The sequence below is a fragment of the Nocardioides bizhenqiangii genome (assembly GCF_034661235.1).
GTDB classification, from domain to species: Bacteria; Actinomycetota; Actinomycetes; order Propionibacteriales; family Nocardioidaceae; genus Nocardioides; species Nocardioides bizhenqiangii.
Map to the genome: position 1 here is coordinate 2,535,410 of NZ_CP141059.1, position 54,177 is coordinate 2,589,586.

The following is a 54,177-nucleotide window of genomic DNA, read 5'->3' on the forward strand; positions in this document are numbered from 1 at the left end:
GGTTCGCCCAGCGACAGATGCCGGAGTTCGACGGGTCCCCGACCTGCGTCGAGCTCCTCGTCCCCCTCTTCAAGGAGTGCTACGAGCAGACCGGATGGACCCGGAAGGACGTCGGGTTCTGGTGCTCCGGCTCCTCGGACTACCTGGCCGGGCGCTCGTTCTCGTTCGTCCAGGCGGTCGACGCGATCGGCGTGATCCCGCCGGTCAACGAGTCGCACGTCGAGATGGACCTCGCCTGGGCGATGTACGAGGCGTGGATCAAGATCCAGACCGGCGAGGTCGACACGGCTCTCGTCTACGCCTTCGGTAAGAGCTCGGCCGGCGTGCTCCGTCGTACCCTCGCCCTCCAGCTGGAGCCCTACACGATGACGCCGCTGTGGCCCGACACCGTCTCCCTGGCGGGCCTGCAGGCCCGGACCGGCATCGACGCCGGGCTGTGGGACGAGCGCGCCATGGCGGAGGTCGCCAACCGGTCGCTGACCGACGCCGAGAAGAACGAGTACGCCGTCCGGAAGGGCGGGTCGTCTGTCGACGAGCTGCTCGGCCGGCCGATGTACGCCGACCCGCTCCGCAAGCACGACTGCGCGCCGGTCACCGACGGCGCGGCCGCCCTCGTGCTCGCCGCGGGCGACCGCGCCCGCGAGGTGCGGGACCGGCCCGCCTGGCTGACCGGCATCTCCCACTACGTCGACCCGATGGGGATGGGCGTTCGCGACCTGACCCGGTCGCCCTCCGCCCGACGCGCGGGCGCGGCGCTCGACCTGGACGGGGTGGAGGTGGCCGAGCTGCACGCGCCGTTCAGCCACCAGGAGCTGATCCTGCGCAGCGAGCTGGGTCTGGCCGACGACGTCGCGATCAACCCGTCGGGCGGGGCGCTCGCCAGCAACCCGATGTTCTCCGCCGGTGGGATCCGGGTGGGCGAGGCGGCCCAGCGGATCTGGTCCGGCGAGGCCGGCAAGGTGCTGGCACACGCCACCTCTGGCCCCGCGCTGCAGCAGAACCTCGTGTGCACACTCGCCGCGTCGACATCCGCTACCGAAGGAGCAGGGAACTGATGGGCAAGCAACCTGCCGCGATCATCGGCGTCGGCCAGACCCACCACCGCGCCAAGCGCGAGGACGTCTCGATGGCGGGCCTCTGCAGGGAGGCCATCGACCGGGCGCTCGCCGACGCGAACCTGTCGCTCGACGACATCGACGCGATCGTGGTCGGCAAGGCGCCCGACCTGTTCGAGGGCGTGATGATGCCGGAGCTGTTCCTGGCGGACGCACTCGGCGCGGCGGGCAAGCCGCTGCTGCGGGTGCACACCGCCGGCTCGGTGGGCGGGTCCACCGCGATCGTCGCCTCCTCCCTCGTGCAGGCCGGCGTCCATCGGCGGGTGCTGACCGTCGCCTACGAGAAGCAGTCGGAGTCCAACGCGATGTGGGCGCTGTCGGTGCCCCTGCCGTTCAACATGCCGGTGCACGCCGGGGCTGGCGGCTACTTCGCGCCGCACGTGCGCTCGTACATCCGGCGGTCACAGGCACCCACGCACGTGGGCGCGATCGTCGCGGCGAAGGACCGCAACAACGCGCTGAAGAACCCCTACGCGCACCTGCACAACGAAGGCACCACGGTCGAGTCGGTGCTGGCGTCGCAGATGCTCTGGGACCCGATCCGGTACGACGAGACCTGCCCGTCCAGCGACGGCGCGTGCGCCTTGGTGATCGTCGACGAGCAGACCGCCGCGTCCTCCCCGAACCCGGCCTGGATCCACGGCACGGTCATGCGCTCGGAGGCGACGACCGCGGCCGAGCGCGACCAGGTCAACCCGCAGGCCGGCCGCGATGCGGCCGCTGCGCTGTGGAAGCAGTCGGGCATCACCAACCCGCTCGAGGAGATCGACACTGCGGAGATCTATGTGCCGTTCTCGTGGTTCGAGCCGATGTGGCTGGAGAACCTCGGCTTCGCGGCCGAGGGCGACGGCTGGAAGCTCACGGAGGCCGGAGAGACCGCGATGGACGGCAAGATCCCGGTCAACTGCTCCGGCGGCGTGCTCTCCTCCAACCCGATCGGCGCGTCTGGCATGCTCCGCTTCGGCGAGGCCGCCCTCCAGGTCCGCGGCGCGGCCGGGGAGCATCAGGTCGACGGTGCCCGACGCGCGCTGGGCCATGCCTACGGCGGCGGGTCGCAGTTCTTCGCGATGTGGGTGGTCGGCTCCGAGAAGCCCTCGAACTGATGACGTCCGACGCCGACGGTGGCACCGAAGGCTTCGTCCTGGTCGACCGGCCGCGACCCGATGTCGCGGTCGTCACGCTCAACCGCACCGAGCGGATGAACTCCATGGCGTTCGACGTCATGGTCCCGTTCCGGGACGCGCTGCGGCAGCTGGGCGACGACAATGACGTGCGTGTCGTCATTCTCACCGGCGCCGGCCGGGCGTTCTGCTCGGGTGCCGACCAGAGCGGCGAGCGCGGCCGGATGCCCAACATCGACGGTCTGACCGGCGTGACCGTAGCCCTGCGCGCGATGGAGCTGCTGGACGACATCATCGTCACCCTGCGACGGCTCCACCAGCCGGTGATCGCCGCCGTCAACGGACCTGCCATCGGCGGCGGGCTGTGCCTCGCCCTGGCGTGCGACGTCCGGGTCGCGGCGGAGTCCGCGTTCTTCCGCGCCGCCGGGATCAACAACGGCCTCACCGCCAGCGAGCTCGGCCTCAGCTACCTGCTCCCGCGGGCCGTCGGCACGTCCCGAGCAGCGGAGATCATGCTGACCGGCCGGGACGTCGATGCGGTCGAGGCGGCGTCGATCGGTCTGGTGTCGCGTGTCGTCCCGGACGACCAGCTGCTCGACAGCTGCCTCGAGACCGCGGCCGACATCACCCGCTGGAGCCGGCCGGGCGTCGAGCTGACCAAGCGCACCCTCCAGGACAGCCTCGACGCCGCCAGCCTCGAGCAGCACATGCACGCCGAGGGCGCCGGGCAGCTGCTGGTGCGGCTGATGACGCAGAACTTCGAGGAGGCCGTCGCGGCCCGCAAGGAGAAGCGCGAGCCCAAGTTCCTGGATTGATCGCCACTTGCTGGTCGAACGTGTCGAGACCGTACCCTTGACCGCGTGATCGAGCTCCGCACCCCGACCCAGATCGAGCAGATGCGTCCTGCCGGGCGCTTCGTGGCCTCGGTCATCAGCGCCCTGGCCGAGAAGGCGGACGTCGGGGTCAACCTGCTGGAGCTCGACGAGCTGGCGCACCGGATGATCAAGGACGCCGGCGCCGAGTCCTGCTACATCGACTACCACCCGTCGTTCGGCGCGATGCCGTTCGGCAAGGTGCTCTGCACGTCGGTCAACGACGCCGTGCTGCACGGCCTGCCGTTCGACTACACGTTGAAGGACGGCGACCTGCTGTCGGTCGACTTCGCTGCCGCGGTCGACGGCTGGGTCTCCGACTCCGCGCTCTCCGTCGTCGTCGGTACGCCTCGCACCGAGGACGTCTGGCTGATCGACGTCGCCCAGCGGGCGCTCGACGCCGGCATCGCCGCCGCCCGGGCCGGCAACCGGCTCGGCGACATCTCGCACGCGATCGGCTCCGTCGCCCGCGCCGAAGGCCTCAAGGTCAACCTGCAGTTCGGCGGCCACGGCGTCGGCCGCACCATGCACGGCGACCCGCACGTGGCCAACGATGGTCAGGCCGGTCGCGGCCTCAAGCTCCGCCCCGGTCTGGTCATCGCGATCGAGCCGTGGTTCCTGCACACCACCGACGAGATCCGGTTCGACCCCGACGGCTGGACGATCCGCAGCGCCGACGGGTCCCGCGGCGCGCACGTCGAGCACACGGTCGCCCTCACCGAGGGCGACCCGATCGTGCTGACGGCGCGGGACTAGTCGAGTCCGACGACGAACCCGTAGATGCCGAACGCCACTCCGATGCCCACGATCAGCCAGAGGGAGATCCAGGCATACGTGTGCATCGTGTGCTGGTAGCTGTTCTCCGAATATCCCGAGAACCGCTCGGTGTCCGTGTCACTCATCGAAGCGCTCCTGAGGTGCTGGGCGATCTCTCGGCACAACCGTAGCGCCGCCAGCAGGCGTTGGCGCCCATCTGCGCCGGCGGACCCGAAGGTCTTCGCGTCCACACGATGCTGATCCTCGTCAGGCCGCTCCCGCGTCGATCGTTGCGCGATCGTGGCGGGGGAATCTCGCCGCTGCGGCGATGGCGCCCAGCGCGGCGATGGCAGCGAGGGCGACGAACGCGGCTCGGAACCCCTCGATGCCGGCCTGCGACGTGAGAACCGTTGCGACCACGGCCACGCCGATCGCCCCACCGATCTCGCGCGATGTCTCGACGAGCCCGGAAGCGAGGCCGGTCAGCCGTTCCTCGACACCGGCGAGTGCGGCAATCTGGATGGCCGGCGCCGCTGCCCCCACCGCGATCCCGGCGAGAAGGAATGCCGGTAGCAGGTCGGTCCAGTAGTCGGCATCCGCCGGGACGCGGGCCAGCAGCAGCATGGCGACCGCGAGCAGTCCCTGTCCACCGATCAGCAACGTCCTAGGACCGAGCACGGCGGCAAGCTTGCTCCCGGTGAGGCCAGCGGCGAAGAACGAGATGCCCGATGTGGCCACCCACGCGACGCCCGTCTTCGTTGCCGAGTAGCCCAGCACCTGCTGCATGAGCAACGTACCCACGAAGATCAGCGCGAAGAACGTGCTGAACGTGAAGAGGGCGCTCAGGTTGGCGGCTATGAGCGTTCGGTTGCGCACCGCGATGCCCGGGATGAGTGGCTCCCGCGAGGTCGACTCGATGGCGAGAAACGCGCCCATCAGCGCGGCCGCGCCGGCGAAAAGAGCAAGCGTCGACCACGCCACCCACCCGTCGTCCGGTCCTTGGCTCAGCGCATAGACGACCAGCAGAATGCTTCCAGTGAGCGTCACCGCGCCGGCGATGTCGAACGGTTCGCCGGAATCGTCGCGCGCCTCACCCCTGAGAAGCCGTGCCGTCATCGCGATCAGGACGATGCCGATCGGCACGTTCAGCAGGAAGATCGCCCGCCAACCCGGCCCGTCGGTCAGTAGCCCGCTGGCAATGACGCCGACCGTCGCCGAGATGCCCGCAACAGCGCCGAAGAGACCGAGGGCGCGATTTCGTGCAGCGCCTTCCTCGAACGTGATCGCGAGGATCGACAGGGCAGCCGGGGGGATCATCGCCGCACCGAATCCCTGGATCGCGCGGGCCGCGATCAGCAGCTCGGCGCTCTCCGCCAGTCCCGCCAGCAGTGACGCGGCGGTGAAGACCGCCAGGCCCGAGATCAGCACGCGCTTGCGCCCGAGCAGGTCGGCCAACCGGCCGCCGAGCAGCAGGAAGCCACCGAGCATCAACCCGTAGGCGATCACCACCCACTGCAGAGAGTCCTGGCTCATGGCGAGGTCGACCTGGATCGAGGGCAGCGCGACGTTCACGATCGCGATGTCCAGGACGACCATGAACTGCGCCGCGCACAGCAGCAGCAGTATCAACCCCGTCTTCGGAGGCGTGGTGGTCACGGTCGTCATGCGGCCACGACCTCGAAGGTCAGGTGGGGAAGGCTCCCCAGCAGCCGGCTGTCGGTGAGGCGGAAGGTCTTGCGGCTCGCCGTCTCGCCCCAGAGCGACGGCCCCGCGCCGACGACGAACGGGTGGATGGTCAGCCGGAGCTCGTCGACGAGGTCGTGGTCGAGGAGCAGCCTTACCAGCAAGGCGCTGGCGTAGACCACGATGTCGCCGTCCGTTTCGGTGCGCAGCTTGGCGACCTGCTCCACGACGTCACCGCTGAGAACCGTCGCGTTGCCCCACTGCGGCTCATCGAGCGTCGAGGAGACGACGTACTTCGGCATCGTGTTCAGGCGGTCTGCCCACTCGCCGGCGCGGTCCCGCCAGCGTGCGGCGAACCAAGCGTCGCTGCGACGACCCAAGAGCAGTGCCTCGGCTGCGACCGACTCGGCGAACTCGTGCTCGGTCCACCTCGCGCGGTCGGCCTGCGACATCTCGTTCACCCAGCCGCCGCGGCCGGTTCCCTCCACTCCGGACGGGTCTTCGACCACCCCGTCGAGGGAGATCTGTTCGCTGACCACGATCTTGCCCATGGCTATCGCCTTCCATCGTTGACTGTCATGGGGATAGACACCGGACCATTGGGAAAGCGGGCGTCGACCGAGCGCCCATTTCTCGGCTTGTGCGGTGTCAGTACCGGGAGAAGACGAGTCCGACGAAGAGGCACCCATGACGACTGCATTGCTGAACAGGGCGAAGGCCGGCGACGGCGCCGCCTTCCAGGAGCTGATCGACCCGTTCCGCCGCGAGTTGCACGTGCATTGCTACCGGATGCTCGGGTCGTACCAAGACGCCGAGGACGTGCTGCAGGAGACACTGCTTGCGGCATGGACCGGCTTGGCGCGGTTCGAGGGACGCTCGTCGCTGCGGACCTGGCTCTACCGGATAGCCACCAACTCATGCCTCAACGCCCGCCGGTCCGAGAGTCGGCGGCCACCGAAGGAGTGGGACGTGCCACACGTTCAACCGCCGGAGCCCACGCGGCTCGGGGAGGTCCCGTGGCTGGAGCCGTACCCGGATCTCGCTCTAGCCGGGCTGACGATCCCGCTCGGCCCTGAGGCCCGCTACGAGCAGTCCGAGTCGATGTCACTGGCGTTCGTCACCGCGGTGCAGGTGCTGCCGCCGCGGCAGGTAGCGGTGCTCGTCCTGCGCGACGTCCTCGGGTTCCCGGCCCAGGAGGTGGCCGAGATGCTCGAGACGACCGTCAGTGCCGCCAACAGTGCCCTCAAGCGGGCGCGAGCGACCTTGTACCAGCGTCGCGGCGACCCTCCCGCCGTGACGACGCCGGCGGAGCAGGACCTCATCGAGCGATTCGTGCGGGCGTACGGCTCGGCTGACATCGACGGACTCGTCGCACTCCTCACCGACGACATCTTCATCTCGATGCCGCCGCTGCCGTTCGAGTACGAGGGACTTGATGCCGTCGCCGGGTTCTTTGCCGCCGTCTTCGGCCGCGGTCGGACCGTCGACCTCGTTCCGACCAGCGCCAACGGCCAGCCGGCGTTCGGCGCCTACCTGCGCGGACCGGACGGGGTGAGCCACGGCAACGGGCTCATCGTGCTGACCTTGAGAGACACCAGGATCTGCGCCATGACCCGTTTCGAGAACGGCGTGCTGCCGCACTTCGGGTTGCCCCGCTCGCTGCGATCCGAGTAGGCGACGCGCGCAGCGTCGGCCGGGCGGGCGAGGTCGGCGCCGGCCTGAGCCGGTCGACCCGGATGTCGCCCACGTCGCAATCCGCTGGCGACAGCGGCACGGGCTCCCCGATGATGAGCACCATGGATGATCGGGCTCGGTTCCTCGCGGCGTACGACGACCAGCTGCGGGCCGACGCAGAGACGCCCAGCGCGATCGCGGTGACGGCTCACGGACCGCTGCGGATGGTGACGTTCGCAGGTGGTCGCGGCTTCGTCACCTACCGGGACCTCGACGGTGCCGACGCCGACGAGATCGGCCGACTCGTTGGCGCGGCGGTGGCGCACTACCAGGCGGATCCCGAGATCACCCGGGTGGAGTGGAAGACGCGGGGACACGACCACGCCCCCGGACTGCACGAGTGCCTCCTCGACCACGGGTTCGTCGCCGAGGAGACGGAGTCGATCATGATCGGTGAGGCGCGAGGCCTGGCGGTCGACGTGCCTCTGCCCGACAACGTGACGCTGCGGCAGGTCACCGCGGAGAGCGACGTCCGGGCGATGTGCGCGATGAGCGCGCAGGTGTTCGGCGATTCTCCGGCCGAGGAGGTGGCGATGGCTGACGCGTTGCTGAACCGGCTCTCCCTCGACGACGGCATGGAGCTGTGGGTCGCCGAGGTCCAGGGGCAGGTCGTCTCCGCGGGTCGGCTCGAACCGGTGCCGGGGACCGAGTTCGCCGGCATCTGGGGCGGATCGACCCTGGAGGGGTGGCGTCGTCGGGGGATCTATCGAGCTCTGACCGCTGCGCGGGCCCGATCGGCACTGCGTCAGGGAAAGACCCTGATCAACAGCGACTCCACCGAGTACTCCCGTCCGATCCTGGAACGGTACGGCCTTCTCAAGGTCTCCACCACCACGCCGTACCTGTGGAGCCGCTGAGATCGAGGTCTGCGCGTACGTCAGCCGTACCGGACCTGCAGCTCCTTGATGCCGTTGATCCAGCCGTGCCGCAGCCGCTTGGGTTCAGAGACCTTGGCGATGTCGGGCGCGTGGTCGGCGAGTGCGTCGAAGATCAGCCGGATCTCCTGGCGGGCGAGGTTGGCGCCGAGGCAGTAGTGGGCACCGTGGCCGCCGAACCCCACGTGCGGGTTGGGGTCGCGGGTGATGTCGAAGCGGAACGGGTCGTCGAAGACGTTCTCGTCGAAGTTCGCCGAGGCGTAGAAGATCCCGACCCGCTGTCCTTTATGAACCGGCACTCCCCCGACCTCGACGTCCTCGAGTGCGGTGCGCTGGAAGACCGTGACCGGCGTCGCCCACCGGACGACCTCGTCGATCATCGTGTCGGGACGCTCGCGCTTCCACAGCTCCCACTGGTCGGGGTTGTCGAAGAACGCGTTCATGCCGTGGGTGATCGCGTTCCGCGTGGTCTCGTTGCCGGCCACAGCGAGGATGATCACGAAGTAGCCGAACTCGTCGTCGGTGAGCCCTCGACCGTCCTTGTCGGCCTCCAGCAGCCGGGTCACGATGTCGTCACGCGGCGCGGCCTTGCGGTCGGCCGCCATCGCCATCGCATACATCAGCACCTCGGCCGCGGCCTCCTGGCCGTCTACCTCGGCGAAGTCGGGGTCCTCATTGGCCAGCATCTGGTTGGACCAGTGGAAGAGCTTCTTGCGGTCCTCCTGCGGTACGCCGAGCAGGTCGGCGATCGCCTGGAGCGGCAGCTCCGCGGCCACCTCCTCGACGAAGTCGCCCGAGCCCCGCTCGACCGCGTCGGCGACGATCCGCTGCGCCCGGTCCCTCATGATCTGCTCGAGCTGTGCGATCGATCGCGGCGTGAACGCACGCGACACGATGTGCCGCATGGCCGTGTGCTCGGGCGGGTCCTGGTTGAGGATCATCACTCGCTGCATCTCGACCATCTCGCGCTCCATCCCCTCGGGGAAGCGGATGATCGCGCCGTTCTCGGCGTTGGAGAAGCGCTTGCCGTCCTTGGAGACGGCGGCGACGTCGGCGTGACCGGTCACGGCCCAGTAGCCGGTGCCGGACTCCGGCGCGAACCCGTCGTACGAGCCTGGCTTCTGCTGCACCCAGCTGACCGGTGCCGTACGGCGGAGCTCGCGGAACCGGTCGTGCGGGACCGCCGACCAGTTGACGTCGGGGTCGGTGAAGTCGAAGTCGAAGTCCTGCTGGTCGGTGGTCATCGCGCGACTACTTGTAGTTGACCTGGAGCTCCTTGATGCCGTTCAGCCAGCCCGATCGCAGTCGCTGCGGTTCGCCGGCCTGGCTGATGTCCGGGACGAGGTCGGCAAGGGCGTTGAAGATCAGGTTGATCTCCATCCGGGCGAGGTTGGCGCCGATGCAGTAGTGCGCGCCGTGCCCGCCGAAGGCGACGTGCGGGTTCGGGTCACGCTTGATGTCGAACGTGAACGGGTCGTCGAAGACCTCTTCGTCGAAGTTCGCCGAGGCGTAGAAGAGGCCGACGCGGGCGCCCTTCTTGATCTCCTGGTCGCCGAGGACGGTGTCCTTGATCGCGGTGCGCTGGAACACGGTGATCGGGGTCGCCCACCGGATCACCTCGTCCACCATCGTGTCGGGCCGTTCCGCCTTGTAGAGGTCCCACTGGTCGGGGTTCTGGAAAAACGCGTGCATGCCGTGACTGAGCGCGTTCCGGGTCGTCTCGTTGCCCGCCACGGTCAGCAGGATGACGAAGAAGCCGAACTCGTCGTTGGTGAGCGCGCCGTGCCCGTCCTCCTCCCCGGCGTGGATCAGCTTGCTCACGATGTCGTCGCGCGGGTTGTCGCGGCGGTCGGTCGCGAGCTGGTCGAAGTACGCGAGGATCTCCATCGAGGCGATCGCGGGATCGATGTCGAAGTCCGGGTCGTCGTAGGCCATCATCTGGTTGGACCACTCGAAGAGCTTCCTGCGGTCCTCCTGGGGAACGCCGAGGAAGTCGGCGATCGCCTGCAGCGGCAGCTCGGCGGCGAGGTCCTCGACGAAGTCGCCGGAGCCCTTGGCAGCCGCCTCCTCGACGATCTGGTAGGCGCGGTCGCGGAGGTTCTCCTTCAGCGATGCGATCGCACGCGGGGTGAAGCCGCGGGAGACGATGCCGCGCATCTTGGTGTGGACCGGCGGGTCGTTGTGGATCAGCATCGCGCGCTGGACCTCGACCTGGTCGCGGGTCATGTCCGGCGCGAACCGGATGATGACGCCGTTCTCGTTCGTCGACCAGTGCTCGTTGTCCTTGGACACCTCGCGCACCTCGTGGTGGCGGGTGCACGCCCAGTAGCCGGTGTCGAGGAAGCCGGCCCGGGCCTCCGGTGGCTGCTCGACCCAGTGGATCGGCGCGGTGGTGCGCAAGGCCTTGAACTGCTCGTGCGGCAGCGCCACCGCGTTGATGTCCGGGTTCGTGGGGTCGAACCCGGCAGGGATCAGGTCGGCAACGGTCACGTCAGTGGAACCTTTCGGTCGCTCGGGCGGCGATGAACCGGCCCGGCTGGAACACGTTCTAACGCGAGACTACAGAGCATCGGTCAAATACGAAAGTGTTTCATGTCGCGTTTCTTGGCAGGAACGAGAACGTGTTCTACTTTGGTCCCATGGGCAACCCCGTGATCATCGATGCCGTCCGCACCCCCCTCGGCAAGCGCAAGGGCTGGCTGGCCGGCCTGCACCCGGGCCAGATGCTCGGGTTCGTGCAGGAGGAGGTGCTGCGGCGCGCCGGTGTCGACCCGGAGCTGGTCGAGCAGGTGGTCGGGGGCTGCGTCACCCAGGCCGGTGAGCAGTCCAACGACATGGTGCGCCGCGCCTGGCTCAACCAGGGGCTCCCCCAGCACACCGGCGGCACCGTCATCGACGCCCAGTGCGGGTCGGGCCAGCAGGCTGCGCACCTCGTGCACGACATGGTGGCGGCCGGGAGCATCGACGTCGGCGTCGCGTGCGGCGTCGAAGCGATGACCCGGATCCCGCTCGGCGGCAACGTGCCCCCGGGCCTCGGCGACCCGCGCCCCGACGACTGGGCGATCGACATGCCGAACCAGTTCGAGGGCGCCGACCGGATCGCCAAGAACCGCGGCATCACCCGTGCCGACCTCGAGGCGTTCGGCCTCGCGTCGCAGCAGAAGGCGCGGGTCGCGGTCGACGAGGGCCGGTTCAAGCGCGAGATCGCCGCCATCGAGGCACCGGTCCTCGACGAGGAGGGCAAGCCGACCGGCGAGACCCACCTCGTCGACACCGACCAGGGGCTCCGCGAGACCACGCTCGAGGGTCTCGCCGGCCTCAAGTCCGTGCTGCCCGACGGCCTCCACACCGCGGGCACGTCGTCACAGATCTCGGACGGCGCAGCGGCGCTCGTCGTCATGGACGAGGACCGCGCCCACGCCCTCGGCATCAAGCCTCGGGCCAGGATCAAGTTCCACTGCCTGGTCGGATCCGACCCCTACTACCACCTCGACGGCCCGGTCGACGCCACCAACCGCGTGCTCGCGAAGACCGGCATGGCCATCAGCGACTTCGACCTGTTCGAGGTCAACGAGGCCTTCGCGTCCGTCGTCCTGTCCTGGGCCGGCGTCCACGGCGTCGACATGGACAAGGTCAACGTCAACGGCGGCGCGATCGCGCTCGGCCACCCGGTGGGCGCCACCGGCGTCCGGCTGATCACCACCGCGCTCCACGAGCTCGAGCGCCGCGACCAGTCGACCGCGCTGATCTCGATGTGCGCCGGCGGCGCGATGGCCACGGGCACGGTGCTCGAGCGGATCTGAGTGCTCGGCCGGGCGCGACAGTTTCACCGGCCGGCCGGTGAAACTGTCGCTCGTAGTGCGAAGTCTCATCGGCCAAGCGCGAGTTTCGTCGGCCAAGCTTGAGGATCCGCAACGGCTCGTGGGCTATCCACAGGCGTGCACCTGACCGGATGCGCTGACCAGGCCCTTCGTGCAGGCTCACGCCATGCTCGAGTGGTTGGCGGACGCACACGGCGTGTTGCTCCGCAGAGACGCCGTTGAAAGCGGCATCGATGACAACGCGCTGAGGCGTGCCGTCCTGACGGGGCGGATCGTGCGACTCAGGCAGGGCGCCTACGTCCTAGCACCGGTATGGGAGGCGGCAGACAGGGTCGGGCGACACCGGCTTCTGGTCGTGGCGGTCCGGAAGCAGTACGGCAACGACGTGGCGCTCAGCCACACCAGCGCCAACATTGAGCAGGGTGGCCCAAGTTGGGGCCTCGATCTCCGCGCCGTTCATCTGACCAATCTGTACGGCGTCGGCGAGCGCTCCAGCGCGAAGGTCGTGCACCATCGCGGCATCTGCAGGGCTGGCGACATCACCTGCCTTGACGGAGGTTGGATCACCGCGCCGGCTCGAACGGCGATGGACACAGCGTGTATATCGTCGCGCGACCCCGCTGTCGTCGTACTCGACTACTTCCAGCAGAGCGGGCTGGCGACCCGCGAACAGCTCGAGCAAGTCCTGGCATCGATGAAAGCGACGCCTGGTTCGCTGAGCTTGCTGCCGAAGCTCCGACTCTCAGACGGCAAGGCCGAGTCGGTTGGCGAGACGCGATCTCGGCTGCTCTTCCGGAACGAAGGCTTGCCTGCGCCGATTGCCCAGTACGAGATACGTCATCCCGCGGGTCACGTTGCCGGCCGCGTCGACTTTGCCTGGCCGGAGCGGAAGGTCATGGCCGAGTTCGACGGGGTGCAGAAGTACCTTCGCCTCCGACGCAAGGGCGAGTCGCTCGAAGAAGCGATCCTTCGCGAGAAGGCACGCGAGGATCATCTCCGCGAGATCACAGGCTGGCTGATGGTTCGTCTGGTGTGGGCAGATCTGGACCACCCCGCTGTCACGGCGAACCGCATCCTCCGCGCGTTCGCTCAGGCTGCCGCGTGACCGAGCGCCGGCGCGCCGTACTGGAACGACGAAGCTGTCGCTGGGCCGACGAAGTTTCATCGTCCAAGCGAGAGTTTCACCGGCCGGCCGGTGAAACCGTACGGCGCCGACCCCCTACTGGGAGCCGTAGACGGGCTCCGGGGCCGGGGCCTCGGCGATCAGGGCGCGCAGGGCCGACCCGACCTCCGGCGCGTCCCAGCGCCGCCCGTTGTCCCGGGACGGGCCGTGGGCCCAGCCGTTCTCGATCGTCAGCCTGCCGCCGTCGATCTCGATCACGCGGCCGGTGACGTCGCTGGCCTCCTCCGACGCCAGCCAGGCCACGATCGGCGAGTTGTCCTCGGGCAGTGCCATCGCGGAGGTGTCGAACGCGCCCTCGGTCATCCGGGTCTTCGCCACCGGTGCGATCGCGTTGACGGTGACGCCGTACCGGCCCATCTCCGCGGCGGCGACCAGGGTCAGCCCCGCGATCCCCGCCTTGGCAGCGGAGTAGGTCGCCTGGCCGATCGAGCCCTGCAGCCCCGCCCCCGACGACGTGTTGATCACCCGGGCCACGCGCTGGCGACCCTCCTTGGCCTCGGCGCGCCAGTACGCGCCGGCATGGCGCAGCGGCGCGAAGTGTCCCTTGAGGTGCACCCGGATCACCGAGTCCCACTCCTCCTCGGAGGTGTTGACGAGCATCCGGTCGCGCACGAAGCCCGCGTTGTTGACGAGGACGTCGAGCCCGCCGTAGGTGTCGATCGCCTGCCGCACCATCGCCGCGGCCGCCTCGAAGTCCGCGACGTCGGCGCCGTTGACGACCGCCGCACCGCCCATCGCCTCGATCTCGGCGACCACCTGGTGGGCCGGCGACTCGCCGGTGTCCTCGCCGGCGAGCGAGACGCCGTAGTCGTTGACGACGACCTTGGCGCCGTGCCTGGCCAGCTCGAGCGCGTGCGCGCGGCCGATCCCTCGTCCGGCGCCGGTCACGATCGCGACCCGACCTTCCAACAGCTTGCTCACTTGCTCTCTCCCTGTTCCGGTCCGACGTGGTGGTTCTGTGCGACGTAGAGGAAGACCGGCTGCTCGCCGCCGCCGTGGCAGGCGACGCTGGCACCGGAGACGTACGACGCGAGGTCGCTGGCCAGGAACGCGACCACCCGCCCGATCTCGGCGAGGTCGGCCATCCGGCCCAGCGGGATGGTGCGCTCGATCTCGGCCACGGTGGCGTCGCCGCCGTAGTGGTCGGCGGTGTCAGGAGTGCGCACCAGCCCGACGTCGACGGCGTTGACGCGCACCCTCGGTCCCCACTCCATGGCAAGCGACCCGGTCAACGCGTCGAGACCCGCCTTGGCGGCGCCGTACGCAGCCGTGCCGGGCGACGGTCGGTTCGCGGACACCGACGAGATGTTGACGATGGCGCCGCCGCGCTCCTGCTGTTGCATCACCCGGTTGGCCGCCTGGCTCACGTGCAGTGCCGACATCAGGTTGAGGTCGACGAGCTTCTCGTGGAAGCGCGGGGACGCCTCGGCCGCGAGCGCGTACGGCGCGCCGCCGGCGTTGTTCACCACGACGTCCAGGCGGCCGTGGTCGGCGACGACGCCGGCGACGAGGTCGGCCACCGCCTCCGGCTCGCGGACGTCGCAGACCCGGTGGTCGGCACCCGCGGGGGGCGCGGCCTCCGAGCGACCGCAGGTCACCACGGTGGCACCGGCCTCGAGGAGGACCTCGGTGATGCCACGACCGATGCCCTTCGCCCCGCCGGTGACCAGGGCGACCCGGTCGGTCAGGTCGATCGTGAGTGCCATGCCAGCACCCTACCAAGCAAATGCTTGGTAGGGTGAGGTCATGATGGTCACCAGCGAGCTGCGCGAGGACGGGATCCGCGTCGTCACCATGGACGCTCCCCCGGTCAACGCGCTCACCGTGCAGGGCTGGTTCGACCTGGCGGCCGCGCTCGACGAGGCGGGCCGCGACCTGGCCACGAAGGTGGTCGTGCTCCGCGCCGAGGGCAAGGGCTTCAACGCCGGCGTCGACATCAAGGAGATGCAGCACACCACCGGGTTCGACGCGCTGCTAGGCGCCAATCGCGGGTGCTACGCGGCGTTCAAGGCGGTCTACGAGTGCGCGGTGCCCGTGGTCGCCGCGGTCAACGGGTTCTGCGTCGGCGGTGGCGTCGGGCTGGTCGGCAACGCCGACTGCATCGTCGCCAGCGACGACGCCTACTTCGGGGTGCCCGAGGTCAACCAGGGCGCGCTGGGTGCGGCGACCCACATGGCCCGGCTGGTCCCGCAGCACATGATGCGGACCCTCTACTTCACCGCACGCACGATCAAGGCCGCCGACCTGGTGCAGTTCGGCTCCGTGCTCGAGGTGGTGCCACGCGACCAGCTCGACGGCGCGGCCATGAAGGTGGCCTCCGAGATCGCCGCCAAGGACGGCCGGGTGATCCGCGCCGCGAAGGCAGCGCTCAACGGCATCGACCCGATCGACGTCAACAAGAGCTACCGGTTCGAGCAGGGCTTCACCTACGAGCTCAACCTGATGGGCGTCAGCGACGAGCTGCGTGACGACTTCGCGGGTACCGAGAAGAGCAAGGAGAACAAGTGAGCCGCAAGCCGCGCGACAAGCGGATGAGGATCGACGAGGTGGTCGGCACCCTCGAGAGCGGGATGACGGTCGGCATCGGCGGCTGGGGGCCGCGGCGCAAGCCGATGGCCCTGGTCCGCGCGCTCTACCGTTCCGACCTCACCGACCTGACCGTGGTCAGCTGGGGCGGCGCCGACGTCGGACTCCTCGCCCGAGCCGGCAAGATCCGCAAGCTGGTCTACGCGTTCGTCTCCCTCGACTCGATCCCGCTGGAGCCGAACTTCCAGCGGGCCCGCCAGAGCAAGAGCATCGCGGAGATCGTCGAGCTCGACGAGGGCATGTTCCAGACCGGCCTCCGGGCCGCCGCCCACCGGTTGCCGTTCCTCCCGATGCGCGCCGGCCTCGGGTCCGACGTGCTCGTCAACAACCCGTGGATCAAGACGGTCACCAGCCCGTACGACGACCGCGAGGAGCTGGTCGCCGTACCGTCCCTCGAGCTCGACGTCGCGTTCGTCCACCTCAACCGCGCCGACGAGCACGGCAACGCGAGCTACCTGGGACCCGACCCCTACTTCGACGACCTCTTCTGCATGGCCGCGAAGCGGGCCTACGTCAGCGTCGAGCAAGTCACCGACACCGCGGGGCTGACGGTCGACTCCCCCGTGCAGCGGCTGCTGCTGAGCCGGATGATGGTCGAGGGTGTCGTCGAGACCCCCAACGGCGCCCACTTCACGACCTGTACCCCCGACTACGAGCGCGACGAGAAGTTCCAGAAGGCGTACGCCGCCGCGGCCGGCGGCTCTGACGACGACTGGCAGGCGTTCCACGACCGCTTCCTCGCAGGCGACGAGGCGTCCTACCAGGCCGCGGTCCGGGCGTTCCACGAGGAGCAAGCATGAGTGTCTCGACCCCTTCGACAAGCTCAGGGACCGACGCGACCGTGACGCGAGCCGACGTCTGCGCGGCCGCCATCGCCGACGCTTTCAAGGACGACGGCGAGATCTTCGCCAGCCCGATGGGGCTGTTGCCGATGCTCGGCGTGCGGCTCGCGAAGCTCACCTCCAACCCGGACCTGGTGATCAGCGACGGTGAGTCGTTGTTCCTTGCCGGGGTTCCGCCGCTGTTCGCCAAGGGCGACGTCGTCGAGGGTTGGATCCCCTTCCGCAAGGTGTTCGACGTCGTCGCCTACGGCAAGCGGCACGTGATGATGGGCGCCACCCAGGTCGACCGTGACGGCAACCAGAACATCTCCGCAATCGGCGACTTCGCCCAGCCCAAGCGGCAGTTGCTCGGGTCCCGGGGGGCGCCGGGCAACACCGTCAACAACCGGACGTCGTACTGGGTCCCCCGGCACTCGCCTCGCGTCTTCGTCGAGCAGGTCGACGTCGTCTCCGGGGTCGGCCCGCGGCGGGCCAAGGCCGCCGGAGCGGCGGCGGCGCGGTACAACGACATCCACCGGATCGTCAGCAACCTCGGGGTGTTCGACGTCGGCGGGCCGGATGACACGGTGCGGCTCCTCAGCGTGCACCCGGGGGTGAGCGTCGACGACGTCGTCACGCAGACCGGATTCGAGCTGGTGGTCCCTGACGACGTGCCGACCAGCAGGGAGCCGACGACGGAGGAGCTGATCCTGATCAGGGAGATGCTCGACCCGAAGGGACTGCGGTTCAAGGAAGTGCCCAGTGATTGAGCAGCTGATCCGAACGCCGTTCACCGACCTGGTCGGCGTCCGGCACCCGGTCGTGCAGACCGGCATGGGATGGGTCTCGGGTCCTCGCCTGGTGTCGGCGACCGCCAATGCGGGTGGCCTCGGCATCCTGGCGTCGGCGACGATGACGTACGAGGAGCTCGAGAAGGCGATCGTCGAGGTCAAGGGCCGCACCGACCAGCCGTTCGGCGTCAACCTCCGCGCCGATGCGGGCGACGCGCCCGCCCGCTGCGACCTGCTCATCGAGCACGGCGTGAAGGTCGCGTCGTTCGCGCTCGCGCCCAAGCCCGAGCTGATCGCACGCCTGAAGGCGCACGACATCGTCGTGATGCCGTCGATCGGCGCCGCCAAGCACGCCAAGAAGGTCGCGGGCTGGGGCGCCGATGCGGTGATGGTCCAGGGCGGCGAGGGCGGCGGCCACACGGGTCCGGTGCCCACCACCCTGCTGCTGCCGACCGTCCTCGACGCTGTCGCCATCCCGGTCGTCGCGGCCGGCGGGTTCTTCGACGGCCGCGGGCTGGCCGCCGCGCTCTCCTACGGCGCCGCGGGCGTCGGCATGGGCACCCGCTTCCTCCTCACCTCCGACTCCGCGGTCCCCGACGCGGTGAAGCAGCTCTACCTCGAGCGCGGGCTCACCGACACGGTCGTCACCGCGAAAGTCGACGGGATGCCCCACCGGATGCTCCGCACCGACCTCGTCGACGAGCTCGAGCACTCCAGTGCCGTCAGGCGGATGGGCCCGACGCTGCGCCGCACCCTGGAGTTCAAGCACGACACAGGGATGTCGTGGTGGGAGCTGGCCAAGGACGGCCGGGAGATGAAGAAGCAGCAGGGACGCACCCTCGGCCAGATGGCACTGGCCGCCAACACCCCCACCATGCTCAAGGCCGGGCTGGTCGAGGGCGACACCTCTGCCGGCGTGCTCGCCAGCGGTCAGGTGGTCGGCGTGATCGACGACCTGCCCTCGTGCGAGGAGCTCATCGACCGGATCGTGGCCCGGGCCGCGGACGAGCTGCGCCGCGCCTCGTCGTACGTGGTCGCGGATCAGTAGCTGAAGCTCGTCGCGCCCTCGTCCCCTATCCACTGCCACATCGGGACGGTGCCGCCGATCTCGGCGCCCTTGACCAGGTTCTCGGGGTCCAGCGCCCTGGCGTTGAAGCACAGCGGGCAGACCAGGTAGCTCCCGCCCGCAGCGAGGTACCGCTCCATCAGCTCGGGAAGCGACGGACAGCCGTCGCACGCGACGCCGACGCCGACGCCGGGCTGGGCGAGGCGCACTGCCTCCTTGGTGAGGAACATCAGGGTCGGCCGACCCTGCTCGGCGGCGGCGACGGCCACCAGGAAGGCCACGGTGACCTTCTCGGGGTCCTCCATGCCGGTGGTGAGGCTGACCACTGCTTTGTTCGACATTGCTGTCTCCTTCGTAGATCACGGCGTTGTTGCCGGGTGAGACGAAGGTAGGGATCAGCGAGGGTCCCGCTCATCCGCGTGGACGCGTAACCGGAGCCGCCTCGGAAATGACGATTGGCGGCTGACGCGTAGCGGTCAGGCGAGCACCCTGGCCACCGCGGCGGCGCGCGCGGTGCGGCCGGACAGGCCGAGCTTGAGGTAGACGTTCTGGAAGTGCCGCTCGACGGTCCGCACGCTGAGGGTGAGCCGCTCGGCGATCTCGCCGTTGTCGAGGCCCTCTGCGGCGAGCAGCAGGATCTCCCGCTCCCGGTCCGAGAGGTGGTCGACCGGGACGGTCACCCGGTCGGGCTCGAGGAACTCGGCGACCTCACGGCGGAAGACTGCCCAGGCCGGCTCGTCCGAGAGCAGCACGTGGTTGCGGGACTCGAGCATCACCAGGCGGGCGCTGGGGATCTCGGCAGCGAGCCGGATGCCCCACTCGGGTGCGACCCGATCGTCGTCGGCATGCAGCACCAGCGTGGGTACGGCGATGCCGGGCAGCAGGTCGGACACGTCGGTCTCGTGGCGGGCGATCCGGCTGCAGACCGCGTTGTCGGTGTTGGTCGAGGTGCGCTGCAGCTCGTCCATCCACTCCATCTGCTGCTCGTTCGCGCCGGGGATGAACGCGTTGGTGAACACCCGTCGGAAGAGCGGGTCCGGGCGCGCCCAGCCCGCGCGGATCATGGCCAGGAACGCCGCCTCCTCGGCCGAGTCCTCCTGCCTCAGACCTCCGGCCGCCATGGCGCCGTACAGCACCATCCGGCTGACCCGTTCGGGGTGGGCGTGGGCGTAGGCGAGCGCGACCGGCGCCCCACCCGACATCCCCAGGAGTGCGAACCGGTCCATGCCCGTCGCCTCCACCAGGGTCTCGAGGTCGGCGAGCCGGCGGTCGAGGGAGAAGTCGGACACCTCCCATTCGGACAACCCGAAACCACGCTCGTCGTACCGCACCACGGTGGCGATGTCACCGAGGTCGTCGAGGAAGTGCCGCCAGACCGGGCTCTGCCAGTCGTGCTGGAGGTGGCTCAGCCAGCAGGAGACGATCAGCAGTGGCGGGCCCGAGCCGTGCCGAGCCCAGGCCAGCCGGACGCCGTCGTCGGCGCGGCAGAACCTGACCTCCTGGTTCACCCTCGCCTGGCTCCCGGTTCCCACGCGGTCAGGCTACTTCGCCCGACACCCCCGCGGTGCGGTCTAGAGCGACTTCTGGAAGGCCAGCTCACGGGCCATGACGCGGTAGCCCAGGACCTCGTTGACGCCGATCATGTGGTCGTTCGACTCCGCGTTGAAGGTCTCGATGTGCTCGACCTGCGGCTCCGCCTCGGCCAACCAGCGGAGCATCTCGACCTTCAGCAGGAGACCGAGCCGGTGGCCGCGGTGCGCGCGTACTACGGATGTGTCGTGCTGGTCGCCGTACGCCGGCCGCTCCGACTCGACGACCACGACGGTCTGCCCGGCGAGCTTGCCGCTCGGCACGTGTCGCGCGACCACGCGGTAGGCGCGTTCCCGGCGGAACGCGCAGGCGTCCTCGTAGGCCTTCATCCGCTGGGCGTTGAACACCTCGTCCTCGATCTCGAGGTCGTCGGTGGGGGCGTCGTTGATCGCCGATGCCATCTCGGCGAGGTCGTCGAGGTCCGCCTCCGGGGTGGGGAGCAGCTGGCGCTCCAACGCGTAGTCGGTGGCGGCTGCGAGCGCCTCGTCGTACCGCCTGTCGAGCTCGGCGCGGTCGATGTCGGCGAGGTACTGGCGTCGGGCGATCGCCTGGTGCTTCTTCTCGTAGCCGTGCTTGGCGGCGAAGCCGCGCGTCGCGTCGGACTCCCAGCCGTCCATGCCGACGCTGGTGCGACCCATCCGGCGCACCTCGTCCTCGAGGTGGGCGAGGATCCCGCTGCCGTAGCCCTGACGTCGGTGGTCGGGGTGCACGAGGACGCCGAGCCAGGCGAGGTGCAGGTTGTCGTACTCGCTGGTGTTGATCGCCCCGCCGCCGACGACGGTGCCGTCGACGGTGGCGAGGTACGGCGTCGACGGCTCGCCGTCCCAGCCGACCCGGAACCGCGCCTCTGTCCGGAGGAGGGTCACTTCCGTCTCCCACGGGGAGTCCTCCAGCCGCACCGCGTCGGAGAGCTCGACCCATTCCTTGAGCGCGGCCACGTCGTCGGGGCCGAACCGTGTGATGTCCATGTGGCCAGCATCCAGCGACGGCGGCGCCTCCGCCACCGGATTACTGGCAGGAGGCGCTGCCCCGATAACCTCAGGAGCGTGAGCCAGCAGTCGCCGACGCCCCGACGTCGGCACCTGATGGACCCGGATGCGCCGCGGAAGGTCGCCGACCCGAAGGACCTGGAACGGTTGCAGCGGGTCCAGCGTCGGGTGATCTCGGTGCTGATCATCACCACCCTCGTCCACCTGACGGTCGGCCTGGTCCTCGCCGCCGACGCGATCAGTGACGACCGGCGCGACGCCCAGATCATCCTGATCCTGCTCGGCGCCGCGTTCTACCTGGTCGGGATCGGCGCCGTGCGCGCGATCAACAAGAAGCCGCTGCTCACGTGGTGGATGCTCACCGGTCTGATCCCGGTGACCGCGGGTCTCTGGTGGGTCGTCGCCCGCTGACTCCCGCCGAGTCAGATGACCGGAGCCAGCAGGATCCGCTCCCGGACCGCGCGGTAGCCGAGCGCGGCGAGCTGGGCGCTCGCGGCCCGGTCGGACCTCGCGGAAAGGACGAGGACGTCCTCCGCGACCGCGGCGGCCGCGGCCGACCCTGCGGCGAGGACGGCGGTCTCCACCCGCGCGTCCCCCGTCGGGACGTAGGTCGCGCCGAGCCTCGTCATGCCGTCGACCACGCGGCTCCGACCCGCCATCGCCTCAGGAACGCCGTCGGCCTCCCAGAGCACGATCCGTCCTTCGGCGAGCGGGTCGTCGATCACGTAGGAGCGGTCGCTCGCATCGCCGGGGTGCGCCGCCATCAGCTCGCCGAACCACCGGTGCAGCAGCTCCGTGTCGCCGGGTCCGGCCGAGCGAGCGCGGCCCGGCGGGAGCGGCGGCGGTCGTAGCCTGTCGAGGCGGTGGACGACCAGCCGGTGTCGCGGTTCGAGCGTCGCACCCGCACGCTGCCACGCGTCCAGCGCGGCGTCGACGGTCGTGACGTCGCACCCGACTCCGTCGTCGACGGGGAGCACCGCGACCAGGTCGTCGACCGCCGCGGCGGGTAGCGGGGTCAGGATCGGCGGGTGCCGCGGCGCCTGGAGGAACGCGCCAGCCACTTCTCCGTGCTCGCCGGTCCACCAGCCGTAGGCCTGGCCGGCGTCCGGCTCCGAGTTGCGGCGGAGGTGGTCGGCCTCGGTCAGCAGCGGGCTGTGCTCGATAGGGCGCGAGGACAGGAACTCCCCCACCGCCGCGATGAACGCGTGGACATCGGACGTCGTCGACCAGGGCACGCCTGATTCTCCCAGCCGCCCATAGCGACGCGGGCGGGCACAGCCGCCTTACACTCGCGGGGTGAGGACCGAGGCCGCCTTCGCGACCTCTGCGGACGGCACCCGCATCGCGTGGTCGCGGCACGGGAGTGGCCCGGCGCTGGTGCGCGTGGGGACCTGGCTGACGCACCTCGACTTCGACTGGTCGAGCCCCGTGTGGAGTCATTGGCTGGAGGACCTCGGGCAGCGATTCACCGTTGTCCGGTACGACGACCGAGGCTGCGGTCTGTCCGACCGCGCTCCGACCGAGTACTCGCTCGCCGCCTGGATGGCAGACCTCGAGGCAGTGGTCGATGCCGCGCGGCTGAGCAGCTTCACCCTCCTGGGCATGTCACAAGGTGGGGCTGTGGCGGTCGAGTACGCGCGAGCACATCCCGGCAGGGTCACGAGCCTGGTCCTCTGCGGAGCGTACGGACAGGGTGCCTTGGCGAGAAGTGCCACCGAGGAGGAGATCGAGGAGAGGGACCTGCGCGCACGCATGATCAAGGTCGGTTGGGGCCGAGCGAACCCCGTCTTCCGTCGCGTGTTCACATCCTCCTTCATCCCAGGGGCATCCGAGACTCAGATGCGATGGTTCGACGAGCTCCAGCGCCGGTCGATGTCGGCTGAAGCGGCGTTCGCCAGCAGTCGCGCACGCGCCATGTTGGACGTCACCTCGTCGGCCAGGGCGGTCTCCGCACGCACGCTCGTCATGCATGCCGACGGAGACCAGGCCGTTCCTTTCGAGCAGGGTCGTCAACTGGCGGGCCTCATCCCAGGAGCACGGTTCGTCCCGTTGCACAGCCAGAACCACATCCTGCTCGCTGATGAGCCGGCGTGGCCCGACTTCCTCGCCGAAGTGACGGCATTCGTCGGCGTAGCGGAGCGGGGCGGCGCCAGAGCGGAGCTGACGGTCCGGGAAGTAGAGGTGCTGCGGCTCGTCGCTCACGGACGCAGCAACGAGGAGATCGGTTCCCAATTGTCGCTGAGCACGCGGACGGTCGAGCGCCACCTCTCCAACATCTACTCGAAGCTCGAGCTCACCGGCAAGTCGGCTCGGGCAGCAGCCGCCGCCAGGCTGCCCGAGCTGGAGCCGGGAATCTGAAGGCTGCCCCTAGCGGGGGCTCTACGTAGCACCCGACACCGGGGCCGCCAACGGCGCTCCGTTTCTGTCGGGTAGCGCCGATGCGGCCTCGGCACCCGCGCGCCTAGCGTCGAGAACGCTTCCACTCGAAGCAAAAGCGCCAACACCCAAGGGAGAAGCCGACATGCCGTTCATCAACGTCAAGCTCATCGAGGGCGTGTTCACGCCAGAGCAGAAGCAGGACATCGTGCGGAAGCTGACCGAGACGATGGTCGGGATCGAGGGCGAGAACATGCGCTCCGTCACCTGGTGCGTCGTCGAGGAAGTCGGTAGCGGTGACTGGGGCATCGGAGGTCAGCCGCTGACCACCGAGGACGTGTTGACCCTGGCGCGCGGCGTGGCCGTCGGTTGATCCCGACCGTAGGCACCCATCAGACCTCTGGAGGAATGATGCTCGCGAACCTCGGCAAGTCCCTAGCCCAACAAGGGGTGGGGCTGCTCGCCCTGTTCCTGGTGCTGACCAGCGGTACGGCGTACGCGCTGGCCCCAGTTCAAGTACGACGACGAAGGTGAGATCGCCCCCTGGACGGATCCGCGCGAGGGCGCCGGTCAACAGGCGACGTTGACGGCAGTCTCCCACGTCTATCCGGCAGGTCGTCACATCGTGGGCGTCGAGTGCTCACTGTGGGCCTGGGACCGCAGCGAAAGGAGCGCCGTCTTCGCGTACGTCGACATCTCCGTCGTCGGGCTCTCGGACCGGTGAGACGGGTCAGAGGCGCTCGATGATGGTCACGTTGGCCTGGCCGCCGCCCTCGCACATCGTCTGGAGGCCGAAGCGCCCGCCGGTGCGCTCGAGCTCGTTGAGGAGCGTCGTCATCAGCCGGGTGCCGGTGGCGCCGATCGGGTGACCGAGGGCGATGCCGCCGCCGTTGACGTTGACCTTGTCGTGCGGCGCGCCGGTCTCCTTCATCCAGGCGAGCACGACGGACGCGAACGCCTCGTTGCACTCGAACAGGTCGATGTCGTCGACGCTCATGCCGGTCTTCTCCAGCGCGTGCCTGGTCGCGTCGATCGGTCCGGTGAGCATCCACACCGGGTCGTCGCCGCGCACCGAGAGGTGATGGATGCGGGCCCGCGGCGTCAGCCCGTGCGCTGCGATCGCGGCCTCGGACGCGATCAGCGTCGCCGAGGAGGCGTCGCAGATCTGGGACGCGACCGCGGCGGTGATCCGGCCGCCGGGGGTGAGCGGCTCGAGGCCGGCCATCTTCTCCAGCGACGTCTCGCGCGGGCACTGGTCGGTCGTGAACTCGCTGCCGTCGTCATGGACGAGCGGCACGATCTCGTTGTCGAACCGGCCCTCCGCGATCGCCGTCCAGGCCCGCTCGTGCGACGCGAGTGCGAAGGCCTCCATCTCCTCCCGGGAGATGCCCCACCTCTCCGCGATCATCTCGGCGGAGCGGAACTGGCTGACCTCCTGGTCGCCGTACCGCTTCTGCCAGCCGGGTGACTCGGCGAACGGCGTCGAGAACCCGTACTGCTGGCCGACCAGCATCGCCGCCGAGATCGGGATGGCGCTCATGTTCTGCACGCCGCCGGCGACGACCAGGTCCTGGGTGCCCGACATGACGCCCTGGGCGGCGAAGTGCACAGCCTGTTGGGACGATCCGCACTGCCGGTCGATGGTCACGCCGGGCACGTGGTCGGGCAGCCCGGCCACCAGCCATGCCGTCCGCGCGACGTCGCCGGCCTGGGAGCCGATCGTGTCGCAACAGCCGAGGATGACGTCGTCGACGGCACCCGGGTCGACCCCGGTGCGGTCGATCAGGGCGGTGATGGTGTGGGCGGCCAGGTCGGCGGAGTGCACCGGGGCGAGCGGGCCGCCGCGCTTGCCCACCGGCGTGCGGACGGCGTCGACGATGTAGGCGGGGTTGGCGTTGTTCATGAGGAGATCCCGTCGAGGAGGATGCGGACGTACTGGTCGGCGACCTCGGTGTGGGTGTGGCCGCCACCCCGCGACTGAGCAGGGCGGTACCACCGGACGGCGACCCACACGGTGTCGCGGATGAAGCGGTAGGTGAGGGTGACGTCGAGGTCGGGACGGAGGACGCCGGTGCGCACGCCCTCCTCGATCAACGTGACCCACACCTGGCGGGACTGGGTGTTGCGGTCGGCGAGGTAGCCGAACCGCTCGAACGTGCCGAGGTGGTCGGCTTCGTTCTGGTAGATCGCGACCTCGTGCGGGTGCTGGTCGATCGCCTCGAAGGACACCCGCACGGCGCGCTCGAGCTTGGTGCGCGCGTCCTCGTCACTGGCCAGGATCTCGTCGTAGTCCCCGAACAGCTCTGCCTGGAAGGTCGAGAGGATCTCGTCGACCATCGACTCCTTGGAGTCGAAGTGGTGGTAGAGGCTGCCGGACAGGATCCCGGCGGCGTCGGCGATGTCGCGGACCGTCGTGTTCTTGAAGCCCTTCTCGGCGAACAGCTGCGCCGCGATGGCCAGCAGCTGGTCGCGTCGCGTCGGCTCAGGCGTGCTGACTGCTGACACTGATCACCTCACCGGTCAGGTAGGACGAGTAGCCGCTGGCGAGGAACACCATCACGTTGGCGACCTCCCAGGGCTCGGCGGCGCGCCCGAACGCCTCGCGCTGCTTGAGCTCGACGAGCAGCTCGGGCGACGTCACCTTCTCCAGGAACGGGTGCATGGCCAGGCTCGGGGAGACGGCGTTGACCCGGATCCCGTGCGGAGCCAGGTCGATCGCGGAGCACCGGGTCAGCGCCATGACGCCGGCTTTCGCCGCCGCGTAGTGGGCCTGGCCTTCCTGCGCACGCCAGCCGATCACCGAGGCGTTGTTGACGATGACTCCCGGCTTGCCCGCCGCGACCATCCGCTGACCCGCGGCGCGGACACAGCGGAAGGTGCCGGTCAGGGTGATGTCGAGGACCTTCGACCACTGGTCGTCGGTCATCTCCAGCACGCTCGCGGTGCCACCCAGACCCGCGTTGTTGATCATCACGTCGACGCCGCCGAACTCGTCGGCCGCGTCGAGCAGCGCACCCACCTGGGACTCGTCGGTGACGTCGCAGACCAGCTGCCGGACGCGGTCGGCGCCGAACTCCTCGGCGAGGGCCTCCTCGGCCTCCGCGAGCCGGCGCTCGTGGGTGTCGCTGAACACCACCGCGTTCGCGCCCTCCTCGAGCGCCCGGCGTACGACGGCCGCGCCGATGCCGGCACCCGCAGCCGCGGTCACCACAACCACCTGGTCGCGCAGCAGTCCGTGGCCCGGCACGTATTCGGGTGTCGGCTGCTCAGCTCGGAGGGTCGTCATCCCTTGGGCTCCCTCGGTAGGCCGAGCACCCGCTCGGCGAGGATGTTTTTCTGGACCTCGTCACTGCCGCCGTAGATCGTGTCGGAGCGGGAGAAGAGGAAGAGCCGCTGGTGCTCGTCGAGGTCGTAGGGCGTGTCCGTGCCCTTGGTGAGCAGCCCGGACGCGCCGACGACGTCCATCGCCACCTCGCCCAGCTGCCGGTGCCAGTTGGCCCAGGCCAGTTTGAAGATCGAGCCCGCTCCCCCGCCCGCACTCGAGTCCTGGCCGCCCTCGACCAGCGCCAGCGCGCGCAGCGCGAAGCTGCGGATGGCGCTGAGCTCGACCTTGAGCCGCGCCAGCCGGTCGCGGACGATCGGGTCGTCGATGCTGCCGTTGTCCCTGGCCCGCCCGATGACGTCGTCGAGCTCGCGCGCGAAACCGACGGTCTGGCCGAGCGTCGACACCCCGCGCTCGAAGCCGAGCAGGCCCATCGCCACTCCCCAGCCCTGCCCCGGCTCACCGACGACCAGGTCGGCGGCGGTGCGGGCGCCGGTGAAGAACACCTCGTTGAACTCCGAGCCGCTGGTCAGCTGCTCGATCGGTCGGATCTCGACGCCGTCCTGCTGGAGCGGCACGAGCAGGAACGACAGACCGTGGTGGCGGGACGATCCCGGCTCGGAGCGGCAGATGACGAAGCACCAGTCGCTCTGGTGCGCGTTGGAGGTCCACACCTTCTGTCCGTCGATCACCCACTCGTCACCCTCGAGGCGCGCCCTGGTCTGGACGTTCGCGAGGTCGGACCCGGCGTTCGGCTCGGAGTAACCCTGCGCCCACAGCTCCTCGACCGCGCGGATCGGCGGCAGGAAGCGCTCCTTCTGCGCGTCGGTGCCGAACGCGATCACGGTGGGACCGAGCAACGTCTCGCCAAGGTGGTTGACGCCGTGCGGCGCGTCGGCGCGGGCGTACTCCTCGTGGAAGATCACCTGCTGCCACAGGGAGAGCCCGCGGCCGCCGTGCTCCTCCGGCCAGCCGACGCAGGTCCAGCCGTGCTCGGCGAGGAGCCGGTTCCAGGCCAGCCGCTCCTCGAACGCCTCGTGATCGCGGCCCGGGCCTCCGAAGCCGACCAGATCGCGCCACTCGCCGACCAGGTGCTCGCCCAACCAGGTGCGCACCTCCTCGCGGAAGGCGCGATCCTCGGCGCTCTCGGTCAGGTCCACACCTGCACCATACCAAGCAAATGCTTGGTAGGCTTCGACAAGCTCAGCCAACGAGAGGACAGGGGTGGACACGATTCCGGCGATCCTGCGCGCCGCCGCGGAGAGGTACGGCGACCAGCCTGCCTACGTCGAGGGTGCGCGGGCCGTCAGCTTCGCGGAGCTCCACGACCAGGTGCGGGAGCTGGCCCGGCGCTACGTCGGCCACGGTCTGGCCGCGGGCGAACCCGTCGTCGTGTGGGGCCCCAACAGCATCGAGTGGGTGATCGCGGCGCTGGCGACGACGTACGCCGGCGGCACCCTCGTCCCCGCCAACTCCCGGTACACCGGTCACGAGGTCGCCGACCTGGTCGACCGCACCGGCGCCACCGTGGTGATGGTGGCCGACGGGTTCCTCGGTCGCAGCCAGGTCCAGGAGCTGCGCGCGGCCAGCGACCTCCCGTCCGTGCGCGCGATGGGCGAGCTCTCCCGGCTGTCCCTCGACCATCGCGGCGAGGAGCGGCACGTGCGCGAGGTGACGATCGACGAGGTCGAGGCCCGCGCGGACGCGGTCTCCCCCGACGACGTCGCCGACATCCTCTTCACCTCCGGGACGACGGGGCGGCCGAAGGGCGCGATGAGCGCCCACCGGCAGAGCATCGGTGTCGCGCGCGCGTGGGCCGAGCTCGGCGGCGTGAGTGCCGACGACCGCTACCTGGTGGTCAACCCGTTCTTCCACTCCTTCGGCTACAAGATCGGGATCCTGGTCGGGCTGCTGACCGGCGCCACCCTCTACCCGGTCGCGACGTTCGACGTCGACCAGACCATGCAGCTGATCGAGTCGGAGCGGATCACCCTGCTGCCGGGCGCTCCGACGATCTACCAGTCGCTGCTCACCGCGCCGGGCCGCGCGGAGCGCGACCTCTCGTCCCTGCGGTTGGCGGTGACCGGCGCGGCCGTCGTACCCGTCGTGCTGATCGAGCGGATGAGGGACGAGCTCGCGATCGACCACGTCGTCACCGCCTTCGGGATGACCGAGGCCGTGGTCGTCACCATGTGCCGCGACGGCGACTCCGCGGAGACGGTCGCGACGACCTGCGGCCGCGCGATCCCCGGCATGGAGACCCGGATCGACGCTCCTGCCGGGGAGGCTGGTGAGCTGTTGGTGCGAGGCGACTACGTGATGCTCGGCTACCTCGACGACCCCGCCGCCACGGCCGAGGCGATCGACGCGGACGGCTGGCTGCACACCGGCGACGTCGGCGTGCTCGACGACGAGGGCAACCTTCGGATCACCGACCGGCTCAAGGACATGTACATCTCCGGCGGCTTCAACGTCTATCCCGCCGAGGTCGAGCAGGCGCTGATGCGGATGGACGGCATCCAGGACGTCGCCGTCGTAGGCGTGCCCGACGAGCGGATGGGCGAGGTCGGCAAGGCGTACGTCGTCGGTACGGCGAGCGCCGACGAGGTGATCGCCTTCGCCAGGCAGCGCCTCGCCAACTTCAAGGTGCCGCGACTCGTGGAGACGGTCGAGGCGCTCCCCCGCAACCTGTCCGGCAAGGTCTTGAAGAACGAGCTGAGGAAGTAAGTGGATCTCGAGCTGAGCGAGTCGGAGCTGGCCTTCCAGGCCGAGGCCCGCGCGTGGCTGGCGGCGAACGTGCCGGCCGAGCCGTTGCCGTCGATGGACACGGCCGAGGGCTGGGCCCTCCACCAGGAGTGGGAGGCGCGACTGGCCGCCGACCGCTGGTCGGTCGTCTCGTGGCCGCGGGACTACCACGGCCGCGATGCGTCACTGATCGAGTGGGTGATCTTCGAGGAGGAGTACTACCGCGCGGGCGCGCCCGGACGGGTCTCCCAGAACGGCATCTTCCTGCTCGCGCCGATCATCTTCGAGCACGGGACCAAGGACCAGCAGGACCGCTTCCTGCCGACGATGGCCACCGGCGAGGAGATCTGGGCCCAGTGCTGGTCCGAGCCCGAGGCCGGCTCCGACCTCGCCTCGCTCAATTCGACCGCCCGCCGCGACGACGGGCGGGGAGGGTGGGTCCTCAACGGTCAGAAGACCTGGTCGTCGCGGGCGACGTACGCCACCTGGGGCTTCGGGCTGTTCCGGTCCGACCCGGAGGCCGCGCGGCACCACGGGCTGACGTACTTCCTCTTCCCCCTCGACGCCGACGGCGTCACGGTGAGGCCGATCGCCCAGCTCGACGGCGAGGCCGGCTTCGCCGAGGTGTTCTTCGACGACGTCTTCGTGCCGGACGCCGACGTCCTCGGCGCGCCGGGCGACGGCTGGCGGGTGGCCATGAGCACCGCCGGCAACGAGCGGGGGCTCTCCCTCCGCTCCCCCGGCCGGTTCTGCGCGGCCGCCGACCGGCTGGTCGACCTGTACCGCTCGTCGGCGGTTGAGGTGCGAGGCGCCCCAGCGCCGAGCCTCGAAACCTCCGACGTCGGGAAGAACGTGGTCGACGCCTGGCTCAAGGCCGAGGCCTACCGCCTCTACACGTGGGGCACGGTCACGCGGCTCGCCGACGGCGGTGAGATGGGCGCGGCCGGGTCGGTCAACAAGGTGTGGTGGAGCGAGCTCGACATCGCGCTCCACGAGACCGCGCTCGACCTGCTCGGTACCGACGCGGAGCTGGACTCCACCTGGCTGGACGGCTACACGTTCGCGCTCTCGGGCCCGATCTACGCCGGCACCAACGAGATCCAGCGCAACATCATCGCCGAGCGGATCCTCGGCCTGCCCCGCGAACCCAAGGGGGCGCAGCGATGAGGTTCGAGCTCACCGAGGAGCAGCGCGCGTTCGGCGACGCCCTCGAGCGCCTGCTGTCGGGCGCGGACACAGCCGCCGTCGCGCGCGCCTGGGCGGACGGTGACCACGAGCCCGGCCTGAAGCTGTGGGCGCGGCTCGCCGAGCAGGGCGTGACCGTGCTCGCGACCGACGCCTCACCGGTCGAGGTCGTGATCGCGTTCGAGGCACTCGGGCGGTACGCCGTACCCGGCCCGTGGGTCGAGTCCGCCGCCTACCTCCCCATCGCGCTCGGCCGGGAGGTCGAGGGCGTCGCCACCGTGGCGGCGCCCCCGCACGCACCGTTCGCCCTCGACGCCGATGTCGCCGATGCCGTCTACCTCGCGGGTCCGAACGGGCTCACCGAGGTGACACCCGGCGACCGGCACGGATCGGTCGACCGGACGCGCCACCTGTTCGAGGTCGCCGCCTCCGACCCGGCGCCCGAGGACGCGGCCTTCGACCTCTCGGCCCTCGCCACCGCGGCCCAGCTGCTCGGCCTCGGCGAGCGGGTCCTCGCGGACACGGTGGCCTACGCGAAGCAGCGGCGGCAGTTCGGGCGCGAGATCGGCTCCTACCAGGCGATCAAGCACCAGCTGGCCGACGTGCGGATCGCGCTCGACTTCGCCCGCCCGCTCGTCCACGGCGCCGCCGTGTCGTTGGCCGAGCCTGTCGAGACGGCGCCGCGAGCCGTGTCGGCCGCGAAGGTGATGTGCGGGGACGCGGCGTACCTCGCCGCTCGCACCGGCCTGCAGGTGCACGGCGCGATCGGCTACACCCAGGAGTTCGACCTCAGCATCTGGATCACCAAGATCCGGGCGCTGGTGACGGCCTGGGGCACGCCTACGTTCCACCGGGGCCGGATCCTCGCCTCGCTGACGGCGCAGACAGGGGGCTGAGATGGAGTTCGCGCTCAGTGAGGAGCAGGGCGAGCTGGCCGCCACCGTCCGGGCGGTGCTGACCAAGCAGGCCGACCCGGCCGCCGTCCGCTCCGCCATCGCGGCCGAGGAGGGCTACGACCCGGCGCTGTGGTCGACGCTCTGCGAGCAGGTCGGCGTCGCCGCGCTCGCGATCCCGGAGGAGTACGACGGCGCCGGGGCGACCTTCTTTGAGACCGCGATCGTGCTCGAGGAGCTCGGGCGCTCCCTCGCGCCCACTCCTCTGCTCGCTTCGGCGATCGCGGCGGAGGCACTGCTTGCCGGTGGCACCGAGGAGGCCAAGGCGCGGCTGCTCCCCCGCATCGCCGCTGGCGAGATCGCCACAATCGCCGTCGGCGACGGCCCGGTGCTCGACGGGGACAGAGCCGTGATCGTGCTCGCGCTCGACGGGGACGACCTGCTCGAGGTCACCGGCGCGGCTGCCACCTGGGCCGAGTCGATGGATCAGACGATCCGGCTGGCCCACCTCGACCGCGCCGGCGCGACGACGACCGTGGTCGGTGACGGAGCCGCCGCCCGTACCCGCGCCGAGCTGGTCGGCCCGGCGGCGGCCGCCGCCCTCGCGGTGGGCCTCTGCGACCGGGCCCTCCGGATGACGGTCGACTACAGCAAGGAACGGGTCCAGTTCGGGCGACCGATCGGCTCGTTCCAGGCACTCAAGCACCGGATGGCCGAGATGCTCGCGCGGCTCGAGATCGGCCGGTCCGCCTCGTGGGCCGCTTCCTACGCGCTCGCCACGGACGCCGCCGGCGCTGAGGTACTGACCCGCACCGCGGCGTCGTACTGTCTCGAAGCGGCCGCGCACCTGGCCGGCGAGTGCGTGCAGCTGCATGGCGGCATCGCGATCACCTGGGAGCACGACGCCCACCTGGTCTTCAAGCGCGCGCACGCCCTCGGCCAGCTCTTCGGCGCGCCGCACCACCACCGCGCGGCGATCACCGTCTGAGCGGGTCGCACAGGTCGACCGACCCCGGAGCGCTGGCTCGCCTGGCGCCACACGCAAGTGCCCTCTATCACCGAGCAGCGCGCGAGGCTTTCACCGACTCTCGGTGCGACGGCAGTTCGCTGATACCGCATCGGCGGACCCGGACGCGACCAGTTGCAAGGCTGCGAACAGCCGAGCAGCCGACCGAAATTTGCGCGCGACGTCTGACGGCGAGAACGCGCTACTGGCGCCCTGCGTGCTCGCGGCGGCTGCACGCTGCTGCCGCGGAGGCACGCTGTTGCCGACAAGCGCGTGCTCAGCGTGTCGCGATGAGCACTGCCTGATTCTCGGTCTCTCGGTCGCCGACAGGTCCCCGCTCAAGCCGAGCGGCGAGGGTGAACCCTGCTGATGTCAGTTCGTGGGCCATGCGTTCAGGCGACCGCAGGTAGCGGAGCAGCGAGAGGTCGTAGCCCCTCCTCCGGTACGACTCGGAGAGGTCCTGGACCCCGTCGCCCGACTGGAACGCAACCAATATCGACCCGCCGGGACGGAGAACTCGGTGGGCCTCTCGAAGGAGTTCCTGGAGGTCCTGGTCGCCGCTGTGAATCGTTGAGTACCACGAGAAGTAGCCGTCGAACGATGCATCTTCGAAGGGGAGGTCCGTGAGCGCCCCCACCTGGGTCGCGAAGGACGGGTGATCAGCCCGAGCGTTTCGGATCATGCCCGGAGAGAGGTCCAGGCCTTCGACCTCACAACGAAGGTCGGCAAGGATCGGTAGGAACCTTCCCGCGCCGCAACCTGCGTCCAGAACTCTCCGCTGGCCTCGGAGCGATCCTGCGAAGTGGTTCACCATCGCGAGCTCGACTGGCTGCTCCGGCTCCGTGCAGCGGAAGGCGTCCGCGTACTCATCGGCTCTCGCGTCATATGCCGAGCGAACCTGCTCGTCCGACTGAACCTCGTGCATGCCCCTAAGTTTGCCGGACGCGCGCAGGCCGCAGTCGGTTCGCGGAATGGTCCGAGACCGAAGAGCAGGGCCGAAAGGGTGCCCGCTACCGCCGCCCGCGGACCTGGCGCCGAGGACCAAGCCCGGCTCGCCTGACTCAGGCGGCGACGCTGTGGTTGCGGTCGGCGCTCGCGGCCTTCCCCATGACCTGGGTCTGCTCCGTGCCGCACCAGCACGTGAACGTGATCACGATGCCGTGGTCGGTGTTGGCCAACGACGTGATCTGGCTCGGGAAGATGAGCACTCGGCTGGCGCACACCTGGCAGTTGTTGTCGAACATCGTTGACCCTCCTTAGATCGGTTGCGTAGGTCAAATCATCGCGGAAGCGCATCTCTAGGGGTAGCCTCGCTTTCCAGAGGCATCCAAAGGAGATCCCTATGCTTTCCCTGCATCAGCTGCGCTGCTTCCTTTCCACCTACGAGCACGGCTCGCTGACCGCCGCGGCCGAGGAGCTCGGCTACGCGCAGCCCTCGGTGTCCGAACAAGTCCGAGGCCTCGAGAAGACGCTCGGAGTACCGCTGTTCCGACGGGTCGGGCGGGGCGTCGTACCGACCACGCTGGCCGACACCCTCCGCCCCTACGCCGAGCAGGCGATCGCCGCGGCCGACGAGGCGCGGCGGGCGGTGCAGAGCGCGGTGTCGCTGGAGAGCGGGACGATCCGGTTCGGGATGTTCGGCGCCGCACGGCTGTACGCCGGCGCACAGATCGTCGCCGACGTGCTCGAGCGCTACCCCGGCGTCCGGGTGGAGCTGATCGGCCAGCACTCCAACGAGGTGCAGGAACAGCTCCGGCGCGGGCACCTCGAGGCGGCGATGATCGCCGTCACGAGCGTCGAGAGCGAAGGCATGACGGTCATCCCGGTGGCCCGCGACGAGCTCGTCTACATCTCGGCCGACCCCGCGCGACTCACCTCCCCCGTGACCGCGGCGCGGCTCGCAAAGGCGTCATTGATCATGCCGGAGACGACGTGGCGCTCCAGCGACTCCGTCCGCATCGTGCTGCGCCGCTTCCTGCACGAGGCCGGCCACAACCCGCAGACCCGGATCGAGGTCGAGGAGGTGGAGACGGCGGTCGACCTGGTCGGCCGCGGCTTCGGCGACTCGGTCATCCCCCGCGGTGGCGCCAACCAGCTCATCCCGCAACTGGCGCCACACGTCGGCTACGCCTCGCTACGCCCCAAGCAGTACGACGTGATGGCGATCGTGCACCGAAAGGGTGCAGTGCTGTCACCCGCGGCTCAAGTGATGATCGAGCTGGCAACCAAGCACATCCAGTCGATCACCGAGCCGGTCTGAGCAGGTAGCACTCGCAGAACCAGAACGGCTGCACCAGGTCGCACACGATGCGCCCGCGCTCGTCGATCGCGCTGCATGGGAGACTCGACGCATGTTGTCCGGGATTGAGTGGCTGGTCCTTCTCGCGATACTCACCGTCGCGATGTTCGGAGTGCTCTACCTAGTGATCCGTTCGGCCGTGAGGTCCGGAGTTCGTAGGGCAGCACGACAACCGGGTGGCTCGCCCACCGAGTAAGTGACCGCCCGGGCAGCCGGCGTTGTCCAGCGCCGGCCTGGCCTGTTCACTGGCCGGATGCCGACCCGGTTGCTGATCATCGCCGACACGCACGTGCCGAAGCGTGCGCGGGACCTGCCGGCACAGGTCTGGGAGGCGGTCGACGCCGCGGACGTCGTCGTCCACGCGGGCGACTGGGTCGACGAGAGCCTCCTCGACCAGCTCGAGGAGCGCGCCCGACGTCTGGTCGCCGTGTTCGGCAACAACGACCACGGTGCGCTGAGACATCGACTCCGCGAGGAGGAACGCGCAGTGATCGACGGCGTCCGCCTCGGCGTCGTGCACGAGACCGGCGCCGCACAGGGGCGGGAGGCACGGTGCAGTGCGCGGTACCCGGATCTCGACGTCCTCGTCTTCGGGCACAGCCACATCCCGTGGGACACCACGACAGGCACCGGACTGCGACTGCTCAACCCGGGTTCGCCCACCGACCGTCGTCGCCAGCCGCACTGCACCTACATGACGGCGGTCGCGGTGGACGGTCGGCTCGAGGACGTCCAGCTCCACCGGCTGTTCCAGAGAGCGGTTCCGGGTACCTAGCCTCGCGGGCGTCGACGAGAGGGAGCACGTGCCGAAATTCAGCAGCAAGGGCAAGGCCTTCGAACGGGACATGAGCTACATCCCGGACCGGGTCACGAAGGAGCCCGGCCGGTCGCAGGACCCGTACGGCGGCGAGGAGCTCGACGTACCGACATGGCAGGTGCAGCCGGGCCGCTACCGGCTGATCGCCGCACGTGCCTGCCCGTGGGCGAGTCGCGCCATCATCGTGCGCCGGCTGCTCGGGCTCGAGTACGTGATCTCGATGGGGCTTGCCGGTCCGACCCACGACGAGCGCAGCTGGGCCTTCGACCTGGACCCGGACCGCGTCGACCCCGTCCTGGGCTACGAGCGGCTGGAACAGGCCTTCCTCGCCCGCTTTCCCGACTACTCCAAGGGGATCACCGTCCCCACGCTCGTCGACGTCCCGTCGAAACAGGCGGTCACCAACGACTTCCCGTCGATCACGCACGACTTCTTCTTCGAGTGGCGCGACCACCACCGACCCGACGCGCCCGACCTGTGGCCCGACGACTGCCGGGACGCGATGGAGACTGTGATGGATCGGGTCTTCAGCGACGTCAACGACGGGGTCTACCGGTGCGGCTTCGCCGGCTCCCAAGAGGCGTACGACGAGGCGTACGACCGGGTCTGGACGGCGATGGACTGGCTCGAGGACCGGCTGTCGCACCAGCGGTTTCTCATGGGCGACAGGATCACCGAGGCCGACGTCCGCCTGTTCACCACGCTCGTCCGGTTCGACGCCGTGTACCACGGCCACTTCAAGTGCAACCGCAACAAGCTGACCGAGATGACCGCCATCTGGGGCTACGCACGGGACCTCTTCCAGACTCCCGGGTTCGGTGAGACCGTCGACTTCGACCAGATCAAGCGCCACTACTACGTCGTCCACGAGGACATCAACCCCAACGGCATCGTGCCGAAAGGCCCGGACCCAGCGGGCTGGCACGCACCGCACGGACGCGACCGGCTCTGAGGACGATCCCCTGACCGAGCACGGCGCATTCCTGGCGCGATGCATCGAGCTGGCGCGTGGCGCTCGACGACCTGCGGATCAGAGCTCGATCGTGGTGAACAGGGTGGTCCCGTGGACCGGGTCCGCTTCCCTGCGCTCGGTCTCGGTGAAGCCGATCTTGGCCAGCACCCGGCGAGATGGGGTGTTCCAGTCCCAGACCGTGGCCCACAGCCGTCTGTACCCGGATGCTCTCGCCCAGTCCAGCACCGCCAACGAGGCCTCGGTCGCATATCCCTGACGCCACACCCGGCGTAGCAGCTCGAACGCCAGCTCCGGCTCCGCCTCCGGCCCTCGTCCGCTGTCGATCAGCCCGCAGTAGCCGATGACGTCACCCTCGGCCTTCCGTTCGATCGCCAGCAACCCGATCGACGACGGCTTCTGGGTGCGGATCGCTTCCTCGAGGTCGGCGACCGTGGGGCGTCCCTCCGCGTCGATCCGACGGTGCGGCGGCACGCGGGGGTCACGTTCGGTCCACAGCTCACGCTGGACGGCAGCCTCGGCCACCCGCCAGGGCCTGAGCAGCAGGCGACTGGTCTCGAGCACCACCTCGCGCCCCGGATCCGCCCCGCTCGCCATGACAGCACCCTCTCAGGCGTCACGCGTCAGCCGTCGGCGGCGGGCTCCACCGGTTGTCGGAGGATCGTCCGGAGCTTCGGTGCCGGGACCTTGCGGGCGTCGCTGAGGTAGATCTCGTGGTGCTTCCCGGTCATCCGCAGTCCTGCGTTTGGGATGAAGTCGTGGTGGAGGTCAGCGAGCACGCTCGCCTCGTCGTCGTAGGACCCGATGTGGAGTGTCTGCACGCAAGTGCCTTCGCGGAGCGTCTCGATCCGCACCCTGTCGAGGCCGGCCGGCCGTTTCTTCGCGGCGACCTTGGCGACGGCGTCGTCGAACATGTCGTCGCCGATCCAATCGGGGACCATGATCATGGTCGTCCAGCTCCACTTGGACTTGTCCCGGGCCGAGGTGAACACCTCCATGTCCGGCGCCCACCACAGCGCTTCCAGCGGCGGAACGACGTAGTCGCGACCCAGCTCCTGCTTGCTGGCGAACTTGAGCTTGTACGCGAGCGGGTAGAGCGTCCCGATCGCGTCGGCGTAATCGGTGGCGGTGTTGGGATCGCCGTGGCCGTCGACCATGAGGTACCGCAACGGCGGAACGTCGAGGATCCGGAACTCACCGTGGCGTGCCTGGTAGGCGTCCAGCGACCTCTTGAAGTCGGTCTTCACCGCGACATTTCTTCTACGTGAGAGGGGACGAAGCACGAGACGGGTCGGCGCCCGAGACCGAGGCCCTCGACTCGTCACGCATGCCGTGCCAGTCCAGGCACAGGACGGTGGCGTCGTCCTCGAGCGCGTGCCCGGCTGCTGCCAGTGCGCTGTCCGCCAGGGCGCGGACGAGCTCTCGCGGATGGAGATCTGCGTTGGCCTTGAGGGCGCCGGCGATGTCGATGCTCGAGACGTTGCGCTCGAGCATGCCGTCCGTCAGGAAGACCACCCGGTCGCCAGGCTCAAGGGTCACGGTCGTGCTGCCGTAGGTGGTGTCGGCGAACATGCCGAACGGCAGGTCGACCCGCAGGTCCAGCGCGGTGAGCGCGGAGCCACGCAGGAGATACGGCACGACGTGTCCAGCGTTGACGATCTCCAGGGCACCGCTCGACAGCTCGACCCGGCCGATCAGCCCCGTGACGAAGTCCTCTCCGGCGGCGCTGACCGCATGCTCGAACAGAACCTCGTTGGCCACCATCGCCTGGTCGAGCAGCGACATCCCCCGTCGGCGTGCCCCTCGCAGACCACCGACACACGTGGTCGCCGACAGCGCAGCATCGACGCCGTGTCCCATCGCGTCCGTCAACGACAGGTGCAGGAGATCGCGAGCCAAGCTGTAGTCGAAGGTGTCGCCCCCGATGCTCGCGGCCGGCTCGAGCCACCCCGCCACGGTGAAGGCGGCGGCCTCGCAGGTGCGGGCCTCGGGAAGGAGGCGTTGCTGGATCTCTGCGGACAGGCTGAACGGCCGGCTGCGTTGACCCCACTCGAAGAGGTCGGTGTGGCGCCGGTTCGCGATCACCACGAACGCGAGAAGGTGGGCCACCTGGGAAACCTCTGCCACGACATCGCGTTCGGGTTCGACGGGCAGGTACAGCTCGAGCAGTCCGATGGACTCGCCACGCTCTGTCACCGGGGCGAGGATGCGCCACAGGCCAGCGAGGTCCGGATCCATCTCCGCACCGTGCGGCGGCAGCACCTGGGCTGTCTGGGTGCGCACAGCCTGCTCTTCCGGGCCGCCGTCGAAGGGCAGCACCGTGGCGGACTCTTCGTCGTCGCGCCGTTCGCCCGTCGACAGCGAGCCAGGGTGACCGGTCACAGGGACGTGCGCCAGACGCACGAGTGCCCGCCCGGAGAGGTCCGCGATGAGGAAGGACACGGCCACCGCGTCGAACGCGAGCCCCAGCTCTCGCGCCACGCCGGACACCGCCTCCAGCGGCGAGTCCGCCTCCGCGGCCTCCAGCACCCGCCCGACATCGGTCAGCCTGCGGGAGCGCGTCATCGTGCGACTGTAGTCGGACAATCCGGTGGCGGATCTGTCGCCCGGCCGGGAAACTGGCGCGATGTCCGAGGCTCACCGCTCCGATCCGGTTGTCCGCCCTGTCACCGCCGACGACTTCGAGCAGACGCTCGCCCTGGGCCTGGAGGCCTTCGGTGACCTTCCCGAGGGCATGACCCGGCCGACAGCGGAGGGTTTCCCAGGTCCGGGCCGTCACTCCTGGGGCGCGTTCGAGGGTGGTCGACTGCTGGGTCGGGCGGTCGGTCGGGAGTACCACTCCTGGTGGCACGGGGCGGAGATACCCACCTGCGGCGTTGCCGGCGTGACCGTCGCCGCGGAGGAGAGAGGCGCCGGACTGCTCGACGCGATCTTCCGGCCGCTGCTCGCCGAGGCGATGGAGCGCGGCGAGGTCCTCTCGACCCTCTACCCGACCGCACCGGGCGTCTATCGACGCTTCGGCTACGAGCTGGTGGGCGCCCTCGAGACGGTGGAGCTTCCGACCGCGGAGCTGCAGGGCGTGCGCCCACCGATCGGCGTCCGCACGCGACGCGGCACCCTCGAGGACGTGCCGGCCATCCGTGATCTCTACACCGCCTGGGCGCAGGAGCAGAACGGTCCGCTCACCCGACGCGGCGTCAGCTTCACCGCCACCGACCAGGAGCTGCTCGACGACGCCACCGTTTTGACGGTCGCGGCCGACGAGGCCGACCGCGTCGTCGGCTACCTGATGTGGACCCGAGGCCGGGGCTACGGCCGCGAGGGCCGACTGACGGTGGAGGACACCGTCGCGGTCACGGTCGATGCGCATCGCGCGCTCTGGCGGATGGTGGCCACGTTCGCGCCGGTCACGCCTGGCGTACGGCTCACGACGTCGGGCGCCGACCTCCTGCGGGCGATCCTGCCGTCCGCCTCGTGGCAGGTGGTCGAGGCGCGCCCGTACATGCTGCGCCTGCTCGACGTGGAGGCGGCGTTCTCGTTGCTCCGTGCCGGTGCGCTGCGCGGCGAGGTGGCGTTCGAAGTCGCGGGCGACGAGTACTGCGGCACCGACGGCGCGTACGTCGTCCGGGTGTCCCCTGCAGGCGTGGCCTGCCAGCGGGTCGACCTCGCCTCCTCTCCCGAACGGCCGGTGTTCACTCCTGGCGGCCTGGCGCTCGCGTGGTCGGGCGTCCAGACCTGCGCGAACCTCCGGATGGCCGGCCTGCTGAAGGGCGGCGCCGGTTCGGACGTCCTGCTCGACCGTCTGCTCCGGGGCCGACCGGTGCACATCCGGGACTACTTCTGACCACGTACGGTCGTCGCGTCGGCGACGCCGGTGAACACCCGGTCGGGCCCGCGCAGGACCGCCACGACCCCGGGCGCCGTCATCGCGACGACGTCCTCGCGGTCGGCCGAGGCGATCGGTTCGAGCTCGAGGAGGTAGCGCATCGTCGCCATCCCGAACATCTGCGAGACGACGAGCTCCCACTTCATGGCGGAGATCGGGCGGTTGCCGCGCCGAAGGTGCGGGAGGAGCAGGGCGCGGTTCAGCCAGCGCAGGATGCGCGGCGCGTCGTCGCCGGACTGCGACGAACGCGCGACGACGCGCAGCATCCGCTCGCTCGTGCGCGGGTGCTCGCAGAGGACGAGGAACCGGCGCACGAGCTGGATGGCGAAGTCTTCGGTCGGGTCCAGGCTGCGCATCGCAGGCCTGATGCTGCCACGACGGCGGTGGCGGCGATCCGGGTCAGCGGTTGGCTGCGCGGATCATGCGACGGATCTCACGCGGGATCGGGTTCGCCAGCAGGACCGGCCGATCCAGGAGTCGGCGTGACGTGACCGCCCAGATCTTTCCCTTGTTCGCTGTCCGCCCCCGGGGCAGGAACCAGGGACCGCCGCTCGCACCGCCGTTGAGCCGGCAGTTGTGCATCGCCGCGTCGGAGGTGTCCTGGAAGCGGACGGTGCGGCCGTCACAGCGGCGAGCGGTCCGGCCGTCGAACGGCGGCTGCGCCGGCCAGCCCCAGATCCGCACCCCCCAGCGGCGCTGGGACTTGCAGCAGACCACCTCGTTGCCGCCCACGGCCCGGACCAGCTTGCGTCCGTTGCGCTTCTTGAACGCGATGATCGCCTGGTCGTGGCGGAACGACTCGTTCTCGACCCAGCCGTTGAACGCCCACGCGTTCCGGGCCACCCACCTGCCCTCGGGCGCCCGCCCGCGGTGGTAGCGAGGCACGAAGACCCAGTTGCGGAAGAAGTGCGGTTGTTCGAGCAGTCCCGGCGGGTTAGGTCCGGTGTGTACGCAGTGTCCGGCCGTGATCACCTGGTCGAGCTTCCGGGTCCGGATCGCCGCCGCGGAGCACACGTAGTCACCGCCACCGTCGGAGAAGAAGAGCTTGCCGACCATCCGCGGCACCCTGCGGGGCGGGATCGGGCCGCTGGTCCCGCGACGCGCGGGCGCGGCGTCGTACGACGTCGATCCGCCCAGGCTGGGGAGGACCTCCTCGATCGGGATCGCTGCGGCCATCCGCTCCCGCGTCCAGTAGTGCCGGATCTCCCGCGCGGCCCGCGCAGGCTTCGGCGCACGAACGACGTCTCCCGGCCGCGATGCGACCGCGCCGCTCGTCGTCGCGCCGGCGGCGGCGCCGGCATCGGCGGATGTCGTTGTCACGCCCGACAGAACGGCCGACACGAGCATGCCGGCGACGAGCAGCGTCGCCCCACGAAGAGCCCCCATGGGCGGCACCCTACCCGCAGGATCAGGAGTCGGTGGTGTGGTAGCGACCCCGGAAGTACAGCAGCGGCGAGACGTCGCCGCGGTCGGTCGTCTCCAGGTGCTCGACCCGTCCGATCACGACGTAGTGGTCGCCGCTCTCGTGGACGGTGTGGATGGTGCAGTCCAGGTGCGCCAGGGAACCGTCGACCACCGGCGATCCGGTGGCCTCGGCGGGGTGCCAGTCGATACCGGCGAACTTGTCCGCTCCCTTGGTGGCCATCTGGGCGGAGACGTGCTCCTGGTGGGCCGCGAGCACGTTGACGCAGAACCGACCGGTGCGCTGGATCAGCGGCCACGCCCGCGACGACTTGGCCGGCACGAACAGCACCAGCGGCGGGTCGAGGGACACGCTCGAGAAGGACTGGCAGGTCATGCCGATCGGCTCGCCACCGCTGATCGTCGTGACGACCGTGATCCCGGACGCGAAGGTGCCGAGCACATCGCGGAACCGGCGGGCTGCCGCCCGGGCCTCGGGCTCGTCCTGGACCGCGACGTCCTCGCCGGGGCGGAACTCGAAGTCGATCTCGGCGTCACCGAGCCAGGAGTCGATGAGGGCCGGGTGCGGCCAGTTCTCGCGGGCGTCGGGGCTCATCCCCTCGGGGATCTCACCCTCCGGCACCCGGTGCGACTCCGTGGGCATGCTGGTCACGTTAGCGATCTCAGCTTCCGGCACCGAAGTCGTGGCCCCAGTACGAGACGGCGGTCGACTCCCGTGCGACCCACTTGTGGTCGTCGACGCGGAGGCCCTCGGTGCCGAACTCGATGTCGAAGCCGCTGGGCGACCTGACGTAGAACGAGATCATCTCGTCGTTCATGTGGCGTCCGAGCGTCGCCGAGAGCTTCGCGCCGTGCTTGCGGACCCGCTCGAGCGCCCGCCCGACGTGGTCGAGCTCGTCGACCTCGAACATGATGTGCACGCACTTCGACGGGTTGGGCATCGGCAGGAACGCCAGCGAGTGGTGCCGCGGGTTGACGCCGAGGAACCGCAGCCACACCTTGCTGCCGGGCTCCTTGCCGACGAACTCCCCCGGCATGCTCATCGAGTCGCGCAGCCGGAAGCCGAGCACCTCCGTGTAGAACCGCAGCGCCTCCACGTCGTCGAGGACTGGTACGACGAGGTGGCCCATGCCCTGGTCGCCGGTGACGAACCTCGCGGCGTACGGGGTGACGATCGGTCGCGACTCGTAGGTGATGCCGTGGAACAGCTCGAACACGTTGTCCCACGGGTCGCGGAACCGGATCAGCTCCTGGACGCGGCGCTCGTCCAGCTCGTCCTTGGTGCCCTCCTCGAACTCGACCCCGGCCTTCTGCAGGTGTTCACGAGCGGCCTGCAGGGCCTGGTGGTCGGCGACCTCCCAGCCCGAGCAGTCGAGCCGGTCGACGTCGGACGGGAACACCACGACCCGCGCCGAGACCTCGTCGATCCGCCAGTACTGGTGCTCCGGGTTGGGTCCGCGGCCCTCGGCGAGGCCGAGCACCTTGCCGGCGAAGGTCTTCCACGCGTCGAGGTCGGTGGTGGCGACCCGGACGTAGCCCATGGACTTGATGTCGATCGTCACTTCTTGGTCCTCTCGACGTGACCGGCCAGGAAGGTCGTGCAGACCTGCGCGAACTCCTCGGCGGCCTCGATCTGGGCCCAGTGCCCGCAGTTCGGGAAGACATGCAGCTGCGCGCGCGGGATCTGCTTGAGCGCGACGAGGGCGCCGTCGAGCGGGTTGACCCGGTCCTCGCGGCCCCAGGTCAGCAGCGTGGGCTTGCGGATGGCGTGCACCTCGCGCCAGAGCATGCCGTCCTCGGCCCACTCCGGGTTCCAGAACGAGGCGCCCATGGAGCGCATGGCCTCCATCGAGCCGGGGGCGGTCGCGTCGGCGAACCGCTCCTCGACCAGCTCGTCCGTGACCAGGCTCTGGTCGACCACCATGCTGGAGATGAAGGCCCGCAGCCGCTCCCGCGTCGGATCCATGCTGAAGTCCATCAGCCGCTGGACCCCCTCGGTCGGGTCGGCGTGGAAGAGGTTGAGCGACAGTCCGCCCGGCCCCATCAGGACCAGCCGGCCCACGCGATCCGGGTAGGACAACGCGAACCGCGTCGCCGTACCGCCCCCGAGCGAGTTGCCGAGCAGGTGCACCTTCTCGATCCGCAGCTCGTCGAGGAACCTGACCAGGTAGTCCGAGGAGTGGCGGAAGTAGTTGGCCGTGACCTCCGGCTTGTCCGACTGGCCGAAACCCGGCTGGTCGACGAGGAGGGTGCGGAAGTTCTCGGCGAACCGCGGCAGCGCGGAGCCGAAGTTGCTCCACGCCGACGCACCCGGACCACCACCGTGCAGCAGCACGAACGGCAGGCCGGCGCCGACGTCCGCCCGCGCCTCACCCGCCTCGTAGTAGTTCAGCGTGATGTCGCCGGCCTTCGCCGACCGCCGCACGTCCTCCTTGTTCAGCGCCGGGAACACTCAGTACATCCCCGGGTCGACCTTGTGCCCGAACTGCTGGGCGCCGTACATCTGCAGCGCCCGCTCCGGGTCGTTGGCTGCGTGGACCCGACCCGCGTGCGCGTCGCGCCAGGCCCGTTGGAGGTAGGTCCCCTCAGCGAGCGCGCGGCCTCCGGAGGCCTCGAACAGGGAGTCGATGGCCTCGATGGCGCGGGCGGTGCCGAGCACCTGGTCGCGCCGGACGCGGAGCCGCAGCTCGAGCGGGATGGTCTCGCCGCGCGCGACGAGGTCCTGCTCCTCGCGGATGTTGTTCATCAGCAGCGCCCATGCCGCGTCGATCTCGGACGACGACCGCGCGATCCGCACGGCGGCGAACGGGTCGAGCGAGGCCTTCTCGCCGAGGTACGCCGCCCGCACGCGCTTCTGCTGCATCTCGACGTGCTCGGTGTAGGCACCCATGGCCATGCCGATGATCGGCGTGGCGATGGTGCTGGTGAAGATCGAGTGGAACGGCAGCTTGTAGAGGTCGCTGGTGTTGACCGCCTGGCCAGGGCCCTTGCACTGCCCGGTCTCGCCCATCGAAAGCGTGAACGCCTCCGGGATGAACGTCTCCTCCACGACGATGTCGTTGGAGCCGGTGCCGCGGAGGCCGACGACGTTCCAGACGTCGACGATCTGGTACCTCTCACGCGGGACCATGAAGGTGCGGAAGTCGACGACCTGGCCGTCCTCGTTGAAGACCAGGCCACCGAGAAGCACCCAGCTGCAGTGGTCGCAGCCGGAGGAGAAGCTCCACTTGCCGGAGAGCTTGAAGCCTCCCTCGGCGAGCACCGCCTTGCCGGTCGGTGCGTAGGACGAGCTGAGCCGGACGCTCTGGTCGTCGCCCCACACCGCCTGCTGGGCCTCGTCGTCGAAGAGGGCGACCTGCCAGGGGTGGACGCCGACCACGCTCGCCACCCAGCCCGTCGACCCGTCGGCGGACGCGATGTCACGCACGGCGGTGTAGAAGTCGACCGGGTCGGCCTCGAGGCCGCCGTACCGCGTCGGCTGCAGCAGACGGAAGAAGCCGGTCTCCTCGAGCTCCTTGATCGAAGCCTCGGGTACGACGCGCAGCCGCTCTCCCTCGTCGGAGCGCTCGCGGAACGTGGGGAGCAGGTCACGCACGCCGTCGAGGACGGACTGGACCTCCGCAGATCGGTTCATGCGCCAATACTAGAACACGTTCTCATTTTGGTGAAGCGGAAGGGCGCGGCCGCTCCGCCCCCCGCGATTTCGGAGTCAGCGGCCGCGCGGCTGTCACATCCGAGAACGGCACTCGTTGGTCCACCCTGCGCCGCCGATTACCGTCCGAAGTCTGGAGAGGCAGGCTCAGGGAGATCGATGGCTGACAGCGCGACGGGCAGGGACACCAACGACGCCGCCGTCGTCGCTCGAGACTTCCGCGTCTCGCTGGAGCACCGGCGCGACATCGACGACCTCGTCGCCGATGCGGTCGGCGTCCGGCAGCGCGCGACCGCCGAGGCCGTCGAGATCGTCCGCGCCGCCGAGGCGCTGGCCCGGGAGATCCTCGCCGACGCCCGCGAGCAGGCGGCCCGGCTCACCACGGAGGCGGAGCAGGCGCTCGAGGCCTCGACCGCGGCGCGCGAACTGGCCGCCGCGGCACTTGGCGAGAAGGTGAGTGCGACGATCCATCGGCTGGAGTCGATGGCGAGCGAGGTGCACATGGCGCTCGACAGCGCCCTCGCCGAGGTCTCCGAGTCGCTCTCCCCGCTGACCGACCGTTCGCCGACCACCTCCGGGACCACGCCGCCCGAGCCCAGGAGCGCTCCGGAGAGCGTCGAGGAAGGCGTCGCGACCGCGCCCCAGAGTAGGCCCCAGAGTGGGCCCAAGATCTCGGGGTGGACCGACAACATTCCGAGTCATCCGGTCCGTGGCGGGCTGGGGCCGCGGTCCGAACGCTGGCGCGACCGCTTCCGTCAAGAGCGCTGATGCGGCTCCCGCGGTGATCAGCCGAATGTGTTGACCACCGGATCCGAGAACGTCCGCCTTGGGGACGACACATTCGGTCGTTACCTTCGGCCCTTTCCGCGGTCGTCGCCGACGACCGCGTCGGCAGCTCCAGCCGGCACGAGGATGAGAGAACTTGGACGACACGACAAGCCCACCGCAGGTCGCGACGAGCTCTGCTGACGACGCTGCCCGCGAGTTCAGGGCATCGCTCGAGCAGAGACGTGAGGCCATCGACGCTGCCGCGCGGTCGCTCGAGGCGCGGCAGCGCTCGACGCCCTACGCCGACGACATCGTGCGGCACGCGGAGGCGCTCGCCGACAGGATCGAGTCCGAGGCGCGGGAACGCGCCGAGCAGATCGTCGCCGACGCGCAGGCCCGTGCGGACCGGACGATCGCGGACGCCGAGGCCGCCCGCGCGGCCCTCCTTGACGTCATCGAGCGCACCCGGGCCGAGCTGACCGCACCCGGATCGGCGCCCGCTCCATCGGCCGGCGTCGACGTGCTGTTCGGGGCCGTCGAGGCGGCACGGCCGGTCAGCCCACCGTCGTCGGCTACGCCGTCTTCCCCACCTCGGCGGCCTGCTTGGCCGGGTTTCGACGCGCCTTGAGCGACCTCGCAGGCTTGGTCGCTGGCTTGCTCAACCTGCGCGCGAGACGCCGGGCTCTCGTGCCTCGAGCTCGGCTTCGCGCTTCAACATGAGCGCGATGTCGATCAGCTGGTCCTCCTGCCCGCCGATGAGCTTTCGAGCCCCAGCCTCCAGAAGTAGCTGGGCACCGCTGACGCCGTACCGCTCGGCGGCGTTGCCGGCGTGCTTGAGGAACGAGGAGTAGACGCCGGCGTAGCCCATCATCAGGGTCATCCGGTCGAGCTGGCACTCCTCCGGCATGGCCGGCTTGATGACGTCCTCCGACGCGTCGACGATCTTGAGGAAGTCGACCCCGGTGGTCCAGCCGACCTTGTCGCACACGCCGATGAAGGCCTCGAGCGGCGTGTTGCCGGCGCCGGCGCCGAACCGGCGGACCGAGCCGTCGATCTGGGTCGCTCCCGCGCGGGCGGCGATCACGGTGTTGGCGACACCCAGGCCGAGGTTCTCGTGACCGTGGAAGCCGACATCGGCCTGGCCGCCGATCTCGGTGACGACCGCGGACACCCGGTCCGCGGTCTGCTCCATGATCAGGGCACCGGCGGAGTCGACGACGTAGACGCACTGGCAGCCGGCGTCGACCATGATCCGCGCCTGCTTGGCCAGCACCTCCGGCGGCTGCGTGTGGCTCATCATCAGGAAGCCGACCGTCTCGAGGCCGAGCTCGCGGGCCAGCCCGAAGTGCTGGATCGAGACGTCCGCCTCGGTGCAGTGGGTGGCGATCCGGCAGATCTGGCCGCCGTTGTCCTGGGCAGCCCGGATGTCGTCCTTGGTGCCGACGCCCGGCAGCATCAGGAACGCGATCTTCGCGCGCTTCGCGGTCTCGGCCGCGATCTTGATCAGCTCCTGCTCCGGCGTACGGGAGAAGCCGTAGTTGAAGCTGCTGCCGCCGAGGCCGTCGCCGTGGGTCACCTCGATGACGGGGATGCCCGAGGAGTCGAGGGCCTCGACGATGTCGTGCACCTCCTGCGCCGTGAACTGGTGGCGCTTGTGGTGCGACCCGTCGCGCAGACAGGTGTCGGTCAGCCGGAGGTCGAGCTTGCCCCACGGCTCGTCGCCGTGGATGCCGCTCCAGGTCCGATCCAGGGCGTTGATGTCGGTGCCGATGACTTCGGTGTTGGCGCTCATGTCAGTTGCTCCCGAGGATCGAGCGGGCGATGTGCTGGCCGACCTGGGTCGCCGCGGCCGTCATGATGTCGAGGTTTCCGGAGTACGGCGGGAGGTAGTCGCCGGCGCCCTCGACCTCGACGAAGATCGAGACCCGGCGCATCCCCCGGGTGAAGTCCGAGGGCCCGTCGAACTGCGGCTCCTGGAGCAGCCGGTAGCCGGGGACGTACTCCTGGACCGCCCGCTCAATCTCGTGGATCGAGGCCGTGATCGCGTCGGTGTCGGTGTCGGGGTCGACCGCGCAGAAGATGGTGTCGCGCATGATCATGGGCGGCTCGGCGGGGTTGAGGATGATGATCGCCTTGCCCCGCTCGGCGCCCCCGATCGTCTCCACGCCCGCGGCGGTGGTGCGGGTGAACTCGTCGATGTTGGCGCGGGTGCCCGGCCCGGCGCTCACGCTGGAGACCGAGGCGACGATCTCGGCGTACGACACCGGAGCGACGCGGGAGACCGCAGCGACCATCGGGATCGTGGCCTGTCCGCCGCAGGTGATCATGTTGACGTTCGGCGCGGCGACGTGTTCCTCACCGTTGACCGGCGGGATCACCGCCGGTCCGACCGCGGCCGGCGTCAGGTCGACCGCCCGGATGCCGGCCTCGGCGTAGCGCGGCGCGTACTCCTTGTGGACGTAGGCCGAGGTGGCCTCGAACAGGAGGTCTGGCAGCTCGTCCTGCTTGAGCAGCCAGTCGACCCCCTCGTGGGTCGAGACCAGGCCTTCGTCGGCGGCGAGCCTGAGGCCCTCGCTGGCCGGGTCGACGCCGATCATCCAGCGCGGCTCGATCAGGTCCGACCGGAGCAGCTTGTACATCAGGTCGGTGCCGATGTTGCCGGGACCGACGATGGCGGCAGTGACCTTCCCAGGATTCGGCTTGCTCACGTCGTTCACTCCTCGAACTCCACGACCAGCGGTTCGAACCCGCTGATGGACGCCGTCACCCGGTCACCCGGGGCGAACGGCACGAACGGGCCCAGGGCCCCGGACAGGATCAGGTGGCCCGCGCGCAGCGGGTCGCCGAAGCGGCGGGCCTGCACGGCCAGCCACCGCAGTGCTTCGAGCGGGTCGCCGAGGCACGCGGCACCCGTGCCGGACGAGAGCTCCTCGCCGTTGATCGTCAGCGACATCACGACGTCGCGCGGTTCGAGCTCGGCCTGCCCTGAGCCTGTCGAAGGGTCGAGCTTGCGCCCGTCGCGGCCGACGACGAACAGACCGGAGGACGCGTTGTCCGCGACCGTGTCGGTGAACCCGATCTTCCAGTCCGCGATCCGCGAGTCGACGATCTCGAGCGCCGGCAGGGCGACGTCGACGGCCGCCCGGACCGCGTCGAGCGTGATGTCGTCCTCGTCGAGGTCGATGTCGTGAGCCAGCACGAACGCGACCTCAGCCTCGACCCTCGGCTGGACGAGGGTCCGCATCGAGATCGGCATCCCGTCGGCGCCGTGACTGACGTCCATGTCGCTCAGCAGGTAGCCGAAGTCGGGCTGGTCGACGCCCAGCTGACGCTGGACCGCCTCCGACGTGGCACCGATCTTGCGGCCCACGACCGTCACCCCGCCCGACAGACGTCGCTGCACGAGTCCCTGCTGCACCGCGTAGGCGGCCGACAGGTCGTCGGTGCCGATCAGGTCGCGCACCGGCGCGCACGGCACCCGCGTTTCCTGGGCGACGGCCAGGCGGTCCACCGCCGCCGTGATCGCGTCTTGGGAGGTCACGGGACAGATACTAGAACCTGTTACAGTTTTGTGCCATGACGGGTGGCACGACGGGCGATCTGCCCGCCGAGGTGGACGTGGTCGTGGTGGGCGCCGGCGGCGCGGGGATGAGCGCTGCCCTCGCGGCCGGACGGAAGGGCCTCGACACGATCCTCGTCGAGAAGAGCGCCTACTTCGGGGGTTCGACGGCGCGCAGCGGCGGCGGCGTGTGGATCCCCGGCAACTACGCGCTCGCCGAGGCCCACCAGGTCGACGCGGGTGAGCCCGAGCGTGCCCGGGAGTACCTCGACGCCATCGTGGGCGACGTCGTCCCCAAGACCCGCCGCGACACCTACCTCGAGCGCGGCCCCGAGGTCCTCGACTTCCTCCGGTCCCACACGCCGGTGCGGTTCCGGTGGGTCCCTGAGTACTCCGACTACCACCCCGAGGCGCCCGGCGGCAGGCCGCGTGGCCGCAGCGTCGAGCCGGTGCCGCTGAACGCCCGGTTCCTCGGCGACGAGCTCGACCGGCTGCACCCGCAGTACACCAAGGCGCCGGCCAACCTGATCGTCACTCAGCAGGACTTCCGCAAGATCAGCCTCGGCATGCGGACCCTCAAGGGACCGGTCACGATGCTGATGGTGCTGGTGCGCCGGATCGTGTCGATGGTCCTCGGCCGTCGGATGTACGCGATGGGCAACGCGATCGCGATCGGCCTGCGGAAGGGCCTGATCGACGCAGGTGTGCCGGTGCACTACGAGACCGAGCTCAGCGACCTGCTCATCGAGGAGGGCCGGGTCGTCGGTGTCCGTGTCCTGCGTGACGGGACGGAGCACGTCGTGCGCGCCCGCAAGGGCGTGATCCTCGGTAGCGGCGGCTTCGAGAAGAACCTCGAGATGCGGGAGAAGTACCAGCCGCAGCCGACCTCGATCGACTGGACGACGGGTTCGGAGTTCAACACCGGCGGCGGCATCCTCGCCGGCATCGCGGCCGGGGCGGAGACCGACCTGATGGACGACGCCTGGTGGGGTCCGACCATCCCCCTCCCGAACCGCCCCTGGTTCTGCCTCGCCGAACGCAACCTGCCGGGCTCGATCATCGTCAACCAGGCCGGCGAGCGGTTCATGAACGAGGCGCTGCCGTACGTCGAGGCGACGCACGCGATCTACGCGGGCGAGGCGACCGGCGTCAGCCACGTGCCGAGCTGGTTGATCATCGACCAGCGCTACCGCAACCGCTACCTGTTCGCCGGGCTCGGGCCACGGCAGCCGTTCCCCGGCAGCTGGCTGAAGTCCGGCGTCGTCCGGAAGGCGGCGACCCTCGCGGAGCTCGCGGAGAGGATCGAGGTGCCGCCCGACGCGCTGGCCGCGACCGTGGAGCGGTTCAACGGCTTCGCCGAAGCCGGCGTCGACGAGGACTTCCACCGGGGGGAGTCCGCCTACGACAAGTACTACTCCGACCCGACTGTCAAGCCGAACCCGTCGCTGCACGCCATCGACCATGCGCCGTTCTACGCCGTCAAGATCGTGCCGGGCGACCTCGGCACCAAGGGCGGACTGGTGACCGACGAGCGGGCACGGGTGCTGCGCCCCGACGGCTCCGTGATCCCCGGCCTCTACGCTGCCGGCAACGCGTCGTCGGCGGTCATGGGACGGACGTATGCCGGACCGGGCGCCACCATCGGCCCCGCACTGGTGTTCGGCTACCTGGCCGTCGAGGACCTCGAGGAGAACTGATGCCCATCGACCCGTCCGTCGCGATCGGAGCCGACATCGGCTCCACCACGTTCTCCTGGACCGAGAGCGACGTGCTGCTCTACCACCTCGGGATCGGCGCCGGGTCGCACGAGGGTGACCACCTCGCCCCCGCCGCGCTCCGCTACACGCTCGACGGCCCGGCGCTCCAGGTGCTGCCGACGTTCGGTGTGGTGGTGCCGACCTTCCACGAGACCGACCCGCCGCCGCTCGACCTGCCCGGCTGCGACATCAACCTCGCCCAGGTCGTGCACGGGTCGCAGTCGATCGCCGTCTCCGGTCCGATCCCGACGTCCGGCACGGCGACCGTCTCCACGACCCTCACGGACATCTGGGACAAGGGCAAGGCCGCCGTCGTCTGGCAGGAGGGCGTGGCGACGTCCCCGTCCGGCGAGGAGCTGTGGCGCACGCGGTCGTCGATCTTCGTCAAGGGCGAGGGCGGCTGGGGTGGCGACCGGGGCGCGTCGGACCCGGTGGTCCTCCCCGTTCGCGATCCCGACCTGCTGACGTCGTACGACGTGACGCCGCAGCAGGCGCTGCTCTACCGCCTGTGCGGCGACCGCAACCCGCTGCACGCCGATCCCGACTTCGCGAAGGCGGCCGGCTTCCCGGCGCCGATCCTGCACGGTCTCTGCTCCTACGGCATCGTCCTCCGCGAGCTCACCGACGGCCTGCTCGGCGGTGACGCGACCCTCGTCCGGGGCTTCGCCTGCCGGTTCTCAGGCGTGGTGTTCCCCGGCGAGACGATCCGGGTGACGGGCTGGCGCGAGGGAGACCGGATCGTCGCCGCGGCGGCCGTCGAGGGCGGCGAACGGGACGGCTCACCCGTCCTCGCCGACTGCGTACTGACGGTCGCCTGATCGACCTGACCGCCCCGCCACTACGGTGGGGTCTGCTCGCTCATCGACGAAAGGCGGACCCATGGTCACCCGCACGGCACGCACCGCTTGGAACGGCACCCTGCAGGACGGAACCGGTCAGGTCGAGCTGGCCTCGTCCGGCGTCGGGACGTTCGACGTGTCCTGGCCTCGACGGACCGGCGACGCGGCCGAGGGAGTCACCTCGCCCGAGGAGCTCGTTGCCGCGGCCCACTCCTCCTGCTTCTCCATGGCGCTCTCCGGCGAGATCGGCCGCGCCGGGGGTACGACCAAGTCGCTGGACGTGACCGCCGAGGTCTCCTTCGGGCCCGACCCTGCGGGTGGGTTCCACATCAACGGCATCGCGCTCACCGTGCGCGGCGAGGTCGACGGGCTCGACGAGGCCGGGTTCGTCGAGTGCGCGGAGAAGGCCAAGGCCGGCTGCCCGATCAGCAAGGCCCTCGCCGCCGTCGAGAACATCACCGTCGACGCGGCACTCAAGGCCTAGGAGCCCGCACACCTACGCGCTCACCCGGTCGGAGCTCGTGGAGGTCTCGCCCGCGCTGCGCACGCCGTCGAGCCGACGGACCACCTCGAAGTAGAACGTGAAGGCGATCGCCGCTAGCGGCGGCTCGGGGCTGCGGACGAACCACTGGCCGAAGGCGTTGTCGAACCATTCGCGGGCGGTCCCCTGCCCGATCCAGGTGAGGAACGCCAGCAGCACGATCCAGCAGCCGAGCACCAGTGCACGGCCGGGTGCCCCGGGAGCGCCGCGCACGGCGAGCACGGCGTCGCCGCGGGTGAGCGGGAGGACGATGTCGAAGTACAGCGGCACGAAGAGGCACACGGCGAACGCCTCCGCGTGGAAGTCGAGGGTGCTGGCGTGGTCGGGGCCGAGCAGGTCCTTCACCGGGCCCTGGTAGATCGCGATGTTGGCGAGCAGGACTGCCACCCAGAACGCCAACCTGGCCCAGGCAGAGACCAGGCGCGGACCGGAGCGGCGCCAGAACCCGCGCGACCAGTCGAAGTAGAGCGACAGGACGACGAGCCCGCTGAAGACGTCGCGCAGCGTGAGCACCCGTTGCGGGAGGCGCGCCCCGAAGACCGCCTCGAACATCGGACCTTCCATGCAGGCGAGCACGACGAGCAGTCCGCCGTACCAGGCGACGCGGCGGGCGATCCAGCCGCCGGTGTCCCTGGGGTGCGGGACGATCGTGCCGTTGCGGCGCAGGGTGGCGACGACGTCCCAGAAGAGCGGGACGATGAACGCCACGACGTAGGTCTCGTTGGCCTTCCAGAGCCAGATCGAGTTGTCCTCGCCCACCAGGTCGACCATCAGCCAGTCCTGGTGCACCACGACGAACACGATGGCGAGGACGGCGTAGTAGCCGATCGTCCACCGCCATCCGAACGAACGACGCCGCCGCCGCTCTGTTGTCTCCGTGGACCCGGCGCCGTGCATGACTTCCCCCGTGCGATCGCTGCGGCCCCGACTGAGACCGGCTCAACTCGGCGAGCCTAGGAGACCTTCGAGCGGCCGGGAGCATTTCGAAAGTCTGCGCGTGATCACTTCCGAGAACGTGCCGTCATCGCGCGTCGTACGGTAAAGACATGTCCTACCCTCCCCCGCTCTACGAGGGCGCGTCCGGCGAGGTCTCCGCGACCATCAAGCCGGTCGGCGCCGAGCCCGATCTCGTCTACC

The 54,177-nt window shown here is 69.8% G+C and carries 59 protein-coding genes (2 of these 59 only partly in view); 29 read left to right on the top strand and 30 right to left on the bottom strand.

Annotated elements, in window-relative coordinates:
• The 4 genes in view from SHK19_RS12290 to map are tightly spaced (at most 45 nt apart) and all read left to right on the top strand, a layout consistent with a single transcriptional unit that may run on beyond the window.
• Nucleotides 1-1,055 carry the 3' portion of a thiolase domain-containing protein gene (locus tag SHK19_RS12290; protein WP_322455251.1) on the top strand. It extends 22 nt beyond the left edge of the window, so 1,055 of the gene's 1,077 nt are visible here — the last part of the coding sequence; its start codon lies off the left edge, out of view; the stop codon is at nt 1,053-1,055.
• Nucleotides 1,055-2,218 (top strand): thiolase domain-containing protein, encoded by a 1,164-nt coding sequence (locus tag SHK19_RS12295; RefSeq protein WP_322455252.1) that lies wholly within the window; start codon nt 1,055-1,057, stop codon nt 2,216-2,218. The genes SHK19_RS12290 and SHK19_RS12295 overlap by 1 nt, the downstream gene beginning before the upstream one ends.
• Nucleotides 2,218-3,051 carry an enoyl-CoA hydratase gene (locus SHK19_RS12300; RefSeq protein ID WP_322936375.1) on the top strand — a complete coding sequence of 278 codons (834 nt, stop codon included), beginning with the start codon at nt 2,218-2,220 and terminating at the stop codon, nt 3,049-3,051. Before SHK19_RS12295 ends, SHK19_RS12300 begins: the two co-directional genes overlap by 1 nt.
• A gap of 45 nt (nt 3,052-3,096) precedes the next feature.
• Nucleotides 3,097-3,864, top strand: a complete 768-nt coding sequence (gene map, locus SHK19_RS12305) for a type I methionyl aminopeptidase (protein ID WP_322455254.1) — start codon at nt 3,097-3,099, stop codon at nt 3,862-3,864.
• Here the strand turns inward: map and SHK19_RS12310 are convergent.
• The 3 genes from SHK19_RS12310 to SHK19_RS12320 form a co-directional block, all read right to left on the bottom strand.
• The gene (locus SHK19_RS12310) at nt 3,861-4,010 is read right to left on the bottom strand and encodes a hypothetical protein (RefSeq protein WP_322455255.1); all 150 of its coding nucleotides are present in this window, start codon (nt 4,008-4,010) and stop codon (nt 3,861-3,863) included. The two genes, map and SHK19_RS12310, sit on opposite strands and share 4 nt — an antisense overlap.
• A gap of 121 nt (nt 4,011-4,131) precedes the next feature.
• Entirely contained in the window at nt 4,132-5,436 is a 1,305-nt protein-coding gene (locus tag SHK19_RS12315; RefSeq protein ID WP_405030425.1) for an MFS transporter, read from the bottom strand.
• A gap of 89 nt (nt 5,437-5,525) precedes the next feature.
• Complete coding sequence (locus SHK19_RS12320; RefSeq protein WP_322455257.1) at nt 5,526-6,098, bottom strand: dihydrofolate reductase family protein; 573 nt, start codon at nt 6,096-6,098, stop codon at nt 5,526-5,528.
• Between the two features lie 136 nt (nt 6,099-6,234).
• Here SHK19_RS12320 and SHK19_RS12325 point away from each other — a divergent pair, with 136 nt between their 5' ends.
• Entirely contained in the window at nt 6,235-7,221 is a 987-nt protein-coding gene (locus SHK19_RS12325) for a sigma-70 family RNA polymerase sigma factor (RefSeq protein ID WP_322936377.1), read from the top strand.
• Between the two features lie 122 nt (nt 7,222-7,343).
• Nucleotides 7,344-8,138, top strand: coding sequence for a GNAT family N-acetyltransferase (locus SHK19_RS12330; RefSeq protein WP_322936378.1), 795 nt, complete (start codon nt 7,344-7,346; stop codon nt 8,136-8,138).
• A gap of 20 nt (nt 8,139-8,158) precedes the next feature.
• Here the strand turns inward: SHK19_RS12330 and SHK19_RS12335 are convergent, their stop codons facing one another.
• Nucleotides 8,159-9,400 (bottom strand): cytochrome P450, encoded by a 1,242-nt coding sequence (locus SHK19_RS12335; protein ID WP_322936379.1) that lies wholly within the window; start codon nt 9,398-9,400, stop codon nt 8,159-8,161.
• A 7-nt stretch (nt 9,401-9,407) separates the two neighbouring features.
• Complete coding sequence (locus tag SHK19_RS12340; RefSeq protein WP_322455261.1) at nt 9,408-10,646, bottom strand: cytochrome P450; 1,239 nt, start codon at nt 10,644-10,646, stop codon at nt 9,408-9,410.
• A gap of 149 nt (nt 10,647-10,795) precedes the next feature.
• Between SHK19_RS12340 and SHK19_RS12345 the strand changes: the two genes are divergently transcribed.
• Nucleotides 10,796-11,959 (top strand): steroid 3-ketoacyl-CoA thiolase, encoded by a 1,164-nt coding sequence (locus tag SHK19_RS12345; protein ID WP_322936380.1) that lies wholly within the window; start codon nt 10,796-10,798, stop codon nt 11,957-11,959.
• A gap of 184 nt (nt 11,960-12,143) precedes the next feature.
• Entirely contained in the window at nt 12,144-13,082 is a 939-nt protein-coding gene (locus SHK19_RS12350; protein ID WP_322936381.1) for a type IV toxin-antitoxin system AbiEi family antitoxin domain-containing protein, read from the top strand.
• Between the two features lie 114 nt (nt 13,083-13,196).
• Here the strand turns inward: SHK19_RS12350 and SHK19_RS12355 are convergent, their stop codons facing one another.
• Nucleotides 13,197-14,081, bottom strand: coding sequence for an SDR family oxidoreductase (locus SHK19_RS12355; RefSeq protein ID WP_322936382.1), 885 nt, complete (start codon nt 14,079-14,081; stop codon nt 13,197-13,199).
• Complete coding sequence (locus SHK19_RS12360) at nt 14,078-14,866, bottom strand: SDR family oxidoreductase (RefSeq protein ID WP_322936383.1); 789 nt, start codon at nt 14,864-14,866, stop codon at nt 14,078-14,080. Before SHK19_RS12360 ends, SHK19_RS12355 begins: the two co-directional genes overlap by 4 nt.
• 40 nt (nt 14,867-14,906) lie before the next feature.
• Here SHK19_RS12360 and SHK19_RS12365 point away from each other — a divergent pair, with 40 nt between their 5' ends.
• The 4 genes from SHK19_RS12365 to SHK19_RS12380 are packed head-to-tail and all read left to right on the top strand — an operon-like array spanning nt 14,907 to nt 18,406.
• Nucleotides 14,907-15,668, top strand: coding sequence for an enoyl-CoA hydratase family protein (locus SHK19_RS12365; protein ID WP_322936384.1), 762 nt, complete (start codon nt 14,907-14,909; stop codon nt 15,666-15,668).
• Complete coding sequence (locus SHK19_RS12370) at nt 15,665-16,546, top strand: CoA transferase subunit A (protein WP_322936385.1); 882 nt, start codon at nt 15,665-15,667, stop codon at nt 16,544-16,546. Before SHK19_RS12365 ends, SHK19_RS12370 begins: the two co-directional genes overlap by 4 nt.
• Entirely contained in the window at nt 16,543-17,337 is a 795-nt protein-coding gene (locus tag SHK19_RS12375) for a CoA-transferase subunit beta (RefSeq protein ID WP_322936386.1), read from the top strand. The genes SHK19_RS12370 and SHK19_RS12375 overlap by 4 nt, the downstream gene beginning before the upstream one ends.
• Nucleotides 17,330-18,406 (top strand): NAD(P)H-dependent flavin oxidoreductase, encoded by a 1,077-nt coding sequence (locus SHK19_RS12380; protein ID WP_322455269.1) that lies wholly within the window; start codon nt 17,330-17,332, stop codon nt 18,404-18,406. Before SHK19_RS12375 ends, SHK19_RS12380 begins: the two co-directional genes overlap by 8 nt.
• Here SHK19_RS12380 and SHK19_RS12385 read toward each other — a convergent pair.
• From SHK19_RS12385 to SHK19_RS12395, 3 genes are all read right to left on the bottom strand, one after another.
• Nucleotides 18,400-18,765, bottom strand: a complete 366-nt coding sequence (locus tag SHK19_RS12385) for a DsrE family protein (RefSeq protein WP_322455270.1) — start codon at nt 18,763-18,765, stop codon at nt 18,400-18,402. The genes SHK19_RS12380 and SHK19_RS12385 overlap by 7 nt on opposite strands.
• 135 nt (nt 18,766-18,900) lie before the next feature.
• Nucleotides 18,901-19,956 carry an alpha/beta fold hydrolase gene (locus tag SHK19_RS12390; protein WP_322455271.1) on the bottom strand — a complete coding sequence of 352 codons (1,056 nt, stop codon included), beginning with the start codon at nt 19,954-19,956 and terminating at the stop codon, nt 18,901-18,903.
• A 39-nt stretch (nt 19,957-19,995) separates the two neighbouring features.
• On the bottom strand, nt 19,996-20,982 hold the full coding sequence (locus SHK19_RS12395) for a GNAT family N-acetyltransferase (RefSeq protein ID WP_322936387.1): 987 nt from the start codon (nt 20,980-20,982) through the stop codon (nt 19,996-19,998).
• Between the two features lie 78 nt (nt 20,983-21,060).
• On the opposite strand from SHK19_RS12395, the gene SHK19_RS12400 reads away from it, so the two are divergent.
• Nucleotides 21,061-21,414 (top strand): hypothetical protein, encoded by a 354-nt coding sequence (locus SHK19_RS12400; protein ID WP_322936388.1) that lies wholly within the window; start codon nt 21,061-21,063, stop codon nt 21,412-21,414.
• An 11-nt stretch (nt 21,415-21,425) separates the two neighbouring features.
• On the opposite strand, the gene SHK19_RS12405 is transcribed toward SHK19_RS12400, so the two are convergent.
• On the bottom strand, nt 21,426-22,238 hold the full coding sequence (locus SHK19_RS12405) for a hypothetical protein (RefSeq protein WP_322936390.1): 813 nt from the start codon (nt 22,236-22,238) through the stop codon (nt 21,426-21,428).
• Nucleotides 22,239-22,299: 61 nt separating this feature from the next.
• On the opposite strand from SHK19_RS12405, the gene SHK19_RS12410 reads away from it, so the two are divergent.
• Together SHK19_RS12410 and SHK19_RS12415 are read left to right on the top strand one after the other, a co-directional pair.
• A complete protein-coding gene (locus tag SHK19_RS12410) occupies nt 22,300-23,361 on the top strand; it encodes an alpha/beta fold hydrolase (protein WP_322936391.1) in 1,062 nt (353 codons plus the stop codon).
• 163 nt (nt 23,362-23,524) lie between these two features.
• Nucleotides 23,525-23,752: a tautomerase family protein gene (locus SHK19_RS12415; RefSeq protein WP_322936392.1), complete on the top strand. Its 228-nt coding sequence runs from the start codon at nt 23,525-23,527 to the stop codon at nt 23,750-23,752.
• Nucleotides 23,753-24,109: 357 nt separating this feature from the next.
• Here the strand turns inward: SHK19_RS12415 and SHK19_RS12420 are convergent, their stop codons facing one another.
• The 4 genes from SHK19_RS12420 to SHK19_RS12435 are packed head-to-tail and all read right to left on the bottom strand — an operon-like array spanning nt 24,110 to nt 27,861.
• A complete protein-coding gene (locus tag SHK19_RS12420; protein ID WP_322936393.1) occupies nt 24,110-25,282 on the bottom strand; it encodes an acetyl-CoA C-acetyltransferase in 1,173 nt (390 codons plus the stop codon).
• Nucleotides 25,279-25,884: a TetR/AcrR family transcriptional regulator gene (locus SHK19_RS12425; RefSeq protein ID WP_322936394.1), complete on the bottom strand. Its 606-nt coding sequence runs from the start codon at nt 25,882-25,884 to the stop codon at nt 25,279-25,281. The genes SHK19_RS12420 and SHK19_RS12425 overlap by 4 nt, the downstream gene beginning before the upstream one ends.
• Nucleotides 25,862-26,665, bottom strand: a complete 804-nt coding sequence (locus SHK19_RS12430; RefSeq protein ID WP_322936395.1) for an SDR family oxidoreductase — start codon at nt 26,663-26,665, stop codon at nt 25,862-25,864. The genes SHK19_RS12425 and SHK19_RS12430 overlap by 23 nt, the downstream gene beginning before the upstream one ends.
• Nucleotides 26,662-27,861, bottom strand: a complete 1,200-nt coding sequence (locus tag SHK19_RS12435) for an acyl-CoA dehydrogenase family protein (protein ID WP_322455280.1) — start codon at nt 27,859-27,861, stop codon at nt 26,662-26,664. The genes SHK19_RS12430 and SHK19_RS12435 overlap by 4 nt, the downstream gene beginning before the upstream one ends.
• Nucleotides 27,862-27,925: 64 nt before the next feature.
• On the opposite strand from SHK19_RS12435, the gene SHK19_RS12440 reads away from it, so the two are divergent.
• From SHK19_RS12440 to SHK19_RS12455, 4 genes are read left to right on the top strand one after another with little or no spacing between them, the layout of a single operon-like run.
• Complete coding sequence (locus SHK19_RS12440) at nt 27,926-29,428, top strand: FadD3 family acyl-CoA ligase (protein ID WP_322936397.1); 1,503 nt, start codon at nt 27,926-27,928, stop codon at nt 29,426-29,428.
• Entirely contained in the window at nt 29,429-30,613 is a 1,185-nt protein-coding gene (locus SHK19_RS12445; protein ID WP_322936398.1) for an acyl-CoA dehydrogenase family protein, read from the top strand. It abuts the gene before it with no gap.
• Nucleotides 30,610-31,527, top strand: coding sequence for an acyl-CoA dehydrogenase family protein (locus SHK19_RS12450; protein ID WP_322936399.1), 918 nt, complete (start codon nt 30,610-30,612; stop codon nt 31,525-31,527). The genes SHK19_RS12445 and SHK19_RS12450 overlap by 4 nt, the downstream gene beginning before the upstream one ends.
• Before the next feature lies 1 nt (nt 31,528).
• Nucleotides 31,529-32,512 carry an acyl-CoA dehydrogenase family protein gene (locus SHK19_RS12455; protein ID WP_322936400.1) on the top strand — a complete coding sequence of 328 codons (984 nt, stop codon included), beginning with the start codon at nt 31,529-31,531 and terminating at the stop codon, nt 32,510-32,512.
• Nucleotides 32,513-32,807: 295 nt separating this feature from the next.
• Here SHK19_RS12455 and SHK19_RS12460 read toward each other — a convergent pair whose 3' ends face one another.
• Both SHK19_RS12460 and SHK19_RS12465 read right to left on the bottom strand, forming a co-directional pair.
• The gene (locus tag SHK19_RS12460; protein WP_322936401.1) at nt 32,808-33,455 is read right to left on the bottom strand and encodes a class I SAM-dependent methyltransferase; all 648 of its coding nucleotides are present in this window, start codon (nt 33,453-33,455) and stop codon (nt 32,808-32,810) included.
• A 136-nt stretch (nt 33,456-33,591) separates the two neighbouring features.
• A complete protein-coding gene (locus SHK19_RS12465) occupies nt 33,592-33,774 on the bottom strand; it encodes a hypothetical protein (protein WP_322936402.1) in 183 nt (60 codons plus the stop codon).
• Nucleotides 33,775-33,872: 98 nt separating this feature from the next.
• Here SHK19_RS12465 and SHK19_RS12470 point away from each other — a divergent pair, with 98 nt between their 5' ends.
• The 3 genes from SHK19_RS12470 to SHK19_RS12480 all read left to right on the top strand — a co-directional run bounded on the left by SHK19_RS12470 (nt 33,873) and on the right by SHK19_RS12480 (nt 36,598).
• Entirely contained in the window at nt 33,873-34,790 is a 918-nt protein-coding gene (locus tag SHK19_RS12470; RefSeq protein ID WP_322455287.1) for a LysR family transcriptional regulator, read from the top strand.
• Between the two features lie 292 nt (nt 34,791-35,082).
• Nucleotides 35,083-35,604 (top strand): metallophosphoesterase family protein, encoded by a 522-nt coding sequence (locus SHK19_RS12475; protein WP_322936403.1) that lies wholly within the window; start codon nt 35,083-35,085, stop codon nt 35,602-35,604.
• Between the two features lie 70 nt (nt 35,605-35,674).
• Nucleotides 35,675-36,598, top strand: a complete 924-nt coding sequence (locus SHK19_RS12480; protein ID WP_322938692.1) for a glutathione S-transferase family protein — start codon at nt 35,675-35,677, stop codon at nt 36,596-36,598.
• 78 nt (nt 36,599-36,676) lie between these two features.
• Here SHK19_RS12480 and SHK19_RS12485 read toward each other — a convergent pair whose 3' ends face one another.
• The 3 genes from SHK19_RS12485 to SHK19_RS12495 are packed head-to-tail and all read right to left on the bottom strand — an operon-like array spanning nt 36,677 to nt 39,181.
• Entirely contained in the window at nt 36,677-37,213 is a 537-nt protein-coding gene (locus SHK19_RS12485; protein ID WP_322936404.1) for a GNAT family N-acetyltransferase, read from the bottom strand.
• A gap of 26 nt (nt 37,214-37,239) precedes the next feature.
• Nucleotides 37,240-37,863: a GyrI-like domain-containing protein gene (locus tag SHK19_RS12490; RefSeq protein ID WP_322936405.1), complete on the bottom strand. Its 624-nt coding sequence runs from the start codon at nt 37,861-37,863 to the stop codon at nt 37,240-37,242.
• 13 nt (nt 37,864-37,876) lie between these two features.
• Entirely contained in the window at nt 37,877-39,181 is a 1,305-nt protein-coding gene (locus tag SHK19_RS12495) for a PP2C family protein-serine/threonine phosphatase (RefSeq protein ID WP_322936406.1), read from the bottom strand.
• A gap of 61 nt (nt 39,182-39,242) precedes the next feature.
• Here SHK19_RS12495 and SHK19_RS12500 point away from each other — a divergent pair, with 61 nt between their 5' ends.
• The gene (locus SHK19_RS12500; protein ID WP_322936407.1) at nt 39,243-40,460 is read left to right on the top strand and encodes a GNAT family N-acetyltransferase; all 1,218 of its coding nucleotides are present in this window, start codon (nt 39,243-39,245) and stop codon (nt 40,458-40,460) included.
• On the opposite strand, the gene SHK19_RS12505 is transcribed toward SHK19_RS12500, so the two are convergent.
• Genes SHK19_RS12505 through hsaA form a run of 6 tightly spaced genes read right to left on the bottom strand, consistent with a single transcriptional unit; the run spans nt 40,451 to nt 45,558 of the window.
• Nucleotides 40,451-40,858: a TetR/AcrR family transcriptional regulator gene (locus SHK19_RS12505; RefSeq protein WP_322936408.1), complete on the bottom strand. Its 408-nt coding sequence runs from the start codon at nt 40,856-40,858 to the stop codon at nt 40,451-40,453. The two genes, SHK19_RS12500 and SHK19_RS12505, sit on opposite strands and share 10 nt — an antisense overlap.
• A gap of 43 nt (nt 40,859-40,901) precedes the next feature.
• Nucleotides 40,902-41,888: a trypsin-like serine peptidase gene (locus SHK19_RS12510; protein ID WP_322936409.1), complete on the bottom strand. Its 987-nt coding sequence runs from the start codon at nt 41,886-41,888 to the stop codon at nt 40,902-40,904.
• Nucleotides 41,889-41,910: 22 nt separating this feature from the next.
• The gene (locus tag SHK19_RS12515) at nt 41,911-42,567 is read right to left on the bottom strand and encodes a flavin reductase family protein (protein WP_322936410.1); all 657 of its coding nucleotides are present in this window, start codon (nt 42,565-42,567) and stop codon (nt 41,911-41,913) included.
• 19 nt (nt 42,568-42,586) lie between these two features.
• A complete protein-coding gene (gene hsaC / locus SHK19_RS12520; RefSeq protein ID WP_322936411.1) occupies nt 42,587-43,486 on the bottom strand; it encodes an iron-dependent extradiol dioxygenase HsaC in 900 nt (299 codons plus the stop codon).
• The gene (gene hsaD, locus SHK19_RS12525) at nt 43,483-44,376 is read right to left on the bottom strand and encodes a 4,5:9,10-diseco-3-hydroxy-5,9,17-trioxoandrosta-1(10),2-diene-4-oate hydrolase (RefSeq protein WP_322936412.1); all 894 of its coding nucleotides are present in this window, start codon (nt 44,374-44,376) and stop codon (nt 43,483-43,485) included. The genes hsaC and hsaD overlap by 4 nt, the downstream gene beginning before the upstream one ends.
• Nucleotides 44,377-45,558 (bottom strand): 3-hydroxy-9,10-secoandrosta-1,3,5(10)-triene-9,17-dione monooxygenase oxygenase subunit, encoded by a 1,182-nt coding sequence (gene hsaA, locus SHK19_RS12530; RefSeq protein WP_322936413.1) that lies wholly within the window; start codon nt 45,556-45,558, stop codon nt 44,377-44,379.
• 177 nt (nt 45,559-45,735) lie between these two features.
• Here hsaA and SHK19_RS12535 point away from each other — a divergent pair, with 177 nt between their 5' ends.
• Together SHK19_RS12535 and SHK19_RS12540 are read left to right on the top strand one after the other, a co-directional pair.
• The gene (locus tag SHK19_RS12535) at nt 45,736-46,344 is read left to right on the top strand and encodes an ATP synthase subunit B family protein (protein ID WP_322455299.1); all 609 of its coding nucleotides are present in this window, start codon (nt 45,736-45,738) and stop codon (nt 46,342-46,344) included.
• A 154-nt stretch (nt 46,345-46,498) separates the two neighbouring features.
• Nucleotides 46,499-46,972, top strand: coding sequence for a hypothetical protein (locus tag SHK19_RS12540; protein ID WP_322936414.1), 474 nt, complete (start codon nt 46,499-46,501; stop codon nt 46,970-46,972).
• Nucleotides 46,973-47,002: 30 nt separating this feature from the next.
• On the opposite strand, the gene dmpG is transcribed toward SHK19_RS12540, so the two are convergent.
• The 3 genes from dmpG to SHK19_RS12555 are packed head-to-tail and all read right to left on the bottom strand — an operon-like array spanning nt 47,003 to nt 49,885.
• Entirely contained in the window at nt 47,003-48,136 is a 1,134-nt protein-coding gene (dmpG, locus tag SHK19_RS12545; protein WP_322936415.1) for a 4-hydroxy-2-oxovalerate aldolase, read from the bottom strand.
• Between the two features lies 1 nt (nt 48,137).
• Complete coding sequence (locus tag SHK19_RS12550) at nt 48,138-49,052, bottom strand: acetaldehyde dehydrogenase (acetylating) (protein ID WP_322936416.1); 915 nt, start codon at nt 49,050-49,052, stop codon at nt 48,138-48,140.
• A 5-nt stretch (nt 49,053-49,057) separates the two neighbouring features.
• Nucleotides 49,058-49,885, bottom strand: coding sequence for a 2-keto-4-pentenoate hydratase (locus SHK19_RS12555; protein ID WP_322455303.1), 828 nt, complete (start codon nt 49,883-49,885; stop codon nt 49,058-49,060).
• Nucleotides 49,886-49,920: 35 nt separating this feature from the next.
• Here SHK19_RS12555 and kstD point away from each other — a divergent pair, with 35 nt between their 5' ends.
• The 3 genes from kstD to SHK19_RS12570 all read left to right on the top strand — a co-directional run bounded on the left by kstD (nt 49,921) and on the right by SHK19_RS12570 (nt 52,983).
• Nucleotides 49,921-51,600 carry a 3-oxosteroid 1-dehydrogenase gene (gene kstD, locus SHK19_RS12560; RefSeq protein ID WP_322936417.1) on the top strand — a complete coding sequence of 560 codons (1,680 nt, stop codon included), beginning with the start codon at nt 49,921-49,923 and terminating at the stop codon, nt 51,598-51,600.
• On the top strand, nt 51,600-52,478 hold the full coding sequence (locus tag SHK19_RS12565) for a MaoC/PaaZ C-terminal domain-containing protein (protein WP_322936418.1): 879 nt from the start codon (nt 51,600-51,602) through the stop codon (nt 52,476-52,478). Before kstD ends, SHK19_RS12565 begins: the two co-directional genes overlap by 1 nt.
• A 61-nt stretch (nt 52,479-52,539) precedes the next feature.
• On the top strand, nt 52,540-52,983 hold the full coding sequence (locus tag SHK19_RS12570) for an OsmC family peroxiredoxin (protein ID WP_322455306.1): 444 nt from the start codon (nt 52,540-52,542) through the stop codon (nt 52,981-52,983).
• Nucleotides 52,984-52,995: 12 nt separating this feature from the next.
• Here SHK19_RS12570 and SHK19_RS12575 read toward each other — a convergent pair whose 3' ends face one another.
• Complete coding sequence (locus tag SHK19_RS12575; RefSeq protein ID WP_322936419.1) at nt 52,996-53,937, bottom strand: hypothetical protein; 942 nt, start codon at nt 53,935-53,937, stop codon at nt 52,996-52,998.
• Between the two features lie 149 nt (nt 53,938-54,086).
• Between SHK19_RS12575 and SHK19_RS12580 the strand changes: the two genes are divergently transcribed.
• Nucleotides 54,087-54,177, top strand: partial view of a cupin domain-containing protein gene (locus tag SHK19_RS12580; protein WP_322455308.1) — the beginning only. The gene runs 401 nt beyond the window's last position; 91 of the gene's 492 nt are visible here — the first part of the coding sequence; the start codon lies at nt 54,087-54,089; its stop codon lies off the right edge, out of view.

What these genes read in the sequence shown, in the direction of transcription:
- SHK19_RS12480 (WP_322938692.1), top strand. Translation starts at nt 35,675, where the DNA reads ATGAGCTACATCCCGGACCGGGTCACGAAGGAGCCCGGCCGGTCGCAG.
- SHK19_RS12360 (WP_322936383.1), bottom strand. Translation starts at nt 14,866, where the DNA reads ATGGCACTCACGATCGACCTGACCGACCGGGTCGCCCTGGTCACCGGC.
- SHK19_RS12565 (WP_322936418.1), top strand. Translation starts at nt 51,600, where the DNA reads ATGCCCATCGACCCGTCCGTCGCGATCGGAGCCGACATCGGCTCCACC.
- SHK19_RS12460 (WP_322936401.1), bottom strand. Translation starts at nt 33,455, where the DNA reads ATGCACGAGGTTCAGTCGGACGAGCAGGTTCGCTCGGCATATGACGCG.
- SHK19_RS12465 (WP_322936402.1), bottom strand. Translation starts at nt 33,774, where the DNA reads ATGTTCGACAACAACTGCCAGGTGTGCGCCAGCCGAGTGCTCATCTTC.
- SHK19_RS12455 (WP_322936400.1), top strand. Translation starts at nt 31,529, where the DNA reads ATGGAGTTCGCGCTCAGTGAGGAGCAGGGCGAGCTGGCCGCCACCGTC.
- SHK19_RS12450 (WP_322936399.1), top strand. Translation starts at nt 30,610, where the DNA reads ATGAGGTTCGAGCTCACCGAGGAGCAGCGCGCGTTCGGCGACGCCCTC.
- dmpG (WP_322936415.1), bottom strand. Translation starts at nt 48,136, where the DNA reads ATGAGCGCCAACACCGAAGTCATCGGCACCGACATCAACGCCCTGGAT.
- SHK19_RS12470 (WP_322455287.1), top strand. Translation starts at nt 33,873, where the DNA reads ATGCTTTCCCTGCATCAGCTGCGCTGCTTCCTTTCCACCTACGAGCAC.
- SHK19_RS12505 (WP_322936408.1), bottom strand. Translation starts at nt 40,858, where the DNA reads ATGCGCAGCCTGGACCCGACCGAAGACTTCGCCATCCAGCTCGTGCGC.
- hsaA (WP_322936413.1), bottom strand. Translation starts at nt 45,558, where the DNA reads ATGAACCGATCTGCGGAGGTCCAGTCCGTCCTCGACGGCGTGCGTGAC.
- SHK19_RS12495 (WP_322936406.1), bottom strand. Translation starts at nt 39,181, where the DNA reads ATGACGCGCTCCCGCAGGCTGACCGATGTCGGGCGGGTGCTGGAGGCC.
- SHK19_RS12345 (WP_322936380.1), top strand. Translation starts at nt 10,796, where the DNA reads ATGGGCAACCCCGTGATCATCGATGCCGTCCGCACCCCCCTCGGCAAG.
- kstD (WP_322936417.1), top strand. Translation starts at nt 49,921, where the DNA reads ATGACGGGTGGCACGACGGGCGATCTGCCCGCCGAGGTGGACGTGGTC.
- SHK19_RS12420 (WP_322936393.1), bottom strand. Translation starts at nt 25,282, where the DNA reads ATGAACAACGCCAACCCCGCCTACATCGTCGACGCCGTCCGCACGCCG.
- SHK19_RS12485 (WP_322936404.1), bottom strand. Translation starts at nt 37,213, where the DNA reads ATGGCGAGCGGGGCGGATCCGGGGCGCGAGGTGGTGCTCGAGACCAGT.
- SHK19_RS12475 (WP_322936403.1), top strand. Translation starts at nt 35,083, where the DNA reads ATGCCGACCCGGTTGCTGATCATCGCCGACACGCACGTGCCGAAGCGT.
- SHK19_RS12510 (WP_322936409.1), bottom strand. Translation starts at nt 41,888, where the DNA reads ATGGGGGCTCTTCGTGGGGCGACGCTGCTCGTCGCCGGCATGCTCGTG.
- SHK19_RS12395 (WP_322936387.1), bottom strand. Translation starts at nt 20,982, where the DNA reads ATGGACATCACACGGTTCGGCCCCGACGACGTGGCCGCGCTCAAGGAA.
- SHK19_RS12515 (WP_322936410.1), bottom strand. Translation starts at nt 42,567, where the DNA reads ATGCCCACGGAGTCGCACCGGGTGCCGGAGGGTGAGATCCCCGAGGGG.
- SHK19_RS12325 (WP_322936377.1), top strand. Translation starts at nt 6,235, where the DNA reads ATGACGACTGCATTGCTGAACAGGGCGAAGGCCGGCGACGGCGCCGCC.
- SHK19_RS12375 (WP_322936386.1), top strand. Translation starts at nt 16,543, where the DNA reads ATGAGTGTCTCGACCCCTTCGACAAGCTCAGGGACCGACGCGACCGTG.
- SHK19_RS12570 (WP_322455306.1), top strand. Translation starts at nt 52,540, where the DNA reads ATGGTCACCCGCACGGCACGCACCGCTTGGAACGGCACCCTGCAGGAC.
- SHK19_RS12310 (WP_322455255.1), bottom strand. Translation starts at nt 4,010, where the DNA reads ATGAGTGACACGGACACCGAGCGGTTCTCGGGATATTCGGAGAACAGC.
- SHK19_RS12350 (WP_322936381.1), top strand. Translation starts at nt 12,144, where the DNA reads ATGCTCGAGTGGTTGGCGGACGCACACGGCGTGTTGCTCCGCAGAGAC.
- SHK19_RS12320 (WP_322455257.1), bottom strand. Translation starts at nt 6,098, where the DNA reads ATGGGCAAGATCGTGGTCAGCGAACAGATCTCCCTCGACGGGGTGGTC.
- SHK19_RS12535 (WP_322455299.1), top strand. Translation starts at nt 45,736, where the DNA reads ATGGCTGACAGCGCGACGGGCAGGGACACCAACGACGCCGCCGTCGTC.
- SHK19_RS12365 (WP_322936384.1), top strand. Translation starts at nt 14,907, where the DNA reads ATGATGGTCACCAGCGAGCTGCGCGAGGACGGGATCCGCGTCGTCACC.
- SHK19_RS12300 (WP_322936375.1), top strand. Translation starts at nt 2,218, where the DNA reads ATGACGTCCGACGCCGACGGTGGCACCGAAGGCTTCGTCCTGGTCGAC.
- SHK19_RS12575 (WP_322936419.1), bottom strand. Translation starts at nt 53,937, where the DNA reads ATGCACGGCGCCGGGTCCACGGAGACAACAGAGCGGCGGCGGCGTCGT.
- SHK19_RS12430 (WP_322936395.1), bottom strand. Translation starts at nt 26,665, where the DNA reads ATGACGACCCTCCGAGCTGAGCAGCCGACACCCGAATACGTGCCGGGC.
- SHK19_RS12295 (WP_322455252.1), top strand. Translation starts at nt 1,055, where the DNA reads ATGGGCAAGCAACCTGCCGCGATCATCGGCGTCGGCCAGACCCACCAC.
- SHK19_RS12330 (WP_322936378.1), top strand. Translation starts at nt 7,344, where the DNA reads ATGGATGATCGGGCTCGGTTCCTCGCGGCGTACGACGACCAGCTGCGG.
- SHK19_RS12500 (WP_322936407.1), top strand. Translation starts at nt 39,243, where the DNA reads ATGTCCGAGGCTCACCGCTCCGATCCGGTTGTCCGCCCTGTCACCGCC.
- SHK19_RS12415 (WP_322936392.1), top strand. Translation starts at nt 23,525, where the DNA reads ATGCCGTTCATCAACGTCAAGCTCATCGAGGGCGTGTTCACGCCAGAG.
- SHK19_RS12335 (WP_322936379.1), bottom strand. Translation starts at nt 9,400, where the DNA reads ATGACCACCGACCAGCAGGACTTCGACTTCGACTTCACCGACCCCGAC.
- SHK19_RS12385 (WP_322455270.1), bottom strand. Translation starts at nt 18,765, where the DNA reads ATGTCGAACAAAGCAGTGGTCAGCCTCACCACCGGCATGGAGGACCCC.